At 61.3% G+C, this 56506-nt stretch carries 56 protein-coding genes and 1 riboswitch (1 of these 57 cut by a window edge); of the genes, 23 read left to right on the plus strand and 33 right to left on the minus strand.

All coding sequences use genetic code 11. The features are described 5' to 3' along the window. From FJ943_RS18110 to FJ943_RS18155, 10 genes are all read left to right on the plus strand, one after another. The coding region (locus tag FJ943_RS18110) for a hypothetical protein (RefSeq protein ID WP_140661186.1) at positions 1–280 on the plus strand (280 nt) is incomplete at its 5' end. A gap of 344 nt (positions 281–624) precedes the next feature. Then, positions 625–3246 carry a type I DNA topoisomerase gene (topA, locus tag FJ943_RS18115; RefSeq protein ID WP_140723507.1) on the plus strand — a complete coding sequence of 874 codons (2622 nt, stop codon included), beginning with the start codon at positions 625–627 and terminating at the stop codon, positions 3244–3246. Positions 3247–3252: 6 nt separating this feature from the next. Then, the gene (rnr, locus tag FJ943_RS18120; protein ID WP_140723510.1) at positions 3253–5559 is read left to right on the plus strand and encodes a ribonuclease R; all 2307 of its coding nucleotides are present in this window, start codon (positions 3253–3255) and stop codon (positions 5557–5559) included. After that, positions 5559–5993, plus strand: a complete 435-nt coding sequence (locus FJ943_RS18125; protein ID WP_015317634.1) for a DUF983 domain-containing protein — start codon at positions 5559–5561, stop codon at positions 5991–5993. The genes rnr and FJ943_RS18125 overlap by 1 nt, the downstream gene beginning before the upstream one ends. A 73-nt stretch (positions 5994–6066) precedes the next feature. Beyond that, entirely contained in the window at positions 6067–6807 is a 741-nt protein-coding gene (locus FJ943_RS18130) for an NUDIX hydrolase (protein WP_015317633.1), read from the plus strand. Positions 6808–6883: 76 nt separating this feature from the next. After that, positions 6884–8062 carry an MFS transporter gene (locus FJ943_RS18135; RefSeq protein WP_015317632.1) on the plus strand — a complete coding sequence of 393 codons (1179 nt, stop codon included), beginning with the start codon at positions 6884–6886 and terminating at the stop codon, positions 8060–8062. Positions 8063–8176: 114 nt separating this feature from the next. Next, positions 8177–8635 carry a hypothetical protein gene (locus FJ943_RS18140; protein ID WP_140723513.1) on the plus strand — a complete coding sequence of 153 codons (459 nt, stop codon included), beginning with the start codon at positions 8177–8179 and terminating at the stop codon, positions 8633–8635. A 154-nt stretch (positions 8636–8789) separates the two neighbouring features. Next, the gene (gene rpmG / locus FJ943_RS18145; RefSeq protein WP_006201775.1) at positions 8790–8957 is read left to right on the plus strand and encodes a 50S ribosomal protein L33; all 168 of its coding nucleotides are present in this window, start codon (positions 8790–8792) and stop codon (positions 8955–8957) included. Between the two features lie 894 nt (positions 8958–9851). After that, on the plus strand, positions 9852–10337 hold the full coding sequence (locus FJ943_RS18150) for a hypothetical protein (RefSeq protein ID WP_140723516.1): 486 nt from the start codon (positions 9852–9854) through the stop codon (positions 10335–10337). Continuing rightward, a complete protein-coding gene (locus FJ943_RS18155; protein WP_140723519.1) occupies positions 10334–11374 on the plus strand; it encodes an acyltransferase in 1041 nt (346 codons plus the stop codon). The genes FJ943_RS18150 and FJ943_RS18155 overlap by 4 nt, the downstream gene beginning before the upstream one ends. Here FJ943_RS18155 and FJ943_RS18160 read toward each other — a convergent pair. From FJ943_RS18160 to FJ943_RS18175, 5 genes are read right to left on the minus strand one after another with little or no spacing between them, the layout of a single operon-like run. Beyond that, positions 11316–11714, minus strand: a complete 399-nt coding sequence (locus tag FJ943_RS18160) for a hypothetical protein (RefSeq protein WP_140723523.1) — start codon at positions 11712–11714, stop codon at positions 11316–11318. The two genes, FJ943_RS18155 and FJ943_RS18160, sit on opposite strands and share 59 nt — an antisense overlap. Further along, complete coding sequence (locus FJ943_RS29680) at positions 11707–13158, minus strand: hypothetical protein (protein ID WP_181174577.1); 1452 nt, start codon at positions 13156–13158, stop codon at positions 11707–11709. The genes FJ943_RS18160 and FJ943_RS29680 overlap by 8 nt, the downstream gene beginning before the upstream one ends. Positions 13159–13169: 11 nt before the next feature. After that, positions 13170–13301 carry a hypothetical protein gene (locus tag FJ943_RS30170; RefSeq protein ID WP_281406174.1) on the minus strand — a complete coding sequence of 44 codons (132 nt, stop codon included), beginning with the start codon at positions 13299–13301 and terminating at the stop codon, positions 13170–13172. Beyond that, on the minus strand, positions 13301–15583 hold the full coding sequence (locus FJ943_RS18170; protein WP_181174578.1) for a phage tail length tape measure family protein: 2283 nt from the start codon (positions 15581–15583) through the stop codon (positions 13301–13303). Before FJ943_RS18170 ends, FJ943_RS30170 begins: the two co-directional genes overlap by 1 nt. Beyond that, positions 15580–15840: a hypothetical protein gene (locus tag FJ943_RS18175; RefSeq protein ID WP_140723529.1), complete on the minus strand. Its 261-nt coding sequence runs from the start codon at positions 15838–15840 to the stop codon at positions 15580–15582. Before FJ943_RS18175 ends, FJ943_RS18170 begins: the two co-directional genes overlap by 4 nt. A gap of 100 nt (positions 15841–15940) precedes the next feature. On the opposite strand from FJ943_RS18175, the gene FJ943_RS18180 reads away from it, so the two are divergent. After that, on the plus strand, positions 15941–16747 hold the full coding sequence (locus FJ943_RS18180) for a DUF4145 domain-containing protein (protein WP_181174579.1): 807 nt from the start codon (positions 15941–15943) through the stop codon (positions 16745–16747). An 8-nt stretch (positions 16748–16755) separates the two neighbouring features. Here the strand turns inward: FJ943_RS18180 and FJ943_RS18185 are convergent, their stop codons facing one another. The 21 genes from FJ943_RS18185 to FJ943_RS18290 all read right to left on the minus strand — a co-directional run bounded on the left by FJ943_RS18185 (position 16756) and on the right by FJ943_RS18290 (position 36443). Continuing rightward, entirely contained in the window at positions 16756–17061 is a 306-nt protein-coding gene (locus tag FJ943_RS18185; RefSeq protein ID WP_140723534.1) for a hypothetical protein, read from the minus strand. A 499-nt stretch (positions 17062–17560) separates the two neighbouring features. After that, entirely contained in the window at positions 17561–18079 is a 519-nt protein-coding gene (locus tag FJ943_RS18190) for an HK97 family phage prohead protease (RefSeq protein WP_140723537.1), read from the minus strand. A gap of 164 nt (positions 18080–18243) precedes the next feature. Beyond that, positions 18244–18795, minus strand: a complete 552-nt coding sequence (locus tag FJ943_RS18195; protein WP_140723540.1) for a hypothetical protein — start codon at positions 18793–18795, stop codon at positions 18244–18246. Between the two features lies 1 nt (position 18796). Further along, entirely contained in the window at positions 18797–19420 is a 624-nt protein-coding gene (locus tag FJ943_RS18200) for a hypothetical protein (protein WP_140723543.1), read from the minus strand. A 485-nt stretch (positions 19421–19905) separates the two neighbouring features. Continuing rightward, positions 19906–20727 (minus strand): hypothetical protein, encoded by an 822-nt coding sequence (locus tag FJ943_RS18205; RefSeq protein WP_140723546.1) that lies wholly within the window; start codon positions 20725–20727, stop codon positions 19906–19908. Between the two features lie 175 nt (positions 20728–20902). Beyond that, positions 20903–21232 (minus strand): hypothetical protein, encoded by a 330-nt coding sequence (locus tag FJ943_RS18210; RefSeq protein WP_140723549.1) that lies wholly within the window; start codon positions 21230–21232, stop codon positions 20903–20905. A gap of 188 nt (positions 21233–21420) precedes the next feature. Beyond that, the gene (locus tag FJ943_RS18215; protein WP_140723552.1) at positions 21421–21771 is read right to left on the minus strand and encodes a P27 family phage terminase small subunit; all 351 of its coding nucleotides are present in this window, start codon (positions 21769–21771) and stop codon (positions 21421–21423) included. Between the two features lie 327 nt (positions 21772–22098). Continuing rightward, positions 22099–23253, minus strand: coding sequence for an AAA family ATPase (locus FJ943_RS18220; protein WP_140723555.1), 1155 nt, complete (start codon positions 23251–23253; stop codon positions 22099–22101). Then, positions 23253–24074, minus strand: a complete 822-nt coding sequence (locus FJ943_RS18225) for a toprim domain-containing protein (protein WP_246671903.1) — start codon at positions 24072–24074, stop codon at positions 23253–23255. Before FJ943_RS18225 ends, FJ943_RS18220 begins: the two co-directional genes overlap by 1 nt. Continuing rightward, positions 24052–24306 carry a hypothetical protein gene (locus FJ943_RS18230; protein ID WP_140723558.1) on the minus strand — a complete coding sequence of 85 codons (255 nt, stop codon included), beginning with the start codon at positions 24304–24306 and terminating at the stop codon, positions 24052–24054. Before FJ943_RS18230 ends, FJ943_RS18225 begins: the two co-directional genes overlap by 23 nt. A 217-nt stretch (positions 24307–24523) precedes the next feature. Further along, positions 24524–24742 (minus strand): AlpA family phage regulatory protein, encoded by a 219-nt coding sequence (locus FJ943_RS18235; RefSeq protein ID WP_140723560.1) that lies wholly within the window; start codon positions 24740–24742, stop codon positions 24524–24526. 143 nt (positions 24743–24885) lie between these two features. Beyond that, a complete protein-coding gene (locus tag FJ943_RS18240) occupies positions 24886–26169 on the minus strand; it encodes a site-specific integrase (RefSeq protein ID WP_140723563.1) in 1284 nt (427 codons plus the stop codon). A gap of 171 nt (positions 26170–26340) precedes the next feature. Further along, complete coding sequence (gene ugpC, locus FJ943_RS18245) at positions 26341–27408, minus strand: sn-glycerol-3-phosphate ABC transporter ATP-binding protein UgpC (RefSeq protein ID WP_140723565.1); 1068 nt, start codon at positions 27406–27408, stop codon at positions 26341–26343. A 4-nt stretch (positions 27409–27412) separates the two neighbouring features. After that, on the minus strand, positions 27413–28261 hold the full coding sequence (locus FJ943_RS18250) for a carbohydrate ABC transporter permease (protein WP_015317628.1): 849 nt from the start codon (positions 28259–28261) through the stop codon (positions 27413–27415). Next, on the minus strand, positions 28261–29184 hold the full coding sequence (locus FJ943_RS18255) for a sugar ABC transporter permease (RefSeq protein ID WP_140723568.1): 924 nt from the start codon (positions 29182–29184) through the stop codon (positions 28261–28263). Before FJ943_RS18255 ends, FJ943_RS18250 begins: the two co-directional genes overlap by 1 nt. Before the next feature lie 82 nt (positions 29185–29266). Beyond that, complete coding sequence (locus FJ943_RS18260; RefSeq protein WP_140723571.1) at positions 29267–30544, minus strand: sugar ABC transporter substrate-binding protein; 1278 nt, start codon at positions 30542–30544, stop codon at positions 29267–29269. A 29-nt stretch (positions 30545–30573) separates the two neighbouring features. Then, entirely contained in the window at positions 30574–31761 is a 1188-nt protein-coding gene (locus FJ943_RS18265; RefSeq protein ID WP_140616195.1) for a PLP-dependent transferase, read from the minus strand. Next, positions 31758–32492, minus strand: coding sequence for a FadR/GntR family transcriptional regulator (locus tag FJ943_RS18270; RefSeq protein WP_140723573.1), 735 nt, complete (start codon positions 32490–32492; stop codon positions 31758–31760). The genes FJ943_RS18265 and FJ943_RS18270 overlap by 4 nt, the downstream gene beginning before the upstream one ends. 85 nt (positions 32493–32577) lie before the next feature. Then, a complete protein-coding gene (locus FJ943_RS18275; protein ID WP_181174580.1) occupies positions 32578–34113 on the minus strand; it encodes an FAD-dependent monooxygenase in 1536 nt (511 codons plus the stop codon). A gap of 551 nt (positions 34114–34664) precedes the next feature. Beyond that, a complete protein-coding gene (locus FJ943_RS18285) occupies positions 34665–36038 on the minus strand; it encodes a PleD family two-component system response regulator (protein WP_015317622.1) in 1374 nt (457 codons plus the stop codon). Between the two features lie 33 nt (positions 36039–36071). After that, positions 36072–36443 carry a response regulator gene (locus tag FJ943_RS18290; protein WP_006334976.1) on the minus strand — a complete coding sequence of 124 codons (372 nt, stop codon included), beginning with the start codon at positions 36441–36443 and terminating at the stop codon, positions 36072–36074. Between the two features lie 247 nt (positions 36444–36690). Between FJ943_RS18290 and FJ943_RS18295 the strand changes: the two genes are divergently transcribed. Both FJ943_RS18295 and FJ943_RS18300 read left to right on the plus strand, forming a co-directional pair. Continuing rightward, positions 36691–36990: a DUF3572 domain-containing protein gene (locus FJ943_RS18295; protein ID WP_140616189.1), complete on the plus strand. Its 300-nt coding sequence runs from the start codon at positions 36691–36693 to the stop codon at positions 36988–36990. After that, positions 36987–37640: a hypothetical protein gene (locus FJ943_RS18300; RefSeq protein WP_140723576.1), complete on the plus strand. Its 654-nt coding sequence runs from the start codon at positions 36987–36989 to the stop codon at positions 37638–37640. The genes FJ943_RS18295 and FJ943_RS18300 overlap by 4 nt, the downstream gene beginning before the upstream one ends. A 74-nt stretch (positions 37641–37714) precedes the next feature. Here FJ943_RS18300 and FJ943_RS18305 read toward each other — a convergent pair whose 3' ends face one another. Both FJ943_RS18305 and FJ943_RS18310 read right to left on the minus strand, forming a co-directional pair. Then, positions 37715–39274: a hypothetical protein gene (locus FJ943_RS18305; protein ID WP_140724157.1), complete on the minus strand. Its 1560-nt coding sequence runs from the start codon at positions 39272–39274 to the stop codon at positions 37715–37717. Between the two features lie 94 nt (positions 39275–39368). After that, the gene (locus tag FJ943_RS18310) at positions 39369–39956 is read right to left on the minus strand and encodes a GNAT family N-acetyltransferase (RefSeq protein WP_015317617.1); all 588 of its coding nucleotides are present in this window, start codon (positions 39954–39956) and stop codon (positions 39369–39371) included. A gap of 65 nt (positions 39957–40021) precedes the next feature. On the opposite strand from FJ943_RS18310, the gene FJ943_RS18315 reads away from it, so the two are divergent. Beyond that, the gene (locus FJ943_RS18315) at positions 40022–41350 is read left to right on the plus strand and encodes a DNA polymerase IV (RefSeq protein ID WP_140716770.1); all 1329 of its coding nucleotides are present in this window, start codon (positions 40022–40024) and stop codon (positions 41348–41350) included. 6 nt (positions 41351–41356) lie between these two features. On the opposite strand, the gene FJ943_RS18320 is transcribed toward FJ943_RS18315, so the two are convergent. Beyond that, positions 41357–41863, minus strand: coding sequence for a hypothetical protein (locus FJ943_RS18320; protein WP_140723579.1), 507 nt, complete (start codon positions 41861–41863; stop codon positions 41357–41359). Between the two features lie 191 nt (positions 41864–42054). Between FJ943_RS18320 and FJ943_RS18325 the strand changes: the two genes are divergently transcribed. Next, the gene (locus tag FJ943_RS18325) at positions 42055–42936 is read left to right on the plus strand and encodes a DMT family transporter (protein ID WP_140723582.1); all 882 of its coding nucleotides are present in this window, start codon (positions 42055–42057) and stop codon (positions 42934–42936) included. A gap of 9 nt (positions 42937–42945) precedes the next feature. Here FJ943_RS18325 and FJ943_RS18330 read toward each other — a convergent pair whose 3' ends face one another. The 3 genes from FJ943_RS18330 to FJ943_RS18340 all read right to left on the minus strand — a co-directional run bounded on the left by FJ943_RS18330 (position 42946) and on the right by FJ943_RS18340 (position 49452). Further along, entirely contained in the window at positions 42946–43749 is an 804-nt protein-coding gene (locus FJ943_RS18330; RefSeq protein ID WP_140723585.1) for a potassium channel family protein, read from the minus strand. 55 nt (positions 43750–43804) lie between these two features. Next, positions 43805–47332 carry a DNA polymerase III subunit alpha gene (dnaE, locus tag FJ943_RS18335; protein ID WP_140616181.1) on the minus strand — a complete coding sequence of 1176 codons (3528 nt, stop codon included), beginning with the start codon at positions 47330–47332 and terminating at the stop codon, positions 43805–43807. A gap of 107 nt (positions 47333–47439) precedes the next feature. After that, positions 47440–49452, minus strand: coding sequence for an acetyl/propionyl/methylcrotonyl-CoA carboxylase subunit alpha (locus tag FJ943_RS18340; protein WP_140723588.1), 2013 nt, complete (start codon positions 49450–49452; stop codon positions 47440–47442). A 249-nt stretch (positions 49453–49701) separates the two neighbouring features. On the opposite strand from FJ943_RS18340, the gene FJ943_RS18345 reads away from it, so the two are divergent. The 7 genes from FJ943_RS18345 (at position 49702) to FJ943_RS18375 (ending at position 54916) form a co-directional block, all read left to right on the plus strand. Next, a complete protein-coding gene (locus FJ943_RS18345) occupies positions 49702–50829 on the plus strand; it encodes an S-(hydroxymethyl)glutathione dehydrogenase/class III alcohol dehydrogenase (RefSeq protein ID WP_140723591.1) in 1128 nt (375 codons plus the stop codon). Positions 50830–50897: 68 nt separating this feature from the next. Further along, positions 50898–51467 carry an S-(hydroxymethyl)glutathione synthase gene (gene gfa, locus FJ943_RS18350; protein ID WP_140723594.1) on the plus strand — a complete coding sequence of 190 codons (570 nt, stop codon included), beginning with the start codon at positions 50898–50900 and terminating at the stop codon, positions 51465–51467. 64 nt (positions 51468–51531) lie between these two features. After that, positions 51532–51999 carry a YaiI/YqxD family protein gene (locus tag FJ943_RS18355; RefSeq protein WP_140723596.1) on the plus strand — a complete coding sequence of 156 codons (468 nt, stop codon included), beginning with the start codon at positions 51532–51534 and terminating at the stop codon, positions 51997–51999. A 30-nt stretch (positions 52000–52029) separates the two neighbouring features. Next, entirely contained in the window at positions 52030–52707 is a 678-nt protein-coding gene (locus FJ943_RS18360) for a DUF1345 domain-containing protein (RefSeq protein ID WP_140723599.1), read from the plus strand. 97 nt (positions 52708–52804) lie between these two features. Beyond that, entirely contained in the window at positions 52805–53686 is an 882-nt protein-coding gene (locus FJ943_RS18365) for a cytochrome b/b6 domain-containing protein (RefSeq protein WP_015317607.1), read from the plus strand. A 1-nt stretch (position 53687) separates the two neighbouring features. Next, on the plus strand, positions 53688–54479 hold the full coding sequence (locus FJ943_RS18370) for a molybdopterin-binding protein (protein WP_015317606.1): 792 nt from the start codon (positions 53688–53690) through the stop codon (positions 54477–54479). Positions 54480–54517: 38 nt separating this feature from the next. Continuing rightward, positions 54518–54916, plus strand: a complete 399-nt coding sequence (locus tag FJ943_RS18375) for a GNAT family N-acetyltransferase (RefSeq protein ID WP_015317605.1) — start codon at positions 54518–54520, stop codon at positions 54914–54916. Here the strand turns inward: FJ943_RS18375 and FJ943_RS18380 are convergent. Then, complete coding sequence (locus FJ943_RS18380; protein WP_140723602.1) at positions 54913–55914, minus strand: hypothetical protein; 1002 nt, start codon at positions 55912–55914, stop codon at positions 54913–54915. The two genes, FJ943_RS18375 and FJ943_RS18380, sit on opposite strands and share 4 nt — an antisense overlap. A 174-nt stretch (positions 55915–56088) precedes the next feature. After that, positions 56089–56175: riboswitch (glycine riboswitch) on the plus strand. A 149-nt stretch (positions 56176–56324) separates the two neighbouring features. Here FJ943_RS18380 and gcvT point away from each other — a divergent pair. Then, positions 56325–56506, plus strand: partial view of a glycine cleavage system aminomethyltransferase GcvT gene (gene gcvT, locus FJ943_RS18385; RefSeq protein WP_140723605.1) — the beginning only. Its footprint extends 919 nt past the window's final position; only the first 182 of its 1101 coding nucleotides appear in the window; the start codon lies at positions 56325–56327; its stop codon lies beyond the right edge, outside the window.

Raw genomic sequence — 56506 nt, forward strand, 5'->3', positions numbered from 1 at the left:
GATCTACACCGACGCCAATGGCATGACGCTCTACACCTATGACAAGGACGAGAAGGGCAAGACCAACTGCTACGACAAGTGCGCCACCAACTGGCCGCCGCTGAAGGCCGAGGCGGGCGCCAAGGCGGACGATGAATGGAGCGTCGTCGACCGTACCGACGGCACCAAGATGTGGGCCTATGACGGCAAGCCGGTTTACACCTTCATCAAGGACAAGAAGGCCGGCGACGTGACCGGTGATGGCGTCGCCGGCGTCTGGCACGTTGTCAAGGCGGACTGATTTCCCCATCGGGAGTTCCGCCAAACGGGACTTCTCACCGGCCGCCGGGCATCCCTCCAAGTCCGGCGGCCGGGCCGTCACGGACTCGACTTGACCCATTCCAGGCCGATTGGACCAGCAACAAATTGAACCTCTCCCAATCTTCCGAGGCTTGCGCCCACTCATTCTAAAATATGTGATGTTCTCCATACACTCTTAGAGTGTATTGCTGTCGGCGGCCCCGCAATTTGGGCGCTTGCCCTTGACCGGATGCAAAAGCGCGGCCATGTGAGCGACGAACAGAACCGAGATTTCGTCGCGCGCAGCGGAATTCTTCTGCCGCATCACAGCTGATATGAGACCTCATGGACGTCGTCGTCGTCGAATCGCCGGCCAAGGCAAAAACAATCAACAAATATCTGGGCAGGAACTACAAGGTTCTGGCCTCGTTCGGCCATGTCCGCGATTTGCCGGCCAAGGATGGCTCGGTGCGCCCGGATGAGGATTTTGCCATGTCCTGGGCGGTCGACACCGCCTCCGGCAAGCGGCTCGCCGACATCGCCAAGGCAGTCAAGGACGCCGACGGCCTGATCCTCGCCACCGACCCGGATCGTGAAGGTGAAGCCATCTCCTGGCACGTTCTGGAAGTGCTCAAGCAGAAGCGCGCGCTGAAGGACAAGCCGGTCAGCCGCGTCGTCTTCAACGCCATCACCAAATCGTCGGTGCTGGAGGCGATGGCCAATCCGCGCCAGATCGATGCGCCGCTGGTCGACGCTTATCTGGCCCGCCGCGCGCTCGACTATCTCGTCGGCTTCACCCTGTCGCCTGTCCTGTGGCGCAAATTGCCGGGCGCCCGCTCCGCCGGCCGCGTCCAGTCGGTGGCGCTGCGCCTGGTCTGCGACCGCGAATCCGAGATCGAGCGCTTCATCCGCGAGGAATACTGGCAGATATCAGCTCTCCTCGGCACGCCGCGCAACGAGACCTTCGAAGCCCGCCTCACCGCCTTCGAGCGCAAGAAGCTGCAAAAGCTCGACATTACCAACAAGGCACAAGCCGACGACATCAAGGCGATGCTCGAAGGCGCCACCTTCAAGGCGCTGTCCGTCGAAGCCAAGCCGACCAAGCGCAACCCCGGCCCGCCCTTCACCACCTCGACATTGCAGCAGGCTGCCTCATCGGGCCTCGGCTTCTCGGCCACGCGCACGATGCAGGTGGCCCAGCGGCTCTATGAGGGCATGGAGATCGGCGGCGAGACCACCGGCCTGATCACCTATATGCGAACCGACGGCGTGCAGATGGCCCCCGAGGCGATCGACGCCGCGCGCGATGCCATCGCAAAGGAATTCGGCCCGAAGTACCTGCCGGAGAAGCCGCGCCAATACACCGCCAAGGCCAAGAACGCGCAGGAAGCGCACGAGGCCATCCGGCCGACGGATTTCATGCGCACCCCCGCATCGGTCAGGCAATATCTCGATTCCGACCAGATGCGGCTTTACGAACTGATCTGGAAGCGCGCCATCGCCAGCCAGATGCAGTCGGCCGAGATCGAGCGCACCACTGTCGAGATCGAGGCGCTGAATGGCGCCCGCACCGCTGAACTTCGCGCTGTCGGTTCGGTCGTTCGCTTCGACGGCTTCATCGCCGCCTACACCGATCAGAAGGACGACGACGCCGAAGACGAGGAAAACCGCCGTCTGCCGGAGATCCGCTCCGGCGAGCAGCTTGCCCGCCGCGCGATCAATGCCACCCAGCACACGACCGAGCCGCCGCCGCGCTACTCCGAGGCGTCGCTGATCAAGAAGCTGGAAGAACTCGGCATCGGCCGCCCCTCGACCTACACCGCGATCCTGAAGACGCTCGAGGACCGAGACTACGTCACCATCGACAAGCGCCGGCTGGTGCCGCAGGCCAAGGGCCGCCTGCTGTCGGCCTTCCTGGAAAGCTTCTTCGAGCGCTATGTAGAGTATGACTTCACGGCATCGCTGGAAGAAAAGCTCGACGAGATCTCCGACGGAAAGCTCGCCTGGAAGGACGTGCTGCGTGATTTCTGGAAGGATTTTTCGGGCGCCGTCGCCGACATCAAGGAGCTGCGCGTCACCGATGTGCTCGATGCGCTGAACGAGGAACTGGCGCCGCTGGTTTTTCCCGCCCGCGAGGACGGTTCCAACCCGCGCATCTGCCCGAAATGCGGCACCGGTAATCTGTCGCTGAAGCTCGGCAAGTTCGGCGCTTTCGTCGGCTGCTCGAATTATCCCGAATGCTCCTTCACCCGCCAGCTCGGCGACGCCGCCAATCCCAATGGCGAGAATGGCGGCGGCGAGGACGGCACCAAGGTGCTGGGCAAGGATCCTTATACGGCCGAGGAAATCACGCTGCGCTCGGGCCGCTTCGGCCCCTACATCCAGCGCGGCGACGGCAAGGAGGCAAAGCGTTCGAGCCTGCCCAAGGGCTGGACGCCTGATTCCATCGACCATGAGAAGGCGCTCGCCTTGCTGGGGCTGCCGCGCGACGTGGGCAAACATCCCGAATCCGGCAAGATGATCTCGGCCGGCCTCGGCCGTTACGGGCCGTTCGTGCTGCACGATGGCACCTACGCCAATCTCGACAGCATCGAGGATGTGTTTTCCATTGGCCTCAACCGTGCCGTCACGGTGATTGCCGAGAAGCAGTCCAAGGGCAAGGGTGGCCGCAATGGTGGCACGGCTGCGGCTCTGAAGGAGCTTGGCGACCATCCGGATGGCGGCGGCAAGATCGTCGTGCGCGACGGCAAGTACGGCCCCTACGTCAATTTCGGCAAGGTCAACGCCACGCTGCCCAAGGGCAAGGATCCGCAATCGGTGACGATCGAGGATGCGCTGGCGCTGATCGCCGAAAAGGAAGCTAAGGGCGGCGGTGGCAAGAAGCCGTTCCGCAAGGCGGCGGCAACCAAAGCCCCCGCCGCCAAGAAAACAGCGGCCAAGAAGCCGGCCGCGAAGAAAAAAGGTTAGAACGGCGTGGCGCGCAGGATCACCGGAAGAAGTCACGGCGATCCCCGCACCGCCGACACCCGGGCCAAGGTCAAGGACGATTATCGGCCCTCGCGCGACGAAATCCTGCGCTATATCGCCGAAAACCCAGATCGCGCCGGAAAGCGCGACATCGCCAAGGCGTTCGCGCTGCGCGGCGACGACCGCATCTGGCTGAAGGATCTCCTGCGCGACCTGCAGGACGAAGGCGTTCTGACCAAGGAGCGCAAGCGGTTAGCCCGGGTCGGCGCCCTACCCCATGTCGCCGTGCTTGACATCTTTGGCCGCGACGGCGATGGCATCTTGCTGGCGCACCCGGCCGAGGCAGTCGGTCCGGGCGAGCCTCCCGTGGTCTCGATCCGCGTTTCGCGCAGCGGCAACGGTCCCGCGCCAGGCATCGGCGACCGCGTGCTGGCCAAAACCTTCCCGACCGACGATCCGTCAGGGCCTGCCTATACCGGCCGGGTGATCAAGATCTTCGAGAAGCGCACGGACGCTGTCCTCGGCGTCTTTCGCGTGCTTCAGGACGGCAGCTTCCGCATCGAGCCGGTGGAACGGCGCCAGCCCGAGCTGATCGTCGACAAGGAATTCCAGAACGGCGCCAAAAACGGCGATCTTGTCGAAGTCGAGCCAGCGCGAGCCTCCCGCTTTGGGTTGCCCCGCGCCAAGGTGCTGAATGTGCTGGGTTCGCTGACCAGCGAAAAGGCGGTTTCGATGATCGCCATCCACGCGCACGACATTCCCCACATTTTCCCGGCCGACGTCATTGCCGAATCCGAGGCGGTGAAGCCCGCGACGCTTGACCATCGCGAGGACTGGCGCGACCTGCCGCTGGTTACCATCGATCCGGCCGACGCCAAGGACCATGACGACGCGGTCTTCGCCACCCCTGATCTCGACGAGAAGAACCCCGGCGGCGTCATCGCGACGGTCGCCATCGCGGATGTCGCGGCCTATGTCCGCCATGGCACGGCGCTCGACCGCGAAGCGCTGAAGCGCGGCAATTCGGTTTATTTCCCAGATCGCGTCGTGCCGATGCTGCCCGAGCGCATCTCCAACGATCTCTGTTCGCTGCGCGAGGGTCAGGATCGCCCGGCACTCGCGGTGCGCATGACTTTCTCCGCCGAGGGCAGAAAGATCAGGCACTCCTTCCACCGCGTCATGATGAAGTCGGCGGCCAAGCTGGCCTATAGCCAGGCCCAGGCCGCGATCGACGGTGTTCCGGACGACAAGACCGGCCCGATCCTCGACACTGTGCTGAGGCCGCTGTGGGAGGCCTATGCGATCCTCAAGCGCGGCCGCGACGGCCGCCAGCCGCTGGAACTCGACCTGCCGGAGCGCAAGATCCTGCTCAAGCCGGATGGCACGGTCGACCGCGTCATCGTGCCGGAGCGGCTCGACGCCCACAAGTTGATCGAAGAGTTCATGATCCAGGCCAATGTCGCCGCGGCCGAAACGCTGGAAGGCAAGAAGCAGGCGCTGGTCTATCGCGTCCATGACGCGCCGTCGCTGGCCAAGCAGGAATCGCTGCGCGAATTCCTGCAGACGCTTAGCCTGTCATTGGCACGCGGCGCCCAGATGCGGCCCAGCCAGTTCAACGGCATTCTTGAGCGTGTGCGCGGCGCCGACAACGAGGCGCTGGTCAACGAAGTGGTGCTGCGCTCGCAGAGCCAGGCCGAATATTCACCCAAGAACATCGGCCATTTCGGCCTCAACCTCAGCCGTTACGCTCATTTCACCTCGCCGATCCGCCGCTACGCCGACCTGATCGTGCATCGCGGACTTATTGCCGCGCTCGGTCTCGGCCCCGGCGGGCTGACGCAGGATGAGGAGGCCCGCCTCGAAGATGTTGCGGTGCTGATCTCCGGCACCGAGCGGCGCGCCATGGCTGCCGAGCGCGACACGGTCGACCGGCTGATCTCGGCCTACCTCGCCGAGCGCATCGACGACCGCTTCGACGCCCGCATCTCCGGCGTCACCAAATCAGGACTTTTTGTCCAATTGCCGCAATATGGCGCCGATGGTTTCATCCCGGTGTCAACTTTGGGCGGCGATTACTATATATACGATGAAATGGCCCGCTCCCTGTTCGGAGAACGCTCGGGCAAAGGCTACCAGCTCGCGGACCGCGTCGAGGTCCGGCTCGTGGAGGTGGCGCCAATGGCCGGCGCGATGCGCTTCGAAATGTTGACCGACCCAAAGCCCCTGCCAGGCTCCAGCAGGTCGTTTCACAAGGCTAAGGGCCGCGCCCGTGCGTCGCAAACGCGACCGGGGCCGCGCGGCAGGAGACGATGATGGAACAACAGGTTTTTGGTGGCGAACATCACTCTGGCCGGGTTGCCCGCCCCTTGTGGACGGCGATGAAGCGGGGCTTCTTGGGCCGCTGCCCGAACTGTGGCGAAGGCAAGCTGTTCCGCGGCTTCACCAAGACTGTCGAAACCTGCAGCGTCTGCGGCGAGGAGATCCATCACCATCGCGCCGACGATCTGCCGGCCTACCTGGTCATCGTCATCGTCGGCCATATCGTTCTCGGTGCCTTCATGGGCGTGGAAGCGACCTCGACGCTCTCCACCTGGCAGCACATTGCAATATGGGTGCCCTTGACCATCCTGCTCTCCATCGCGCTGCTGCAACCGGTCAAGGGTGCCGTCATCGGACTGCAATGGGCGTTCTATATGCACGGGTTCGGTGGCCAAAAGGATGGGACGGAGTCCCACCACGGCGCCTGAGGCGCCGCTGGCGCAACACGCCAATCGTCAAGGCCACTTTCGCATGCAAGAAGTTTCCGCTAGGTCCCTGCGCATGGAAGCACTGACCAAGGCGGATGCCGACAAGCTCGACAAGGGTCTTGCCACGCATGGCGGCGGGCGCCTGCGTCCGCGTGACGCCGCGACGCTCATCCTGCTCGACCGCAAGGGCGGCGACGTCCTGGTGTTGATGGGGCGCCGCCACGCCGCACACGCTTTCATGCCAGGCAAGTTCGTGTTCCCCGGCGGCCGAACCGACCCTGCCGACAGCCGCATACCGACAGCGACGGCACTTGACCAGCACGAAGAAGCCAAGCTGACGGCCGGCCCCGGCCGCACCAGCCGCGCCCGCGCCCGCGCCATTGCCTTGTCGGCGGTCCGCGAGACCTACGAGGAAGCCGGCCTGCTGATCGGCCGCAAAGGCGCCTTTGCCACGACCAGGCGCGATTGGCAGGGTTTCGTCGAACATGGCGTGGCACCGTCGCTGGAAGCATTGCGCTTCGTCGCGCGCGCCATCACGCCGCCGAACCGGGTACGCCGCTTCGATACCCGCTTCTTCAGCGCCTGGCGTGGCGATGTCGCCGTCGAACTGCCCGATGGCGGCCCGACCAATGAATTGGAGGAACTGGTCTGGCTGCCGCTCGCCAAGGCCAAGCAGGCCGACATACCCGACATCACCCGAATGATCCTGGACGAGTTGGAAAAGCGGCTCGCCGACGATCCGCTGCTGCGTCCGGGCGGACCTGTCCCTTTCTACCGGCTTGTCCGCAACCACTTCACCCGCGAACTTCTCTAAGCAATTCCAGGAACACTGTGCCGCGGTTTCCCACGGGAATTGCGCAAGATCAAAAAGACAGAGTATTCAGCATCCCATGACGGTCGATACCCAACCACAGGGCGACGAACGCGTACACTGGCTGCCGATGGTGGCGGCGATTTCGTCGATCAGCGTCGTCGGCATCGCCATTGGCCTCGGCATGCCCTTGCTCAGCGTCATCCTGGAAACACGCGGTCATTCGGCCTCGATGATCGGCCTGAACACGGCTGTCGCCGGCGTGGCCTCGATCGCCGGGGCGCCGCTGGCCACGCCGCTCGCCATGCGCTTCGGCGTCGCCTGGACCATGATCGCCATGATTGCCACCGGCGCGCTCGCCTTCGTCGGTTTCCATTTCGCGCCCGATTTCTGGATGTGGTTTCCGCTGCGCGTCGTTCTGCACATCGCGCTGACCGTGCTGTTCATCCTGTCGGAATTCTGGATCAGCACGTCGGCGCCGCCACACCGGCGCGGCCTTGTGCTTGGCATCTATGCCACCGTCCTGTCGCTCGGCTTTGCCGCCGGGCCGTGGCTGTTCGCCCATCTCGGCAGCTCCGGCTTCAGGCCGTTCGGCGTCATCATTGCCCTGGTGACGCTGGCTGCCATACCGGTGCTCGCCGCGCGCAACGAAAGCCCGACCATCGTGGCCGACAGCGAAACCAGCCACTTCCTGCGTTATATCTGGCTGGTGCCGACCGCGACTTTCGCCGTGCTCGTGTTCGGCGCGGTCGAGACTGGCGGCTTTGCGCTGTTTCCCATCTACGGCAGTCGCATCGGCTATTCCGAAGCCGACGCGGCGCTGCTGCTGACCATGATCGGCCTCGGCAATGTGCTGTTGCAGATTCCGATCGGCATGATCAGCGACCGCGTCTCCGACCGGCGTTATCTCTTGCTCGCCTGTGCCACGGTCGGCCTCGTCGGCACGATATTCATGCCGTTCTTTGCCGCGAACTGGCATTTGATGGCCGCGCTACTCTTCGTCTGGGGCGGTGTCGTCGCCGCCATGTACACGATCGGCCTCGCCCATCTCGGCTCGCAGCTCTCCGGCCACGAACTGGCCTCCGCCAACGCCGCTTTCGTGCTGTGCTACGGCGTCGGCATGGTGCTTGGCCCGCAGGCGATCGGCATCGGAATGGACAGTTTCGGGCCTTCCGGATTCGGCTGGTCACTCGGCCTGTTCTTCGGCGCCTACATCGCCCTGGTCTGCTTCAGGCTCGTGCGCAAGCTCCTGCTGTAACGCTGTGCCGTCGAGTGCCCTTATCCGCCGCGCCGCGGCGGATGCTGACAGAACCGTGTCAGGAGCGTCCGGTTAAAAGAGTGTCCCCTGATACCCGAAGTTGAGGACACTGCCATGATCGACAGCGGCTTTGAGACCACATCACTGCGAATGACGCTTCTGCTGCTTGTAACCTTCCAGGCTCCAGCTGCCGATGTTGACCGCATCATGGACGCGGTTGTCGCGATCGCACCGCTCGCCATGGGCAAATATGACCGCAACGCGTATCAGTCGGCACACGGCATCGAGCGCTACAGGCCGCTTGAAGGGGCCGCGGCCGGCGCCGAGACCGAATTGCGCCGCCGCCCGGGCACGGTCGAGGTTTCGTTCGAACTGCCCGACGACCAGACGCTGGCGGCCCGCGTCGTCGAAGCGATCTTCCAGGCGCATTCCTATCAGGAACCGGTGATCCGCATCCAGCCGATCCTTGCCAGCCGCTCCAAGGGGCTGGACGACCGTGCCAATCCGAATCGCTGGTGGAACACGACCGGAGACTGGAAGAAGGTTGCGGTATCCGAGGCGGAAACCGCCTGATTTATGCGTTCTGGGCAGCTTGGGCCGGCCACATCAGGCCAGCCGGGCTTGACTTTCCAGGCACGTTCTTTATGTGTCGCGCCAAGTTTCCCGCGTCCGGGTGTTTTCCCGTGCTCCAGCGGCCAAAACCCCACGAACATAACGGACTGAGATCATGGCCAAAGCCGCAAACATCAAGATCAAGCTTCTGTCGACCGCCGACACCGGTTTCTTCTACGTCACCAGCAAGAACAGCCGTACCAAGACCGACAAGCTGTCGTTCCGCAAGTACGACCCGGTCGCCAAGAAGCACGTCGAATTCAAGGAAACCAAGATCAAGTAATCTGGTTTTTCCTCTGGAATGCCAAACGCCGCCCATCGGGCGGCGTTTTTCGTCCTTAATGCCTTGATTTAATTGACTATTTGTTTTTAAACCATACTTTGCACCATATCCAATCTGGTGGCCAGTATGGTCGCCTATGTCCGTTCTGGACAAAATGCCTTGATCAAACACCCAGCACAGTCCGCGCTACCGAGCTCACTGCTGCGCAGATCCGCACCGCTAAACGTCACGTCGCGCCATGGTCCTTCCTTGCCGTAGGGCCGAACTTTGTACAGTTCGCCTTCCGGTACTTTGCAGCGAGCCACCACAAGGCATGGCCCCATTGCGCCGGTTACACAGCGGCCTTTGTTAAATCCCCACGCCGCGCTGCTGGTGGTGGCGGTAGTCCCCTCTTGAACGTTCATTGTTTTGCTTTCGCTGATATGGGCTATCACGGCCCGCAATGGCACTAACGACGCCAAAAGCCGGGGGGTGATAACCTGCCAGCGAGACAGGCAGCGCGATTTTAATGGTTTCCCATCTGGACATGCCACGCTCCCCCGGCCTATGAAGGTCGGGTTCGCGCGACCGCCAGGTCGCACGTATGCGGTTTTGACCCCCTGCAAGGGGTCTCACGCCTCGGCTGCACTGACTGCAAATCTGTGCTGCCTATCGCTAGTCCGGGTTATCACGCCCACGGACATGCTGTTCCTGATTCTCTAATTTTGCAATAACATTCCCCTCGAGGGGAAACGCTTTTGCACGTCCAGTAAATGGACATGGCGTTTACGCAAGTTCTGTCAAAGTAAAATTGCGTAAACGCCTAGTTTGAACTCTGGCGGCGTCTTTGCTATGCTGGCCACCATGATCGAAATGGTCTTGTGTGCCTGCCCTGCGTTGCTGCGGTCGTAGCTCATGGGGTACGACGTTGCTGACAGCGTGATTCTCTTAGAGCGTGGCAACGACGGGAAGTTCAGCTTGAGAGACACGATCCCTCTGGAGTCGTTTCGTAACACTGTTCCAGTGTTCGGGGATCGCATAGCCCTACTGATCGATGGCGCCGGCACGTCCATCGTAGAGGTAGTCGAGCGATATTTTCTCGATTACATTGAGGAAGCGACCAATAACGAACTCTTGGTTTGGGTCCTAATAGTTAAAGAGGTCGAACCCGATTATCGCGACGATCTCGATGAGTCGCTGATGGAAATCTATAAGGCTGACCTTCGATTGTGGTTGAGTATGGAGCCATCACGCGTAAGGCATCCAACAGAAACGCTGGCGGACCTAGACCGCTCCAACCGCGACCCTGCGTACTGGACTTTCGAGCGCAAAGAGATGCTCCGCAAAGAGCGGGAGCAGCGACTTGCTTCAACCAAGGGTAAAGAGACGGGCAAAAAATGAACGGCGCAATGAGCGAACGAAATCACATTGCGGCATTGGACGGCCTTCGTGGCTTCGCTGCACTGACCGTCCTTGTTTCGCATCTCAGCAATCAGACCCGGATATTCGATGCGGTGCTAGGTGAAGGCGCCGGTCAACTCGGCGTCATGCTGTTTTTTGCTCTCTCGGGCTTCCTGATGGTGCGGCTCTACACGGTCGAGGCGCCTACGGCTTCGACCGTGCTCAGCTTTTACCAGCGGCGAACGGCGAGGGTATTCCCGCTCTATCTTCTGCTGGTCGGCTTGTCATTCGTGCTGACCATGGGATTGCAGGCTCTACTTCTCTACAAGATCGACCTGTCAAATCTCGCGGAGCATCTCCTGTTCTGGCACGGTGAAAGTTTCCTTTGGACCGTGCCTGTCGAGGTGCAGTTTTATGCTTTATTCCCGCTATTCTGGCTTGTCGTCGCGCGCTACGGGCGCGGCTGGATATGGTTGGCGATGGTTGTGCTGGCAGCGCTTTCGCTAGCAGGGATGACGTCGGAAAGGTGGCTACCGCACCACCTTCAATATTTCATGCTCGGTATTGTTATCGCCGGTTCGGCGAGACAATTGCCGGGATGGAGCGTTTATGTATGCCTGGCAGCGTATGTGCTGGCATTTCCTCGCATCGTCGGCCTGGCCGGTTTCTATGTTGGTGATGTCTGGACCTCACCGATCCATATGGCCATCATCGGCGCGCTGCTTTTCACGGCTGCCAATGTGAAAGGGTCGTTCCTTGAATCCGCCCCGATGAAATATCTCGGAACTGTCTCCTATTCACTCTATCTGCTGCATGCGCCGATCATTGCGGCCTTCGCGCAGACCTCTCTTGCAAGCAGCAATTGGACGTTCGTCCCGGCAGTGATGATTGCATCCGTCGGGGCCGCGACCCTGTCTTACTTTTTCGTGGAAGCCCCTGCCAGGCGCGCGTTGAATGGAGCGCGTTTCGTCGGCCTCTCTAAGCGAATATCACTGCCGGATCGCCGCCAATCGCGGCCAGCATCGCCAGCGCCGTAGGATCATTGGCATAGATGTCCGTGCGCGTATTCCAGCGCTCTTGCGTATAGAGATCGGCCGCGTCGATCGCTGCCTTTGCGGCTTCAAGAAGCCCGGCGGCATGGAGTCGGTCGATGATTACACGTTTCGGCACAAGGCGAGGCGGCAGCTGCGCCTCAGGAAGACCTCCAGGGAACTGCGCGCGCAAGACGTCCCAAAGCTCATCCTCGCTGGCAATGCGGGTCGCGCCGGCGCCCTCCGGTAATGCGTCGACATAGGCTGCCGACGCGCTGGACCAAAAGCGTGTTTCGTCATTCCCGACGATCCAGTGCCAATCGCTCGGATTGTAGTCATCAGACATATCGGCCACCATTGGTTTCAGAGCCTGCCGTGGAACCTGGAAGATAGGTGGTACCGCCACCAGATGTGCTGATGATCGAGTTCCCGTCCGACAAATATCGCGTCCCGGTAACTGATCCGGCCGATCCGGCAAACGTATTGCCGTTAACGAACATGATGCTGCCCGTCGTGGCCAGCGCAAAGGTGCCAAACGACAATGTGCCTGAAAAGGTGACGGTTTTGGTCTGCACTCGGATGACGGCGCCGCCGACAACCGCCCAATGGAACCCACCCGCCTGGGTGCTGCCGCTGACCGAATAAGGACCGGTCGCGACGAGCAATCCGCCGTCCTCCGCGCGCAGGTGTTGCAGCAAGCCGGTGCCGAGATCGATGTTCTGAAATTCCACTCGAGACGAACCGACCGCAAGCAAGCCAAAGGCATTGCCGGTTGCAGTCGATTCGAACCGAACACCGCGGACCTTGTAGATGGTCGAGAGGTTCTGGCTGATCAGGCATGCGACATTGCCCGACAATGTGCCGGTCGTGCGCAGCTTGATATTTGATGGCGTTGTTTCATCGCCGACGATGATGACTGAGCCGCCGCCGACGCAAGGCTTGGCAATCAGCCCGATGTTGCCGACATCGTAGGTGCCCGCGCCGATCTGTATCGTCACATCGTAGATCGACGTGTCGAGCATGGCGGCGGCGTTGATTGCCTTCTGGACCGTCAGGAAGGCGCCGCCCGAGCTGTTCGCCAGACCGTTATTGCCGTCGTTGCCGTCAGCGCGCACGTAATAGGTCCGAGCCGCAGTGAGGACCTCGCGGACGCCGACGGCGGCCTGCAAGCCGGACAGAGAGGTGGACGCCAGCAGCGTGCGGGCTAGCGCGGTAAAGTCCGTCAGCGCGAGCGCGTTGGGGCCGGTGTAGTAGGCAAACTTGTTCGCTGCGCCAGGCGTCGGGAGCCCGAGTCCGCCGCTGCCTATTCCTGGATTGCCTTGGGGACCAACGCCACCCTTGACCGCGAATGGCCCCTGCCATGCCGTTCCGCTCCAGCGATAGAAGGCCAGGTCGAAACCGACCTCGGCATAGAGGAACAGGAAGCCCTTATCGCCGACGCCAAGCGTGATTGCGGCTCTGTCCGTAAGCGAACCGGAAGCATCCGGCGTGATGCCGGCCAGCGATAGAGTTACTAGGATGCGCGTGAGCTTGTCATAAAGGTCGACAACGCTGGCCGCATCGGAATTAGCGCGATCGATCGCATAAGCCACGCCAGCCGTCGTGGTGCCAGGCCACGCATACGCGAGCGTAAGGTGTGTGTCGTCCGTAACCGAGGCAATCGGGATAGACACGCCTGCGCTAGAGAACAGGCCGTCGTTGACAAGCGCAACAGCCCAAGCCGTGCCGCTGCCCGTAACCACAGCGCTGCCATTCGACACGGAAACCGTGCCGGTTGTGTAGATGGTCATGGGGGAATTCCTTACTTTTTGGCGCGCCTGGCGCGAAGTTCTGCAGTGCGCGCTACAATGGCGGCTAGGGTGCGCTCGAGCGATGCGAGCGCTTCTTCCTGCGTCACGGGTGGTGGCTGCGGCGTGTTGCTCTCGTTGTTCATCAGAACTGCCCTCCCGACGTGACCCTGAAGTCCTTCAGACTTTTGACCGTGGCCGACGTGAAGGCTGGTGATTTGGCGAACTGACCGATCCCGCGCTGAACACCTGCGGCGACCATTTGCATCACCTCCGTGTTGCCTGTGGCGCCATCGACCCGAACATTGATGCTGACAGCCTGTGTGCCACCACCGCCACCGCCCGCCTGGAGGCTTGGAATTCTAGGCAGGATGTTCCCTGACTCGTTCGGCACAAACACTTCTGGCCGATGCTCGCCAACAAGATAAGGCAGGCCCTTGGTAACGGGGCCGCCCGCCGCGCGCATGCCTGCCCATGGATCGCCGCCGACGATTGGCGGTTGGCTTGAGCCACCACCGCCGCCGGTCAACCAGCTAAGCGCAGAGCCAAGCAACCCGCTACCGCCGGCAGAAGACGCCTGCATGATGCTGTCGATCAGATCGCCTTCGATCTTATCAATTATCTTGTCTAGGACGTCCTCAGCGATCTTGCCGAACGTCTGCCAATTCAACTGACCCTGCTCGAGCGAAGATCGCAAATCATCGAACGCCGTTTGCAGCACGTCGCGCTGCAATTGCTGCATCTCCTGCGCCTTCTTCAGCGCGTCAGCCTGGCGGGCATAAGCTTCCGAAACAGCATCGATCTTAGCGATTTGGTCAGGTGTTAGTTGGGCATTTTGCCAATCCGTGTCGCCCTTTTTGCGGGCCTCCTCGCGGACCTGTTTTAGAGCGGTGGTTTCCAAATCAAACGCAACCTTGCGCTTGGTTTGGGCTTCGAACGACAGGCCAAGTACGCTTTGCTCTTCCGTCAGGGCAATAGTCCGCTGGCGGATGGCCTCGATGTCCTCGAAAAACCGATCGTCAGCTGTTTTTGCGGGGGCCTTGCTACCACTGCCGCGCTTCGCGGCTTTCTCGAGTTCCAACTGGAATTTCGATTTGGTCGCGTTGGCTCGATCTGTTTGGACCTGATTTTCGTCCTGAAACCCGCCGCCGCCGCTAAAGATTGGCGGTAAGGTGCCAAGCGGAGACAGTATCTGCGCGGCCTGAGCCGCATCAATACGGGCCTTTTGCGCCGCGGCCGATGCGGTGCCGATTGCCGCGGCGAGATTGCCGAATGCTATGGCGAGATCGTTTGCGGCGGGAATGCCAGTGCTAACTTGAATGTCGGCCAGAGCAGCCTGGACGGTCTTAGCATCTTCGGCGGTCGCGGTCTGGTCGGCAACCTTGCTGTCCAGTGCGCCAAAAGCTGCCTGGAGCTTGCCGAGGTCCGCCTCCCTGCCGCCCATGGTCGTCAGGTCGTCAATCAGTTGACCGAGATCCGACCGCACGTCGTTAATGCTAGTCCGGGCGCCTTCAAATGACCCTTCGATAACCGCGCGGGCCGCGCCTTGGACGTCCCCTTGGTCGGCAAGCCTGGCCCGTTCGTCGGCATATGCTTTAATGCCTGGAAGTGCGTCGCCCCACTTCGAGGCTACCTGCTGAATGAGTTCGGCTTCGGCCTTCAGCGTCTCGGCATTTTTGTCCGACCCGGAAGCGAAGCTCGTGAAATATTCGATAGCGGCCGCAGTCAGTCCAACGACACCGATCGTCACCAGCGAGACGGGACTAATAATGGAAGTAAATGCGGCGCCAAGACCTTCAATTACGCCCTTCGTTCCGCCCATAGTCCCAAGTACAGACGAAAGCTGCGTACCCTGCTGAAGGGCAATCTGTATGGGCGACATGCCCATTGCAGCCGTAACACCGATGTCTTGGAACTGTGCTGCAATGTTGGCGGTGTTGAAGGTGTTGGCGCCCGATCGCTTCAAACTTGGCGTATCAGCCAACACTAAGTTACGCTTCTTGATCGCCTCGATCGAGGCAAGCGCCGCTGTGCGCTCGCGGCCAATCGCGGCGGTCATTTCATCTGCGGATATCGCCCCCAGACGGTGCGCCGTCTGTATTTCAACGACAGACGCTTGGTAGCTCTTGATGGTGGAGAAAACCGGGTTGAATTTGGCGCGGAGCTTTTCCAGTTCCGCACCTTGAGCGGCCAGGACTCCACCCCACTGCTTGCCCGCCTTTTCCGTGATGCCGACCAGATCATTGATTTGCTTCTGGACACCGGTTGTATTGATGGATTTGTCAATGGCTGCGCCCGTGGCCGCCCACTGCTTCTGGATGCCAGATGTGGTCTGTCCGATATCGGCTGTTAGCTGGCGCAGTTGCCGTTTGACGGTGCTTAGGTCGGTAGAAACGGAAATTAGAAGGTCGTCGGTCTTATCGCTCACCGCGCGACCTCCATTGCCATCTGTGACAGCAGTGCGGACCATGGCTGCTTGGTCGGCATGCCGCGAATTAGCGTTGTGGCGCCGGCAAGCAGCGACGCGGCGATGTAGCCGTCGCTGAATGCCGCGGCGCGTAGTCCATCGATAAGGCCGCTGACAGAGGCCGAAGCAACGGCGTTTTCAATGGCGGCGATGGCCGCCTGGTCTGTGTTGATTTTTGGCGCGCGGGTGCGCCGCGCGGTGGCGCGTTGGGTGGGCATGGGGATTTCCTTGTGAAAAAGACCGCGTTCTTTCGGCCGCAGATTGCTAGGCAACAGAGGCTGGGGTTATGCTTGCTGTTTGAGCTTAGGCAGGATGAAAATGAGTGGTAAGTATGTTCCCCCGTCAGTAAATTTGACGGCGTTCAACTGCCCCCATTGCTCGGCACTCGCTAAGCAATTTTGGCACGTTGCGTCGTGTAGCCCACTAAATAAGGATCAAAGTCCGCGGATATGGAGCCGGGATAACGTCAGTACCTTTGATTTTTCCAAAGTTGACAAAGAAAATATCGGGGCTCTAAAGAAGAAATTAGCTGAATTAGCGACCGGAATGCCGTTTTTGGATGAAAATCGCAACTACAAGAGCCTCGATATATTAAATTTGCATTTGTCGAGGTGCTTTAATTGTGACAAAATATCGATCTGGATATATAATCGAATGGTGTGGCCCGCCGCGACCGAGGCCCCCGAGCCAAACCTCGACCTTCCAGATGATGTACGCGCCGACTACGACGAGGCTGGATTGGTTCTCAATACTTCACCAAGAAGCGCGGCCGCACTGCTGCGACAGGCCGTCCAGCGCCTTTGTGTTCATCTTGGGGAAAATGGGAAAAACATCGATGCTGATATAGCCTCATTGGTGAAGAAGGGACTAGACCCTCGCATCCAGAAGGCATTGGACGTTGTCCGAGTGGTCGGGAACAACGCGGTACACCCGGGCCAAATTGACCTGAAGGATGATCGCGCTACCGCGGAGAAGCTTTTTGGCCTAGTCAACCTAGTTGCGGATGTCCTCATCAGCCAGCCAAAGCACATTAATGCGATGTTTGATGGGCTACCCGACCGCGCGAAACAGGCTATAGAAAAACGCGATGCGCCGAAGCAGATCGAGGACAAGAGCGCTGGTTAAACCGAAAGTTAAGCCACCGGAAGTCGCTGCTTCTTCCTTGCGCGAATATTTCCAGCCAGGCCTTTGTTGCGGTAGACGCTCAGGCCAAAAATGACCAGGCAGATAACCGCTATAACCCCGCACGCGACGAAACATAGAGCTGGCATGATGTCGGGGGGTGCTGTTGGCTTTGGGGGCGTGGCCTCAGTGTACGACATGATGGCGACAAAACTTGGAAGGAAGCCGATCGCTCCACCTAACCCTACAAACCCGACTGAGCCTATCACTCCGGTTTCTGGCCGCGTCAGCTGGGACAATTCATGGTCGAGAATCATGTGCCAATCCACGTAGTCAGGCATGCTGAATCGCTGCGCTGGTGATTCAAGTTTCCCGCTCTCTCCTGTGGTGATGCTAGGCGGAGAGTCGGCAGTTGTAGTGGAGGTTGGACTCATTTGGAGTCCTCCACCTTTGCTGAAGATGAATTGTCCGCTGGTGGCGTCGGAGGGATCATAACTCCGGATGCTATCGCACTATAAGTCATTGTGTGCGAACAATTTGTGCAAATCAGTAGAAACATCGGATAAGTGGTTCCGCCCACCATCATGTTGCCACCGTACCAGATTGGCGGCGCGATATAATTTTCGGCAAGTGAGAAGTTCTTTTGCCCGCAAGAAGGGCAAGCCAGCCTCGGAGCTCTATTGTTTATCCAATTTACCGCCCGCTCACGCTCTTCTGGCGTCAGCCTTCCATCATAATCCATGTCGCAATTGCCCCCTCGCTAACGCTAAGAAATCATTGTTTCTTTGCATTTGGAAGGGGCAAGTCTCGATCGGTTTACACAATCCCCCTCAACCGCATAGCTGCCTCAGCCTTCGCCAGAAAGCGACGCTTGGCGGCAGAGTGGTTGTCAGAGCGCGTTAGCGTGGCCGACGTGTCCTTGCCAAAGGCGCCCCATGTGACCAAGCTCAGCTCGTACAGTCTCGCCTGCGTGACGTTTCTACGCGGCATGTCTGTTGAGTCGTCCCAGTCAGAGACTTCGCTCATAAAGCCTATACTCACTTCGCCCAGATCACCGCGACCAACTGTAGCCAGCGCCTCCTGACCCATAGGAGAGTCAGGATTTGGGGTTAGTGCGAACCATAGCCCAATGCTATCTGACTTCACCTGCAGCGTACCGTTCCCAACGCGGCCGAGCGGCTTGCTGTGAGCGTGACCCCATAGCGCTACGACATCGGGAAAGTCTCGCAAAGACTTATCTAATGAGCCCTTCGCGAACCGCTCTTCCCACTGGCCACCAATGATGGCAGGGCGATCCCATTGTATTGCATAGCCTGAGATGAAAGGTTCAGCCATACTTTAGGCTCCTGAGGCGCCTTTCGGCTTTGTTTAGGCGTATCTTCCGAGCAATAACTTCCGCGCTATCGGAGCATTCCCTGTGCCGCGTTTCACCTGGCAGCTTCACCAGTTGCCGGCGCTTGAGAGTGGTATCGCCTGCAGCTTTTTCATATTCGCGGCGCTCAACCATTTTTACCACCATGCTCAGCCACATACCGGGTTGCCTGACCGCTTGTAAGGAAGAATGGCACGACACCCGAACGCAGGGAGTCCGCTTCGACGCCTTCCGCCTCTAGGTCGCGGATGAGCGACTCAAGATCAGCTTGCGCGGTAAGTGCCGCCTCAGTTGCGGCGACAACAGCGCTGACGCGAGCATCAATCTCGGCGCGTACGGCCGCAATGACTGCCCTTGAGGCGAAGCTTCGACGGTCGTAGATTCGGCGTTGGATTACGCTGTTTGCCTCCTCGTGATCGCTCTCCTGATGTCGAAGGTCGCTCAATTTCTTGCGACGATCGACGGCGGCTGCATCAGCGTCTCCGACGAGCTCGGCAATGGGCGCGCGAAGGCGCGGGCCAGCGGTGGCCTGTTCGGCAGAAATGGCGGCCTGAGTTTCAGCTAGCTCACGACGGATCTCTCCGATCCGCTCATTGATGCTGGTCTGTCGTGCGACGAGGTCGGCGTAGTCGGCATCAGCTTCAATCATTGACGGGATGGTGATTGGCGATTTGGCCATGTCATTTTTCTCCAAAGAGGTTTGTCGCCGCTAAGAGTAGGGCGGAGTGTGGGATGATAGTTGACCGACGCTGCTTGCTACTCTGCCAGTAGCCTGCGGCCGTTCCCGGCGGGATGAAACGGGCAACGCCATCTGGCCTGCGGAAGGCTATTTCCGGGAATGTCTCGACCACTTCGACATCGAAACGCATTTGGCCATCACCGTGGGCTGCATTCCAAACGAGGTCATGCAAACGGTCGAAGGCTAGCGACTCGCCCGGCCGGATTGACTCGGGCATGATGCTGACGTCCACACCCGACAGAACGCATCCGATAAGTTTGGCTGTCACATCCGCCACGGCGCGAAGTGGAGCTCCTGATGCTACGCCCATCAGCAACAACACAAAGTCCGCTTCGCTGATTTGCACCGCAACGCCAGGTGCGCCTGGCGTCAGAATGCCGTCTTCTAGAAGACGCCGTGCGACCGTTCGGGTGCGAGCGGCCTGAAAGCCGCAATATTTACTGAGAGCCGCCACGCGTTGGCCATCGTATTTTGTCCTTTGGTTAGATGCGCTTTTTGCGAATGCAAGGCGCAAAAAAGCCCGCACCCGAAGGTGCGAGCGGATGCCGCCTGCGCTCTTGCGCAATGACGGATAGGTGCCGCACGATGAGGGAGGCGCGCGGCGCACTACCAGGAATCGAGCGAAACCTGATAGCCCATAGAAAAAGGCCGCTCACTTTACGCGGACGGCCTCTGTTTCGTTGTCTGTTGCCCTATAGGTTTTTGGAGGCCACGATTTGGCACCTTGGTCATCCGCACGTCCATTGCTGGGCGCGTGCCCGAAATTCACAGGCTGATAATAGTCAAGTCAATCAAGCGCTTATTGAGTTTCTGGACCGAACTCCCGGTACCCGACAAATTTTTCAAAAGAAACTGCTTGCGAAACCAACCATCGAGGGTGTCACATAAGAAATCGGCCCGAAAGGATTCTCGATTTGAATTTTTCAAATGGAGAATTGTATGCGCAGGCCGTCTCCCAAAAAACGAAAATGGTGGCACCTCTCACGTGAGGAGGTGTTCAAACTCATTGCGGTGCTGCCCCTTATTCTAAATCTGTTGCTCCATTGGTGACTATGCAGCCTTTATCCTCGAATGGCGCAGTAGCTCGCTGCCTACGATCGCGGCCGATGCCCAGGCTCCAGCGGCTCGTAACGACTTCCCGCCTTTGCGGTCGGCGCCACCACCCTTCGCGCCAAGAGCCTTACCGACGTCGGCAACGTTGCCACCTGAAAGTATCGTCTCAATTACGGTGTCGATCTCTTCGCTGGGTGCGGGTGTCTTCGGTTCGTCCAGTCTGCGGGTGTCGCCGCGGCGTTTGCCCATCTTTGGCTGACCTAATCCGCCCACCGAGCCAAGGAAGATTGCACCCGTAGCAATCTCAGCCGGATGAAAGCTAAAACGTGTTGCATCGGTGAATGCAGCATCTGGGTGAATCCAGTCCTGGCACTTGATCGTGATGCCGCGGGAGCCCCCATCCCACAGTCCCGCGTATGTTGGTTCTGGCTCCCTATCGCCAAGACGCGGCTGCACGGCGGGTATCGCCAAGTAGGCGTCGAGCGAGCGTGGATCCGGGTTCCTTCCGCGTGGCTTGCCGTCCTTTCTACGATCAATGCCCAAACCCTCGGCGTCGGATCGGTTATCATTCGCAACCTCTTGCCGACGTTGTCGTGCGATGCGCCACAGCGAAGCGGCGCCAATGGCATCATGCTTTGCAAGCCAATTCATGGCTGGCCGGGTGCCGCGGTATCTGATCCGGACTGCAGGTGGATGCGGTTCTGGATTGGCCTTCAGAAAGGCGTCGGTCGCGTAGAGGATTTCTTTGCGGGTCGGGCGATTGTCATTGGCCGCAATGCGGCCGCCATCCGGCGTTGCGCCGGCAATTTGGGATTCCATATGGGAGTTGCTCGATTTTTGAGGTCTGTGTTGGGCGCCCCTCGGCACCCGGCCTTGCCGCATTGGTGCGGCATTCGCATTATCTAGCGCCGAAACGCCCTGCAAACACCATAGGTAGTAGAGACAGCGGTTTTATTCCAGTCTAGGCCATAAAGGCCGCGGCGGTTGGCATCCGTCAGTGCCTCCGGCCGCCCACCCTCCGTTTGCCGTTCGTCGCCAGCATGTCGTGGTCGCGCAGCACCTGATAAATGTGCGGTTCCGATTGCTCCGGCCACATGTAAAAGGGCGAACGCGGATCCTTCCAAACCGTCTCTAGCTCACCGGCCCAGTCAGCCCATATCGCCAGCATCGTCGAGTCCTCAATCAGGCCCGGTCGCGGTGCTGGATCGAAACCGTAGGTAGGTAGCGTTTCGAAGTAGTCGCGACCACCACGCATCAATAAGTCCGCGTCTTCGATCGGGATATTGTGATTGCGGCGTCTGTCTAGTCGGCGTCTAACGGGCATGGCATCTCTCCTTCAGCACCAGGCGAGAAGCGGGTCGTAGCCGGCCGCTTCGCATTCCACTTCTAACCTCGCCAACTCGTCTTTCTCGGCCTCGGTCAAGACAGTCCGATGCCAGAGCGCCCATACACGCCGTAGCGCTTCGACCGGCATGCCGTCTTTGCGGCGGTCCCTTCGTTTGCGAACCGGCATCAGGCAGCCCTCGCGCCGTAATCGCGCGTACGTGGAGCTCTCGGTGCCTCAGGAGTGTCGACGTCAAGAGCAAGCTCCCGGATCAGCCTGGCGAAGGCGATACGGGCATTGTTGAGGATTCCAATTTCGGGGCGTTCCTTAGGCTGGCCAAATCGATCATTGAACGTCTGGCCGTCCTTATCCAGCACCTCGCGGGCGATCTGGCTTTGGTCCCAGGCCTCAGCGGCAAGGATGAGCAGCCGAATGTGATGGCCTTCGAGATCGTAGTCGTCCAGTACGCTTTTGAACCATCTTTTCGTAGCTGGCCGCAAGTTTGCGGGCGGTTTCGGCCGATTATCGCCGGTTTTCATATGGTGATTTTCCTATGTTCCTGGCCGCAAAGCCTTGCTGGGCAAGACGATGGCCGAATATATTTTGAACCGGGGCAACGTTGATGGTTACTCTTGGGGCGCGGCGGTCCGTAGTCGGCGCGGTGGTAAGCCCTGATTCACCCCCCTACCGCACTGCACCATCGGCCGCTGTGCAGCGCATCATTGCCGTGCATGGCAGGTTTCCGCGGTGCCGGACAGGACGGACAACTTCCTATACCTTCCTCCTGTCCGTCCGGCTCTCACGAACCGGACAGGACGGACAGTTGTTTGGTTGGGGAACTGTCCGTCCGGCTTGGCTGCTGTGTATTAGCTTTCCCTAAAGTGTCCGGCTTCATCCGCCTTGTTTGCGAACCAGACGGCTCCCTCAATTCCAAAGTCGCCCTTCACCAGCCATTTCTCGCGAAGCCAATATTCTAACGACCGATTGAACGCCTTGAGCTTACTGTCTGCCACGCCGACCTTCCGCTCGTAGAAGGTTTCGCGAAGGGCCGAGATGGCAACCACTTTGACGCGTGGACCATCTACGCCGAAGGGCGTCACATGGTCCCTTGAGTCCATCATCGCGGTCGTAACGATATCCCTAAGAAGGGTGGCGTTCGCGCTGGGCTTCCTCGTTTTCGGCTCATCGCTTGCCGGCGTGTCGTCCGCCACCATCTCGTCAATGATGGCTGCGGTAACATCACCTATCTGGACGGAGGTGTATTTCACGCGGCCGATGTTGCGATGGTTCGGGCCGCTTCGGTTCTTGCCGACATAGATAGTGTACCAATCGCCGTCACCGTCCAGCAGCACAAGCTCCAACGCCGTCACGGCCTCAAGCGTCTCGCCCTTGGTCGCCTTATGGTTCTCGCGGTTTGTGTGGTTCAACACAGCGATAACGATGCCTTCGGCCTCCGCCACCTCGCGAAGCGCGTTCAATGCCGGCGAGGTGAACTTGTCGTCCAGCACCGATTGACCCCCAAGGGCCGCCCTGAAGGTGTCGACCACGAGCATGATATGCCGTTCAGGGTCGAGTGCTCTCGCAAGCTTGACCACCTCCAGCGCTATGGCCTTGGCCCGCTTCGGATTGGTGAGGGGGAACCCATCTGGCGACTTCACTATCTTGATGCTGGTGTTCCTGATGGCTTCAAGGCGGTTGGCAACGTCGCCACCGTCTTCCGCGGCGATATAGGCGACGGTCGTTTCGCGCGTTTCACGGCCAAGGAACGGCTCACCCTTGTCCAGCGTATCGGCAATCGCCACCATGAGCGCGGTCTTGCCGGCGCCTGGCCTTCCACCCACCGCTATCAGCGTGCCGGTTCGAACAAGACCCTTGATGATTGCATCAGCTGTCCCGTGCTCCTGTGCCTTGTACTCTTCGTAGGATAGGAGCTGGATGGCACTGTTGTCATTTGCAGGCTCCAGCGCCTTGAACGGCTTACCGGGTTCATTCTTCACTTCGATTTGAGGAATGGCGGGCATCAAGCGGCCTCGCGCAGGTCGGCGAAGTCGCCCTTAAGCGGTGCGGCCATGGTGACCTCGACGCCGGCAGAGTGCCATCGCTGGCCACACTCATTGGCGGCTGCCAATCCGGCCCTGTCCTGGTCGGCGAAGATTGACAGGGATGTGATGCCCTCAAGGACCGGCAAGGATTTCATCGTTCCCGCAGATAGACATGCCCACATAGGCCAAAACGGCGCGCGCAGGGCCGTCTCGATGCCTTCAGCGATACCAAGCCCATCGGTAACGTCGGCATCGTCGGCCAGGCGCACAACAGCGCCAGCGGCGCGCCCTAGCATCTTCCGGTCAACCTTACGGCCGTGCCCGTCCAGAAAGGTCCTGTGGATGCCACAGGGCTCGCCCGTGAGGGCATCTGTCATCATGGCGACCATCATGCGCTTGGCCGGATGATAGCGCAGCGCCTCGCCGCCATAGGCAATGCCTCGGGAGGCAAGGTATCGTTCGGCCAAGGTGCCGGGTAGCGGGACGGTCTCGGCCCAGATGCTGGCAGCGATGTCGACGCGACGCTCTTGGTCGACCAAGACGGAGTAGTCCGTCGCTGGTTCGCTGATGGGCTTCGGCCGCTCGTCCGATAGGCCGAGCACTGCTTTGATATGGTCGCGGCATTCCTTCCAATCGTCGCCCGCGAAAGATTCGCAGACAAATCCATTGTCGGTGAAGATGATACTCAACGAGCGATCGTGCCGACCGTGACCCGGGCCTGGGCATGAGATGCGGTTGCGACCGTATGCGTCGCCACCCAAGGCAAGGGCTGCAGATTTAATGCTGGTGATGCTGTGCAATGTACTGGCTCCATGCTTCGCTCGCGGCGCGCGTGATTTGTTCTGCTAGGTCACGGGTGAAGGTGGCCACGCGCGTTCCATGGCTGTTGGGCGCGTAGGATAGGTATTTTCCACCATCGCCACTGATGAGGCGGACGCCATAGAGCCTGCACTCGTCGGTCAGTTGCAGGTCGAAGTGCGCAATAGTTCGCCCCACGCCAGGCGGCGCAGGTCTGATGTCCAGAATTTTCAAAGGTCTGTGTTCCCGTTATCGTATGGGGTTGCGGCGCCGGTTGGGTCCGGTCGTCTTTTGTGGTTGCCCGCCCACGGCACTTGCCGGCTGGTTTGCAATCGAGGCTCGGCAGCGGGCGGGGAAATTTAGTCGGGCTGAGTCGCCTTCCACGCCAGCACCGCTTGGACGGCAGCAAGCTCGGCCTCGAGCTGGGCCTTCGACATTGTGGAGTAGCGGGTCATGCGGCCGGCCTCGCGGCGATGCGGCCACGGATGAAGTCCAAGACTTCAGCTTTTACAAACGCAATTCGCCTCTCGCCCATAGGCACGGCAGGGGGAAACTTTCCCTCGTCCCGCAAACGGTTCAAGAAGGTGCGGGAAAGGCTGGTCAATCGACTGGCCTCGTTTAGCGAAACCAGCTCCAAGTTGTCATTATCAGGCAAGCAAACCTCCTTCATTCGGCACGGAAAAAATCCGGGCGCGCAAAATCAAATAGATTTTGGGATGGAGTTGATCGACGCTAAACGCCACTTTCGTCTCGTGAAAGCATACGACGGCATGACCGCTGCTTAATGGTCGCCAAGGGCAACCATGCTGCAAACTAGCCGTTTACACGGTTTTTGTCAAGGTAAGTAGCCCAATCAGCCATAAGTGACCGGCGCTTTTCCAACGCGTCACCACGTCTATACGCTCGTTCCACAGCCGATCCCACCTTGTGGCCCAGCGACCACTCAGCAATCTCGCTCGGATATTCGGTCTCCTCCCCTGCCCAATCGCGAAAGCTGCTTCGGAAGCCATGGACGGTTTGGCCTGGCCGCTTGGCCGCCATGACGACCCGCATCGCAGCGTTACCTATTGGGCGGTTCTTGACAGCACCCTCGAATACAAATGTCCCAGTAAGCCGCCTTTCGACTACAGCCAACGCTTGATCGGAAAGTGGGACCACCAAGGGCTTGCCGGTCTTAGTACGCTCCTCAGGCACGGTCCACGTCTTTGCATCGACGTCGAACTCAGACGGCACGGCCTCAATGGCTTCTGCCGTCCGCACGGCCGTCAGCACAGTGAACAGCAGGCATTGCTCGGCAGTATCGGAGCCTAGCTCCCTTATGAACGCCCCGACCTCCGCGTAGGGCATCGCCTCATGGTTGGCCCCTGTCGTTCGGCCGGCAGAGGAAAGAACGTGTTCTAGGTGTCCAGTCCAGCGCGCCGGGTTATCACCAGTGCGCAATTTCTTGGCCGATGCGAAATCAATTACCGCCTCGATCTTCCCGCGCACGCGCTGGCCGGTCGCAGGCGTCTTCTTCCAGATCGGCAACAGAGTGGTTTCGATGATCTCGGTGCCAACGGCATCTATAGCCACATCACTCAGTTTCGCGGCATGCTCCAGTAGGTGAACGCGCCATTCTTTCTCGGTCTTCGGCGTCCAGTCCGAACGCTTCGCCTCTATGAGTCGCGAAGCTACAACCGAGAAAGTGGGGACTGTCTTGGCCGCTTGGCGGGCGGCGAAAGGGTCTTGGTCGTTGGCGAGCATGTCGCGCATGTCGTCAGCCTTGCGGCGCGCAATGGCGAGGGTTATGGGTGCGGTGCCAGCGAAGCCTCCTAGCCCGATCTCGCGGCGGACACCTTTGCGGCGGTAGATAAAGAACCAGCTTTTGCTGCCGCCCGAATGCACCCTCAGATACAGTCCGGCGCCATCTGCATAGATCCCAGGCTTACGCAAACCCTTGATTTTGGCGTCCGTGAGTTTGTTCCTTACCATACTTCCCACCATACCCAGATTAGTGGTCACTATGGTTGCACAAGACGCCAATGTCAACGCAACCCCTTGCGGGGCAAGAGGTTGCGCGGCTGATCCGTTACTAATCAAGAAGATTTTTCCGCCCATCGGGCGGCGTTTTCGTTCGGCCCGGGCGGCTGAAGTCCGTCAGCCCGGCTGAGCGCCTTAGAGCCGGATGATTTCAGGTCGAGTCGACCTGAAATCTGAATCCGTCTCTAAATCAAAGAGATAGAGCATGATGTCGTCCGAAAACCGCTTCACACTTTTCGGCATCATGCTCTAGCCGATGCGGTCGCCGCTCTTCCCGTCGAACAAATGCAGCGATGCCGGATCGGCCGACAGGCGCACCATGTCGCCGGGTTTCACGGCCGCGCGCCCCATCGCAAAGACGCAAAGCTGCTGGCCGGCCAGCTTGACGTAAAACTGCGTCGACAGGCCAAGCGGCTCCACCACTCCCACTTCGCCTTGCAGCGCGCCGTCGTCAGCCAGCCGGATATGCTCGGGCCGCAGGCCGACGGTGATGACGTCACCGTCCCTGAGCGGCAGGCCGTCCGGCAGCCGAAGCTTCTGGCCATCGGACAACACGGCGTCCACCTTGCCGCCCTTCTCCACCGTGGCCGGCAGGAAATTCATTCCAGGCGAGCCAATGAAGCCGGCGACGAACATATTGGCCGGCCGGTCATAGAGATCGAGCGGCGCCCCCACCTGCTGGATCAGCCCGTCATGCATGACGACGATGCGGTCGGCCATGGTCATCGCCTCGATCTGGTCGTGGGTGACGTAGACCGAAGTGGTCTTCAACTGCTGGTGCAGCGCCTTGATCTCGGCGCGCATATGAACGCGCAGCTTGGCATCGAGGTTCGACAGCGGCTCGTCGAAGAGAAAAACCTTGGGATCGCGCACGATGGCGCGGCCCATGGCGACGCGCTGGCGCTGGCCACCAGACAATTGCCTGGGCAGGCGTTGCAGGAACGTATCGAGCCCCAGCCGCTTGGCGGCACCATCGACGCGCGCATCGATCGCCGGCTTCTCGGCCTTTCGCAGCATCAGGCTGAAGCCCATGTTCTTCGAGACGTCCATATGCGGATAGAGCGCATAGGACTGGAACACCATGGCGATGTCGCGGTCCTTGGGCGCCACGTCATTGACCAGCCGCTCGCCGATGCGGATCTCGCCGCCCGAGGCTTCCTCGAGCCCGGCGATCATGCGCAACAGCGTGGACTTGCCGCAGCCGGACGGTCCGACCAGCACGACGAACTCGCCATCGGCGATTTCGAGATCGACCGCGTGCAGGACGCGCACGGCGCCATAATCCTTGCGGACCTTTTCGAGCGTGACAGAGGCCATCGGTCTATCCTTTGACGGCGCCGGCGGTCAGGCCGGTGACGAGATAGCGTTGCAGGAAAGCGAAGAAGATGCAGACCGGGATCAGCGCCAGGATCGACGCCGCCATCATCTGTCCCCAGTCGACGGCGAACTTGCCGATGAAGGTGAGCAGGCCGACGGCGAAGGTTTTCTGGTCGTCGCTGGAAATCAGCATCAGCGCGAACAGCAGCTCGCTCCAGGCGGCGGTAAAGACGAAGCCAAGTGTCGCGCCCATGCCGGGCAGCGTCAGCGGCACGATCACCTTGCGCATCGCCTGCGCGCGCGTGCAGCCGTCGATCATCGCCGCCTCCTCCAGGTCCTTGGGGATGCCGTCGAAGAAGGACTGCATCAGGAAGGTGGCGAAGGCGGTGTTGAAGGCGGTGTAGATGATGATCAGCCCGGTCAGGCTGTTGATCAGGCCGATCTGCCCCATCACGCGGTAGATAGGCGGAATGACCATCACCAGCGGAAAGGTCTGGGTCAGCAGCAACATGAGAGCCAGTGCGGCCTTGCCGCGAAAGGTGAAACGCGACATGGCGTAACCGGCAAGCGTGGCGATAACCGTGACCAGTGCCGCAGTGGACACCGAGACGATGACGCTGTTGAGGAAATAGCGCGGAAAATCGGTGGCTTCGAGCACGGTCACGAAATTCTGCAATGTCATGTGCGACGGCCAGAAGGTGATGCCTTCGGAATAGAGCAGCCGCTCCGGCGTGACCGAGATCTTCAGCGTCCAGTAGATCGGGAACAGAGCGAAGACGACGTAGGCGGCGATCGCGGCGTAAAGGCCGATGCCACCGAAGAAGCGCTGTGAAGCTGAGCGTCCGGCAATCATCAGACGTGCCTCACCAGCGAGCGGCGGATGGCGATCAGCACGATCGCGTAGGCGATGAGCAGCACCAGCAGCAGCACGGCCACAGCCGAGGCATAGCCTTTGTCCAGCGACTTGAAGGCGCTGACATAGATGTAGACCGGCACCGTGTTGGTCGACCCGGCCGGCCCGCCCTCGGTCATGACGAAGATCAGGTCGGCGAAGGTGGCGATCCAGATCGTGCGCAACATCACCGTGATGGCGATGGTCGGGGCCAGGAAAGGCAGCGTCACCTTGGTGAAACGTTGCCACGGCGAAGCGCCGTCGATCGCCGCCGCTTCATGCAGTTCCGAGGGTATAGACTTCAGCGCCGCCAGCAGCGTTATGGCGAAGAACGGAATGCCGAACCAGACATTGGCGATGATCGGCCCCCACATGGCGGTGGAGGGATCGGACAGAACGTTGGTCGGTTCGGCTTTCAGCCCCAAGGCGAACAGCCAGTGCGGCAGCGGACCGACGATCGGATTGAACAGCCAGGCCCAAGTCAGGCCCGACAGGAAGGAGGGCACCGCCCAGGGCAGGAAGACCAGCGCCTGCACCGCTTTGCGGCCTGAGAAAGGCCTGTCGAGCAGCAGCGCCAGGCCAAGGCCGAGGAAGAACTGGAAGAACAGGCTGGCCACCGTCCACCACAACGTGTTGATCAGCGCCTGGCCCAGCACCTGGTCCGACAGCATCGCCTGATACTGCCCGAGCCCGACATACTCGGACTTGAAGGCCGAAAATTTGCGGAAGGAATAGCTGATGCCGATGACCAGCGGCACGAGCAGCACCACGACCAGCAGGATGATCGCCGGGCTGAGGTAGAGCCAAGGCTCGACCGTCGCGTAGGAGAGCCGCTTTTTTCGCGGCGCCGCTGCGGACCGAATTTCGGATACGGCATAGGTCATTTGGCTGAGAAATGGCTCCCTGGAGCGGCGGGATGGACAATGAGCGTCCTTCTCCCCGTGAACGGGGAGAAGGGAAGAAAAGCTACTTCTTGTTCTTCGCCAGCCAGTCCTGCTGTTCCTTGGTCAGGAAGGCAGCCCACTGGTCGGCGACCTCCTTGGCCGTCTTCTGGCCGAGCAGCACTTCCTGGAAGTTCTTGATCGCGACCTGGTCGACGAAATTGCCGAGGTTTTCCAGATGCGTCGGCGGCGTCACCATTTCATATTTGGAGCTGTCGCTGAGTTCCGTGAACCAGCCCTTGAACTGCTCGGTCTTGAAATGGGGATCCTGGTCGGCACCGTTGTGGATCGGCACGACGCCGACTTCCTTGGCCCATTCCAGATTGTCCTTCGGCGACAGAAGCGTCGCCATCAGCTTCCAGGCATCATCCTTGTGCTGCGAGTTGGCGAACATCGCCCAGCCGGCATAGCCGAGCGTCGGATAGGACTTTCCGCTTGGTCCGACCGGCAGCGGCGCCACGGCGAAGTCGTCGGCGCTCATCTTGTCGGCGATGCCGAGCAGCGCGTCCGGATCCTGATTGAGCATGGCGCAAGTGCCGGAGTAGAAACCGGTGACGGTTTCGTTGAAGCCCCAGCTTACGGCATCCTTCGGCGCTAGACCATTCTTGTACATGTCGGCCAGCATCTGCAGGCCCTTGACCGAGCCTTCTTCATTGATGGTCGAGGTGCCGTCCTCGTTGAAATAGCCGCCCTTGCCCTGAGCGATGTTCATGAACATGTGCATGCCGTTGAAGGCGCCCGGCCCGCCGCGCAGGCAGTAGCCGTATTTTCCGGGAATGGCCGAGATCTTCTTGGAATCGGCGACAAACTCGTCGAGCGTCGCCGGCGGGCCGTCGAGACCAGCCTCCTTGAACAGCTTCTTGTTCCAGAACAGCGCGTTCACATAGTAGCCATAGGGGATCATGAACTGGGTGTTGTTGACCGTCGAGCCGAACTGTTTGGCACGGTCGCCGAGCGTCTTGGCGTCGTCCCACTTGGCCATATAGGGGCCGAGATCCTCGAGCTGGGCATTGTTGGCGTAGAGCCCCATCCAGCGTTCCGGCATCTCGACCACATCGGGCGTGTCACCGGCCTGCACCATGGTCAGGAATTTCTCGAAAGCCTGGCCCCAGGGCAGCGAGACCAGTTCGACCTTGAGGCCTGGATTGGCCGCCTCGAACTCGGCGATCTGCTTCTTGAGGAATTCGGTGCGTGGCGGGCTGGTGATCACCTCGACCATTTTCAGGGTTGAATCGGCGAGCGCGCCACCGGCAGAAATCGCCAGCCCCGCGACGGTGGCAAGCATGACGGTCAGTTTTTTCATGTTCAAGACTCCCATTTTGAACCCGCTTGTTATTTTCTGGCTTTTTCGAGGGCCTGGGCGACATCCGCCCAGAGATCCTCGACACTTTCCAATCCGACATTGAAGCGGATGGTTCGGGGGCTGACGCCGAAGCGCGCCATCGAATTCAGTCCTGGCGTCTGCTCCAGCGACGCCTTGGCCGGTACAACCAGGCTCTCATGCCCACCCCAGCTGACGCCGATGCGGAAATATTTCAGCGCGTCGACGAAGGCGGGAATGTCGATGTCCTCGGTAACCTCGAACGAGAACAACCCGCCATAGCCGGCAAGCGTCGCCTTGCCCGGATGGTTCGAATAGGCCGGATGGTTCACCCGCTCGACATCGCCATGCGCCTTCAGCCGCTCGGCGATGGCAAGCCCGCTCTTCATATGGTGCGGCAGGCGCAGCGGCAGCGTGCGCAGGCCGCGCAGCAAAAGCCAGGCCTCGAACGGCGACAGCTTGCCGCCGAGATAGGAATAGGTCTGCTCGTTGATCTGCTTGATATGCGCTGCCGAGCCAGCCACCACGCCGGCGACCGTGTCGCTGTGGCCGCCGAGATATTTCGAGGCCGAGTGCAGCACGAGGTCGACGCCGTGCGAGATCGGCTTCTGGAACACCGGCGTCGCCCAGGAATTGTCGATGGTGGTGACGATGCCCTGCTCTTTTGCCAGCCGGGTCAGATGCGGCAGGTCCTGGAGCTCGAACACCATCGAGGTCGGGCTTTCCAGATAGAGCAGCTTGGCGCCGGGAAGCGCCGCCGCGACCGCGTCCGGGTCGGAACCGTCGACATAGTCGACCTTGATGTTGAGCCGCGGCAGGAGCCGCTCGAACAGCCGGTAGGCATCGCCATAGCAGTTGCGTACAGCAACGATGCGCTCGCCCGCCCCGACGAAGGCAAGCACGGTGGCGCTGATCGCCGCCATGCCGCTGGAGAAGCCGCGTGCGGCCTCTGCACCCTCGAGCGCGGCGACACGAGCCTCGAACTCCATGACCGTCGGATTGTCGCCGCGGGAATAGATCGGCTGCTTTCGTTTGCCGGCAAAGGTATCGGCCATTTCCGCATAATTGGCGAAAGTGAACAACGAGGTCTGGTAGATCGGCGGCACGACCGCGCCGCCGGGAAACGGTTCGTCATGCGCCAAAAGCGTCGCCGCCTCGGCGAGATAATCGTGGTCGAAACCGTCTGGATGCCCGTTCATTTCAGGTCCGAAAGTTTGAGTTTGGCCGCACCGCGCTTGAGGTCGTCCTCGACGGTGGCGATGAGCTTGAGCGCCTCGTCGCGGGCGCCCTGCGGATCCCGCGCGGCGATATGTTCGTAGATGGTGCGGTGATAGGGAAAGCTGGCATGGCCGAAATCGCGCACACCGAGCGGATGCTCCCAGAAGCGATGGAACAGTTCGTGCATGGCCGCGATGATCTGTTCGAACAGTGGATTGCCGGAGACCCGGTAGATCGCCTGGTGGAATTCCCAGTCCTCTTCCGACGACATGCCATCAAGGGTGCGAAACGCCTGCTCCATGATATCGAGCTTGCCCTCGATCTCGGCAATGTCGGCCGGGCTTGCCCGCTCGGCGCACAGTGCCGCTGCTTCCGCCTCCAGCGCGCGGCGTATTTCCAGCGTCTGCATCAGGCTGGTGAAGTCATTGCCGCCCGCCAGCGTCAGCGGCAAATGCAGCATGTCGGGCGAGACGGCGGCCTTGAGAAAAGTGCCGCTGCCTTGCCGGCGTTCGACCAGGCCCAATCCTTCCCACCGCGTCAGCGCCTCGCGCACCGTGTTGCGGCTGACCTTGAGCCGTTCGGCTAGAATGCGCTCGGTCGGCAGTCGCTCGCCAGGCCGCAAGGCCTCGGCGCGGACGAAGCCCACCAATGCCTTCAGCACGGCGTCGTCACGCGCCGTCGTCTGAATTGGTGGCAGGCTGTTCTGGTCCACATTTCCTCCAAGTGGTCCAATGGTCCAACCAATTTCTGCACGGATGGAGCCTCCTGTCAATTGCTTGTCAGGAGACAGCTGGCCATCAGCCTGTGGAAGGTGACGCGCTGCGTTCGGAGGGGCGCCCGGCTCCGGCATCCGGTCCGAACCATCTGGTCAGCGCATCGGCCAATCCCTGTCCATCCTCAACGCCAACCCAGGCCACGTATCCATCGGGCCGGATCAAGACCGCGTCGGGTGCGGCGACCGTTCCGAGTACGGGAAGCTCCCAGGCACCGGCATACGATGCGTCGATCTGCCGGATCCGGTCGGCCCAAGGCGCAATGTCCAGCCTGCCTGGCTCACCGAAATTGAGGAGCAGCGGCCGCGCGTCGTGGAGCAACGTGAACAGTCGCAACGGCCCATCAGCGGTGGAGAGATCGAGGTCGGGTATTCGTCGCCCAAGCAGCGCGTGCCCCTCCCCGAGATCGTAGTGGACACCCAGGCCAGACATCTCCGCGGCGATCCGTTTGCGTGGCCCATCCATGGCGAGCAGTTCGGCGAATGTGTCGCTCAAGGCCTTGGTGCGAGCATCCATCCGGCGAAGCGCGACCTGCGCCATCGCGTTGCGCAGCACGCGGGCGGCGACCGGATGGCGTTCGGCATGGTAGCTGTCAAGGAGGCCTTCCAGTGACATCCGCTTGACCACCAGGGCTAGCTTCCACCCCAGGTTCACCGCGTCCTGCACGCCGATATTGAGGCCCTGTCCGCCCATTGGGGGATGGATATGCGCGGCGTCACCGGCCAGCAGAACACGTCTGTCGCGGTAAGCGGCAGCCTGCCGCGTCATGTCGGTGAACCGGGAAATCCAGGTCGGACTGTGGACCCCGTAATCGGTGCCGTAGACACCGACAAGCGCGTCGCTGAGATCGCGCAGTGTCGGTTCGCCACCAATGGTTAGTTGTCGCTCGGTCAGCACGATACCCACCCGGCCGTCTTCCTCAATCTTGCCGATCGCATGGATACCATGGGCGTCACTGCGAAAGCCCAATGCTGGTTCCTTCGCCGTCTCCACCTCGGCGATTATCCAGCTCATCGTCGGATCCCATCCATCGAACGCAATCCCCGCGGCCTTGCGGATCATGCTGCGTCCTCCGTCGCAGCCGACGAGATACTGCGTCCGCAACCGCTGGCCGCCAGACAGATCGATGTCGACGCCACCATTATCCTGTGCGAAGCCCGTGACGTCCTGCCGGCGATAGATCGGCACGCCGAACTCGCTGATCCAGTCGGCCAATATCCGCTCGATATGGTTTTGCCGCAACGCCAGCAGATAGTTGTGCCGCGTGGGAAAGTCGCTGATGTCCAATCGGATCATGTGGAAGCCCACCGACGGCGATGTCTGTCCCTGCGAGAGGAACCGGTCGGCAATTCCGCGCTGGTCGAGCACCTCGATGGTGCGTGCGTGCAGGCCGCCCGCGCGCAAACCGACGAGTTCCTGGTTTGGCCGCCGCTCGACAACGGCCACATCGACGCCCGCCAATGCGAGTTCGCCAGCCAGCATCAACCCGGTCGGACCGCCTCCGGCGATCACCACCGCATGATCCCGACGCACTCGGCCACCTGGCAACAATTCCGGCATTTCGCCACTCCCGTTTCCGTTAACCTGGGTCGTGGTTCTACGGGAACAGCCGGGTCTTGCCGCAAGCCCCTTGCGCGCCATATGTATGAAATGGAGGGGCTGGCTCCTCTTCTTCCCCTTATGCATATGGCGGCGAAAAAGTCGCGGTGTTGCCAAGCAATAGCACGCGAGGGTGCAACCGAAGCCGTTACAGTCCAGAAAAGCGGGACCTGCCGCAAAAAAGCCCCGGTTCTTCCGGGGCTTGACGCAGATTCCTGATGTCATATCGGGCAAAGGGGGCCGGTCGGCGTTTGGCAGCGGTACGAGGAGGCCACTATGTGCCAGCGCCGGCCGGCCGACCCCACGGACCCAGGAGATGCGGCGGACCTGAGCATCATGGGGTATTCGAGGATCGAGCCGGCTGTCTACCTCGTGCCGGCTTCGTCTTGGCCTTCACATTTGCGCAAGAGCTTATGGAAATCAACAGTTTCTTAACCAAGGCTCGCGAATCGCTTGGATTAAGGTAAATGGGTAACCCTGTTGGGGTTGACCGGATAATTGGGCCCGGAGCGTCAGGCTGCCTTGGCAACGACGCGGTTGCGGCCGCCGCTCTTGGCTTCGTAGAGCGCGAGATCGGCGCGTTTCATCAGTGCCGCCACCGTGTCCACGCCCTTCAGCACCGATGACACGCCAACACTGACGGTGACCTCGATCGTCTTGCCCTCGGCGCCGATGGCGAACGGCATCTGGGCGATTTCGGCACGAATGCGCTCGGCCACCTTCTCGGCCACTGCGCCGTCGGTGTCGGGCATTACCACCACGAACTCCTCACCGCCGAACCGGCAGGCAAGGTCGATACCCCGGACGTTCTTGCGCAGCCGCCGCGCGAATTCGCGCAGCACCTCGTCGCCGCCGTCATGCCCATGCGCATCATTGATGGACTTGAAGCGGTCGAGATCGGTGATCATCACCGACAGCGGCCGGCGCCGCGCCACGGCGCGATCGAACAGCGTCTGCAGATGGCTGTCTAGATAGCGGCGATTGTGCAGCCCGGTGAGGCCGTCGGTCACGGCCATTTCGATGGTCTGGGTGACACTGGCGCGCAATTGGTCATTGTAGCGCTTGCGGCGCACCTGGGTACGCAGCCGCGCCGTCAGTTCCTGCTGGTCGATCGGCCGCATCAGATAGTCGTTGATGCCGAGTTCGAGCCCTCGGATGATGCGCTCCTCCTCGCCCTCCTCCGCCAGCAGGATGATCGGCACGAAACGGGTGCGGTCGAGCGAGCGCAGTTGCGAGCAGAGCCTGAGCGGATCGAAATCGGCGAAGGCCGTCGAGATCATCACGCATTCATAGGGCGTCTCCGCGGCCTGGAAGAACCCGGCATGCGGATCGCCCGTGACGTCGAGGTCGGCACGATCGCGCAGCATCTTCTGGATGCGCTCGACCGACGATTTGCGCTCGTCGATCAAAAGCACCTTCGGCGTCGTGTCCTCGGACGCGAAATTGCGGCTCAAAAGTTCTTCGATGCCGATGTTGCGCGTGGTCGAGGCGCGCAGCCGAAGCTCGTCGGTCAACGACTTCAGGCGGACCAGGCTCTTGACGCGCGTCATCAGCTGCAAGTCGTTGACCGGCTTGGTCAGGAAATCGTCGGCACCGGCCTCGAGCCCGCGCACGCGGTCGGTGACCTGATCGAGCGCGGTGATCATCACCACCGGAATGTGCGACGTCGCCGGATCGCTCTTCAATCGCCGGCAGACCTCGAACCCGTCCATGTCGGGCATCATTACGTCGAGCAGCACGACATCGACCTTGCCGTTCTCGCAGGTCTCGATCGCATCGGCCCCATTGGTGGCGGTCAGAACCTCGAAATACTCGGCCAGCAGCCGGACTTCCAGCAGCCTCACATTGGCAGGGATGTCGTCGACGACGAGGATCCGCGCAGTCATTTCACAACGCTCCGGCTCGGCTGGAAGGGTACATCAGGCATCGCCCAGATAAGATTTGATGGTTTCGATGAAACGCGGCACCGAGATCGGCTTCGAAATATACGCCTCGCAGCCGCCTTGGCGGATGCGTTCCTCGTCGCCTTTCATCGCAAAGGCAGTCACCGCAATCACCGGGATGACGTGCAGATCGTCGTCCTCTTTCAGCCATTTGGTCACTTCCAGTCCCGACACTTCGGGCAGTTGGATGTCCATCAGGATGAGGTCCGGCCGGTGCTGGCGCGCCAGGTCGAGCGCCTCCAGACCGTTGCGGGTGCGCACCGTCTCGTAACCGCTTGCTTCGATGAGGTCCCGAAAGAGCTTCATATTGAGCTCGTTGTCCTCGACGATCATCACCTTCTTAGGCATCGACATCCCGTCCCGGCCGTCCTCCGCCCGGAGGTGGCCGTCATGCGCTCTTTCCTTGAACGCACCAAACCCTGCTGCACTATACGGCAATATGATTGACGAAACGGAAACCCGAAGCCTGCAAAGCAGCACGAATTCCGCCTCGCCTCCCTGCGCGTCCAAAAGGCGCGCCACACGCTAATGGCTTGCCGCAAGCAATTCTTGCCATTACTGCGGGAGAGACTCATTCCACGCACCGAAGGTAGTGATGGCAAACGCAGCGTCAATGCGCGAAGAGGCGGAAACCATTGCCGTCAAGGCACTGGGCTTCGTTGCCGCCGATCCGGAGCTTTTACCGCGCTTTCTGGCAATCACGGGAATAGAGGCGCATTCGATCCGCCGGGCGGCCGGCGAGCCGGGTTTCCTGGCCGGCGTCCTGCAGTTCATTCTTGCCCACGAGCCGACCTTGATGCGCTTCGCCGAGGAAACCGGCACGCCACCAGCGGCTGTCGGCAAGGCGTTGCGCGCCTTGCCGCTTGGCGATGACAATCACGAGCACTCCACATGAGCGATGATCCCGAAACCGCGCGCCAGATCGAGGAACTGGCGGCTGACGACCGACCGCTGCTGGTGCTCGATGTCGATGACGTGGTGCTCGAATTCATCCGGCCCTTCCCGCATTTCCTCAAGGCGCGCGGCTATGGCCTGACGCTGGCGTCCTTCCGGCTGACCGGCAACATTGCCGAGACAGCCAGCGGCCGCCTGATCGAACAACCTGAAGTCACCGCACTCCTGGGCGATTTCTTCGACGCGCAAGCCGATTGGCAAAGCATCACCGATGGCGCCGCGGAAGCCCTGACCGGGCTTGGAAACCGTGCCGAAATCATATTGCTGACAGCCATGCCGCACCGGCATCGCGCCGTGCGACGCGCCCATCTCGATGCACTGGGGCTGGCCTATCCTCTGCTGACCACCGAGATGGCCAAGGGCCCGGCGGTAGCCAAACTGCGCGGCAGGAGCGGGCGGCCGGTGGTCTTCGTCGACGATCAGCCAGCCAATCTGGCGTCGGTGCGTGACTCGGTCGCCGACGCAAACCTATTCCATCTGATGGCCGACAATTCGCTGCGTACGTTCCTGCCATCGGTCCCGGACGATGTCATCGTCGTCCAGGATTGGCACGAAGCCGCGCCTAAAATCGCTGGCGCGCTGGGGTTCTAATCCAGGCGTTTTGGTGCGATCCCGGACGAAAAAACCGGTTCGCACTGTTCCGGATTTGCTCAAGGGCAGAACACTCAAGGATTGAGCTTCGCCCCTGCCCCGCCGTTAGCGCCGCCGCCATTATCGCTACCGCCATTATCGCCGCCGCTCTCATCGTCCGAACCGTCACCGTCGTCGACGCCATCGTCCACCGCCGGGTCGGCGGGCTTCAGCATGACGCCGTTGACGGTGACCGAGCCGTCGGCCTTGGTGTTGATGGCCCATTCCAGCTTGCCGTCCGGCAGCGTCTTGGCAAAACCCTTCGCCATGAGAGCGACAGGCACGTACTGCCCGACTTCCGGCTCCGCCTTCGCCGCTTCCTGCAGATGCTCCATGATCTTGTCGAAGCCAGCGACGTCGACAGTGAGATTTGCGTCGGGTTTCTGGCCGAAGCTTGTCATCTCACCTTCCAGCGCGATCTCCATGTCCTTGTTCTTTACGGTACTGTGGCCGATGACGACCTTCGGCGTCTTGGCCAGGAAGTCGGCTTTGAGCTGGTCGCCGAACTCGGCCGGCAGCGGCGGATCCTGGTTGAGATCAAAGGCTTCGATGGCTTTCTTCGCCATGCTGTCGAGATCGATATTGGCACCGCCGAAATTCAGGTCGATATCGGTGGGCAGCAATGCCACGCTCCAGCTCGGCAAAAGCTGCTGCGGCACGGTCAGCCCCGAAGCCTTGATACCATAGCTGACCTTTCCATTCTGGGCGACGCCGTCGGAACCGAACGCTATGCCGAACTGGGTTGCTCCGAACGTGCCGATAGGGCTGTCGACCGCGAAGTCCTTGAAGCCATAGGTTCCGTCGATACGCTCCCACACCGGAAGCGCCGCAAGCAGAAGCGACTTGAGCTGCGCCTGGTTTGCCTTCAGCGTCTTCTCGTCCTCATTGGCCACGGCAAACGCCAGGAGATCGAGCAGAGGCTTGGTCTGCACGCCCTTGCCGCTGGCCTCCACGGAAAATTCCGGCGACTTCACGGTGACGGGAAAATTCAGCCCGCTCTCGGCGTCGTTGAATTTTATCGCTTCGACGAAGTTCGAAACCTTTTGCGACGTCGTGAAATCAACGCCGCCATTGGTCGCCTTGGTCGCGGAAAGCGTCACGGTGCCGGCACCGGCGGTCACATCCATCTTTTGCTTGGCGTCCTGCGACGACATCGTCATTCCGGCCATCGAGCTCGTGGCGCTGGTGAAGGCCGCCAGCTTGGGATCGTAGACGCCGTTGCCCTTGCCGTCCTTGATCGAGAACTGCGTGCTCTGCTTTCCCTGAGGGCCGTTGAATTCAAAGGAGGCGCTCTGCGAAAAATCCATCGAGACATCCCAGGACCCGTCGCTGCGCGGCTTGACCAGCAGGGCATAGGGCGCGAAGTCGAATTTCACCAGCTTCTGGTCGGGAAAGCTGCTGGCCAGCGCCTTGAAATCAACCAGGATCTTGTAGGCGGCGCCTTCGGCCGAAACCTTCAGGATGCCCTTGTCGAGCGCCTGTTTGCCGACATAGCGCGACAGATCATCGGACAATTGCTTGGCGCCCTGACTGTCGACGGTCTGGCCGAAAGCAGGCGCGCTCAGCAGGAACGCGGTAAAGGCAATAGGCAGCATACGGTTCACGGGAATTCTCCGTTCGGTCGAAAAGGCAAAAATGGTTTCGTATCTCTGGTAGGGAAATACCATCGCGACTGCAAGACGATGACAGTCAGGCAATCGGCTTCAACACCAGCCGCATCAGCGGTCGACCGGCCTTGCGCTCCACAAGCCTTTCGAACCCGGCTTTCTCGAACACTCCCGATGACCCGACAAACAGGCCGATCGAACGCGAATCGCGCGACAGGTCGATCGGGCAGGCCTCGACGAGCCGCGCCCCGTTCCTGCGGGCGAACTCGATGCCGCCTTCGACGAGGCGGTGGGTGATGCCCCTGCCGCGCGCCTTGGCGCGGATGAAAAAGCATGAGATCGCCCAAACGGCCGGATCGGACGCGTCGGCGGGATCGATCGGCGCCGAGCCCCTGCCCTTGTTGTTCCATTCGGGCACGTCGGCGCGTGGCCCGATCTGCATCCAGCCGACCGCCTTGCCGTCCTCGAAAGCCAGCAGGCCGGGCGGCGGGCCGGCTTCGATGCGCGCCTTGATGTGATCCTTGTTGCGTTCACGACTGCTCTCGCGCCGCGCCGCCGGCGCCAGCCGGAAATGCGTACACCAGCAGCCGTAGCAGGCGCCCTGCTTGCCGAAAAGGTCCTCGAATTCAGGCCAGAGCTCTGGCGCCAGCGGCACTACGGTCGTGCTCATGCGTTCTCCCCAGGCCAGGCTTGTCGCTGGCCTTGCGCTGTCGTACCATTAGTTTTGTTCTCTTTATGTTCGCAGCGATGGCGACCCCTGTCAACAATCCCGACCACGGTTTTTGTCGTGACTGCCTGACCTTTCAGCGCAGTGAAACGCGCCGTTGCGAACGCTGCGGCAGCCCTCGCCTTGCCCGCCATCCCGAGCTTTACCGGCTGCACCTCGCCCATATCGATTGCGACGCCTTCTACGCGGCCATCGAGAAGCGCGACAACCCTGCGCTCAAGGACAAGCCGCTGATCATCGGCGGCGGCAAGCGCGGTGTCGTCTCCACCGCCTGCTACATCGCTCGCATCCGCGGCGTGCGCTCCGCCATGCCGATGTTCAAGGCGCTCGAGGCCTGCCCAGAGGCGGTCGTGATCGCGCCCAACATGGAAAAGTACGTGGCCGTCGGCCGCGAGGTGCGCGCCATGATGCAGGCTTTGACACCGCTGGTCGAGCCGTTGTCGATCGATGAGGCCTTCCTCGACCTCGCCGGCACCGAGCGCCTGCACGGACTGCCACCGGCCGTGGTGCTGGCGCGCTTTTCGCTGGCGGTGGAGAAGGAGATCGGCATCACCGTTTCATCAGGCCTGTCCTATTGCAAATTCCTCGCCAAGATAGCGTCCGATTTCCGCAAACCGCGCGGCTTTTCCGTCATCGGCGAGGCGGAGGCGGTCGGCTTTCTGGCCCCGCAGCCGGTGACCATGATCTGGGGCGTCGGCAAGGCGTTCAACGCCACGCTGGAACAGGATGGCATCCGCACGATCGGCCAGCTCCAGAAGATGGAGCGTGGCGACCTGATGCGCCGCTATGGGGTGATGGGCGAACGGCTCTACCGGCTTTCGCGCGGTGAGGATGTCCGCCGCGTCGACCCAGACCAGGACGCCAAGAGCGTATCGGCCGAAACCACTTTCGACACCGATATCGCCTCACTGGACGAGCTTGTCTCGGTGCTGAGGGGCCTTTCGGAAAAAGTCTCGGCGAGGCTGAAGAAATCAGGCATCGCCGGGCGCACCGTGGTGCTGAAGCTGAAGACCCAGGACTTCAGGCTGCGCACGCGCAACCGTCAGCTCGGCGACCCGACCCGGCTCGCCGACCGCATCTTTTCGACCGGCGTGGAACTTCTTCGCAAGGAGACCGACGGAACGAAATTCCGATTGCTCGGCATCGGCGTCAGCGACCTCTCCGACGATGATAAGGCCGATCCGCCGGATTTGGTCGATGTGCAGTCGCGCAAGCGCGCCATGGCCGAAGGCGCCATCGATGCGCTACGCGACAAGTTCGGCCGCAAGGCGGTGCAAACCGGCTACACCTTCGGCAAGGGCCGCGACGCCCATCCGCCGGAGCCGCTGGAAGATTGAACCCGATCAGCTGCGTCGAAGATCGATGCGGCTGGTCACCACGCTCTTGCCGGTCTTGGGATCGCGGTCGACCACGGTCAAGACTATGCCGTCCGCACCGTTTTTCTGCACGGTAAGCTGCGCGGCGCGGTCGCCATTGACCTCCTTGACCCAGCGGATGGCGAGGTTTATCGCATTGCCGGAACGGCTTCCGTTCAACTGCGCAGGTCCGGTGCGCGATCCCACATAGACACCGCTGTATTTGGCGCCGCTGGTCTTCAGGCGAGCACTGATGGCGCGTGTCACCAGGATCAGGCCGCGGCAGTTGCCGTCGAGGGACAGCGAAGACGATGTCGCATTCGATTTGAACGTGCAGGAAACGCTGACCGTTGGCGCCTGCGTCGTCACCTGAACGGTTCCCTTGCCGGCGAAATTGCCCTTGAAGGATTGGAGAAATTTGCTCTCGTCCGCATGCGCGGCTGTGGCCGCGACGGCCAGGCACCCGGCAAGCACAAACCGCGTGAGTAATGTCATCGAAGGTCTCCTTGTGACGGGTGGAACGGCGATCGGTGATGCTCAAGCGGACATCGCGACTCAACGCGGCTTGCCATGTCAGGTTCCGCCCGCGACAGGGCCGTTTTGCAACGTCGCGCCAATATCTCTGGCCCAGTCAAATGCGGCGGCTAGTGGTTGCGGCAAAAACCCCGGCTTGCGAGATAGCTGACATGGCACCTACCCCCTCGATCCCCAAGGCCGCTTTCTGGATGGCGCTGTCGATCGCCTCGTTCCTGGCGATGTCGGTCGCCGGCCGCGCCACGACCGCCGAGCTCAACGTCTTCCAGGTGCTGGAACTGCGCTCGGTCATCGGGTTCTTCATTCTGCTGCCGCTGGTGATGATGAGCGGCGGCTTCGCGGCGATGCGCACGCAGCGTCCCGTCGCTCATATCGCCAGAAACGTCATCCACTATACCGGGCAGGCGGCATGGCTCTACGCATTGACCTTGATTCCGTTGGCCGTGCTGATTTCGATCGAATTCACCACACCGATCTGGACGGCTATCCTGGCGGTGAGCTTTCTTGGTGAAAGGTTGTCCCGGCCAAAGCTTGCCGCGATCGTACTGGGCCTGATCGGGGTGGTGATCATCGTTCGTCCCGGTGTGGGCTCGGTCGATCCGGGCCATCTCATCGTGCTCGGCGCCGCGGTTTGCTTCGGCATCTCGGTGGTCCTGGTCAAGTCGCTGACGCGGACGGACAGCGTCGTGCGCATCATTTTCTGGATGCTGATCATCCAGTCGGTGGTCGGCCTCGTTCCAGCCCTTTACGAGTGGCGCAACCCGCCGCTGGAACTGTGGCCATGGATCGTGCTGATCGCCTTCACCGGCATGTCGTCGCATTTTTGCATGGCCCGTGCGCTCGGCTATGCCGACGCCACCGTCATTTCGCCGATGGATTTCCTGCGTGTACCGTTGTCGGCCCTCATCGGCTGGCTGCTTTACAGCGAGCAGATCGACGCTTTCACCGCTGGCGGTGCATTGCTGATCCTGATGGGCAATCTGCTCAACTTGCAGCGCAAGGCAGTCAAGCCGGCAGAGGTCGCGGCGTCATAGCGTTGCCGGTCAGTTCCCTTCGTCTGGAATGTTGAGCACGTGTCCGCACGCCTTGCAGTGTACGGCGTCCGGCTCGTGACGCTGCAACCCGCATTGCGGACAGGGAAAGAAAACCTTGGCCGGCCGAAAGATCGCCTGCGCCAGCCTGACGAACAGCGATATGCCGATGATCATGGTTACGATCGCCGTCAGCTTGCCGGCGATGCCCGGCAGCACGATGTCGCCGAAGCCTGTCGTCGTCACGGTCGCGACGGTGAAGTAAAGCGCGTCGATGTAGTTTTCCAGTCCGGCTCCGTTGCGAAAAAAGAACGTGTAAACGAAGCCCGTGATGACAAAAAGAAAGGTCAAAAGGTTGATCACCGCGTGGCTTGCCTCGCGCCAGGGCCGCAGGCCGCGCATCTCGAAATGCCGCCAGATCGAGCCGCTGCGCGAGAGCGACCATAGCCTCAGGATGCGCAGAAAGCCGAGGCTCGCGAGAGCCGTCGGCATCAGCAGCGTCAGAAGGATGAAGGCATCCACCCAAAAGGTCGGCTGCTTCATCAGGCGCAGCATGTCGTTGGAGGCGAGCAGCCTGGCAATCAGATCGGCGGCGACGAGAGCCGCCACGGCATAGTCTAGCCACAGAAACGAGGGCGACTGCTGGATGACCGGGGTGGCGATGAAAAAAGCGATGATGGCGAGGTCGATGATGACAGCCACCAGTTGGAACCGGAACGCGGCCGGCGAGCGTCCGTGATAGAGCCTGCGCAGCCTGTCGCGTAATCGCGCCGTCGCGGAAAGGTTCTGCGATGGGCGCCTCTCCTTGGCCTTCATGCTGGCATGAGCAGCCGGTGCCGGCCCGCGGAGTGCCGCCTGGCAGGCGCGCAGATCACACCAGTTCCACTTCAATCACGCCCGGCACGGCGCGCATTGCCGAGGCGATCTGTGGCGAGACGCGATAGCCGCCTTGCAGAGCGATCTCGACCTCGCCCTGCGCCTCTTCCTTGATCACGATAATGCTCACCTGGCTTTCACCCCGCTGCGTGAGTTGGGATTGGATCATCGAGGCAGGTCCATCGTTCCTGACGAAGATGCGCAGCGCCTTCTGGATGCGGCTTGCCTCGTCCTCCAGCGATTGCACGGAGTTGATGCGCAGGTTGACGCCCTCGGGCCTGTCCTCCGCCGCGACAGTGATGACAACCGAGCGGCCGGCTTCGAGGAGGTCGCGATACTGAGCCAAACCTTCTGAAAACAATACGGCCTCGTATTGGCCGGAGGTGTCCGAAAAGGCCACCACGCCCATCTTGTTGCCGGTGCGCGTCTTGCGCTCCTGCTTGCTGGTAACGGTGCCGGCAAGCCGGCCGGCGGAAGCACCGCGCTTGACGGCGGCGGAGAACTCCGCCCAGTTCTGCACCCGCATCTTCTGCAGCGCCGCCTTATACTCGTCGAGCGGATGCGCCGAGAGATAGAAGCCGACGACCTGGAACTCGCGGTGCAGGCGGTCGGCGGCGAGCCACGGATCGGTCGCCGGCAGATTGAGCGCCTGCGACTGTGCGCCGAGCGAGGCGCCGAAGATGTCGGCCTGACCCGAAACGGCGTTCTGCTGGGCGAGCGACGCCAGCCCCATCATCCGCTCGACGCCGGCCAACATCTGGGCGCGGTCGTGGCCGAAGCAGTCGAGCGCGCCGGCCATGATCAGGCTTTCGAAAACCCGTTTGCCGACGATCTTCGGGTCGACCCTCTCGCAGAAATCGGCCAGGCTCTTGAACGGCTTTTCGCCGCGAACGGCGACGATGTGCTCCACCGCGGCATCGCCGACGCCCTTCAGCGCGGCCATCGAATAATAGATCCGGTTCTCCCCGACCTCGAAGGCACGGAAACTCGTCATCACTGACGGCGCCAGGACTTCGATGCCAAGGCGCAGCGCATCCTGGCGGAAGTCGGCGAGCTTGTCGGTGTTACCCATGTCTAGCGTCATCGACGCTGCCAGGAACTCGACCGGATAATGCGCCTTGAGATAGGCGGTCTGGTAGGAGACGACAGCGTAGGCGGCCGCATGAGACTTGTTGAAACCGTAGTCGGCGAACTTTGCCAGCAGGTCGAAAATGAAGTCGGCTTGCGGCTTTGCGACGCCGCGCTCGACCGCGCCGGAGACAAAGCGTTCGCGCTGCTTGTCCATCTCGGCGCGGATCTTCTTACCCATGGCGCGCCGCAGAAGGTCGGCTTCGCCAAGCGAATAGCCGGACAGCTCCTGCGCGATCTGCATCACCTGTTCCTGGTAGACGATGACGCCTTGCGTCTCCTTCACCAGATGGTCGATCTTGGGATGGATCGAGGCCATCTCCTCCTCGCCATGCTTTCTGGCGTTGTAGGTCGGGATGTTCTCCATCGGTCCCGGCCGGTAGAGGGCAACCAGCGCGATGATGTCCTCGATGCAGTCGGGCCGCATACCGATCAGCGCCTTGCGCATGCCGGCACTTTCCACCTGGAACACGCCGACCACCTCGCCGCGCGACAGCATCGCATAGGTCTCGGGATCGTCGAGCGGGATGGTCGCCAGGTCGATATCGATGCCGCGCCGGCGGATCAACTTGACGGCCGTCTCCAGCACCGTCAGCGTCTTCAGGCCGAGGAAGTCGAACTTCACCAACCCCGCCTGCTCGACATATTTCATGTTGAACTGGGTGACAGGCATGTCCGAGCGCGGATCGCGGTACATCGGCACCAGTTCCGACAACGGTCGGTCGCCAATGACGATGCCGGCGGCGTGCGTCGAGGCGTGGCGGTAGAGGCCCTCCAGCTTCTGCGCCATGTCGAGCAGCGTCTGCACGATCGGCTCTTTCTCGGCCTCCTCCGCAAAGCGCGGCTCGTTGGCGATGGCGTCGGCGAGCTTGACCGGATTGGCCGGGTTCTGCGGCACCATTTTCGACAGCTTGTCGACCTGGCCGTACGGCATCTGCAGCACGCGGCCGACGTCGCGCAGCACGGCGCGCGCCTGCAGCGTACCGAAAGTGATGATCTGGCCGACCTGGTCGCGGCCGTATTTCTGCTGGACGTAGCGGATCACCTCTTCGCGACGGTCCTGGCAGAAATCGATGTCGAAATCGGGCATCGAAACGCGGTCCGGATTGAGGAAGCGTTCGAACAGCAGCGAGAAACGCAGCGGATCGATGTCGGTGATGGTGGTCGAATAGGCAACCAGCGAACCAGCGCCCGAACCACGCCCCGGCCCGACCGGAATGCCTTGCGCCTTGGCCCATTTGATGAAGTCGGCAACGATCAGGAAGTAGCCGGGGAATTTCATCTTCTCGATGATGCCAAGCTCGAATTCGAGCCGCTCTCGATACTGCTCGACCGTGTAGCCCGGTGTCGGTCCGTGCAAGGCGAGCCGTGCATCGAGCCCCTCGCGCGCCTGACGGGCCAGTTCCTCGGCCTCGGCCTTTTCGGCGGCGTCCTTGTCGGAGGCATCGCCGCCCGTGAAACGCGGCAGGATCGGACTGCGGGTTTTTGGATAGTAGGAGCAGCGCAGCGCGATCTCGACGGTGTTGTCGATGGCTTCAGGCAGGTCGGCGAACAATTTCGCCATATCGGCCTGGCTGCGCAGGAAATTGTCCGGCGACAGCCGGCGGCGGGTGTCGACGGCGACAACCGACCCCTCGGCGATGGCGATCAACGCGTCATGCGCCTCATACTCGTCGCGCGACGAGAAGAACGCCTCGTTGGTGGCAACCAGCGGCAATTCATGGGCATAGGCGAGATCGATCGAGGATTTCTCGATCATCCGGTCGTACCCCGAAACCCGGTCCAGCTCGACATAGAGCCGGTCGCCGAACATCGCCTTGAGCGTTACCAGCCGCGCTTCGGCAAGATCGCGGCGATCTTCCTTCAGGGCCATGCCGATCGGGCCGCGCGGCCCGCCACTAAGACAAATCAGGCCGTCACATTGGCCGTCCATCATTTCGGTGGTCAGGTGCACCGCTTCGCCGGGCGGTGTTTCAAGGTAAACGCGGCTGACCAGCCGGACGAGATTGGAATAGCCGGTTTCGGTCGCCGCGATCAGCACGACCGGCCGCATATCGGGACCTTGCCGACGACGGTCACGCTGGCCGTCGCTGTTTTCGCCGGAAAAGGCAAGCGCGATCTGGCAGCCGATGATCGGCTGGATGCCGTCCTTCACCGCCTTCTGGGCGAACTCCAAGGCGCCGAACAAATTGTTGGTGTCGGTCACCGCGATCGCTGGCGCTTCGTCCTTGACGGCATGGCCGACGATCTTGCCGAGTTGCAGCGCGCCTTCCAGCAGCGAATAGGCCGAGTGCACGCGCAGATGGACGAACGGCCGCGCCGGCACCTCCGGCCGCGCGGCCGCGATCGCGGCCTCGCGCTTCAGGGGATCGCGTGGAAGTCTCTCATCCGCCATGGTTTCTCGCGCTGTCCGTAAGACTTGAGTCGATGGAGATGTATTGTCCGGGACCGGGCGATACCAGTCCAGCACAAACGACTACCGACCCACAGGCTTCCAGCCGTTCAGGCGAATTCCATGATCACCGCGTCGACGGCAAGGCTGTCGCCCGGCTTGGCATTGAGTTTCGCCACGACGAGGTCGCGCTCGGCGCGCAGAACGTTTTCCATCTTCATCGCCTCGACCACGGCCAGCGTCTCGCCCGCCTTGACCTCCTGGCCTTCGACAACGGCGATCGACACGACGAGGCCCGGCATCGGGCAGAGCAGCAGTTTCGACGTGTCCGGCGCTATTTTCTCCGGCATCAGCCGTTCCAATTCGGCGGTGCGCGGCAGCATGGCGCGCGCGGTCACCGACATGCCTTTCCAGGCGATGCGGAGGCCATTGGCGACAGGACGGATCTGGGCGGCAACCCTGCGCTTGCCGACCGTGCCGCGCCAGATGAGATCGCCGGGCCGCCAATCGGATGAAACTGTCAGCGCCTTCCCGCCATCGATGGACAGGTCCATTTCCATCGGGATGGAAATCATGCCTTCGAGGATCGACGCCGACAAATACTCTTCGCCGATCTTCACCACCCAGTCGCGCTTGAGCGCTCCCGAATGCGGCGCCAGCCGCCCGCCCAGCCGGTCGAGACGATCGCGGCGCAGCAGTTCCACCGCGGTCGCGATCGATGCCAGAACGGCTTTTTCCTCGCTGTTCGGCACGACGGGGGCAAAACCGTCGGGGTATTCCTCCGCGATGAAGCCGGTCGATATCGCCCCTTCCCGCCAGCGTGGATGCTGCATCAGCGCCGCCAGGAACGGTATGTTGTGCTCGATGCCGTCGACGACAAAGCTGTCCAGCGCTTCCGACATGGCGTCGATGGCCTCGAGCCGCGTCGGCGCCCAGGTGCACAGCTTGGCCAGCATCGGATCGTAGAACATGGAGATTTCCGAGCCTTCGGTGACACCGGTGTCGTTGCGGATGACGACATCGCCGAAGCGGCCTTCCTCGGGTGGCCGGTAGCGTGTCAGCCGGCCGATCGACGGCAGGAAATTGCGATAGGGGTCCTCGGCGTAGAGACGGCTTTCCACGGCCCAGCCGTTCAGCTTGATGTCGCTCTGCTTGATGGCGAGCTTTTCGCCGGCGGCGACGCGGATCATCTGCTCGACCAGATCGATGCCGGTGACGAGTTCAGTCACCGGATGCTCGACCTGCAATCGTGTATTCATTTCAAGGAAATAGAAGTTCTTGTCCTTGTCGACAATGAACTCGACGGTGCCGGCGCTCTGGTAGTCGACAGCCCTGGCCAACGCCACCGACTGCTCGCCCATCGCCTTGCGCGTCCTGGCATCGAGGAAGGGCGATGGCGCCTCTTCCGCCACCTTCTGGTTGCGGCGCTGGATCGAGCATTCGCGTTCGCCAAGATAGAGCGCGTTGCCATGCCCGTCGGCCAGCACCTGGATTTCGATGTGACGCGGGTCAACCACGAACTTTTCGATGAAGACACGGTCGTCGCCGAACGAACTCTTGGCTTCCGAGCGCGCCCGGTCGAATCCGTCACGTACTTCCGACTGGTCCCAGGCGATGCGCATGCCTTTGCCGCCGCCACCGGCCGAGGCCTTGATCATCACGGGATAGCCGATCTCGCCGGCGATCTTTTCGGCATGATCGGCATTCTCGATGACGCCGAGCCAACCCGGAACCGTCGAAACCTCGGCGGCGTTGGCGAATTTCTTCGACTCGATCTTGTCGCCCATCGCCTTGATTGCCTTGGGCTTCGGCCCGATGAAGACGATGCCTTCCGCTTCCAGGGCTTCACAGAACGCGGCTCGCTCGGACAGGAAGCCATAGCCGGGGTGCACGGCCTGAGCGCCCGTCGTCTTGCAGGCCGCGATGATCTTTTCAGGAACGAGGTAGCTCTGCGCGGCAGGCGACGGCCCGATATGCACCGCCTCGTCGGCCATTTCGACATGCACGGCATCGCGATCGGCGTCGGAATAGACGGCGACCGTGGCAATGCCCATCTTGCGCGCCGTCCTGATGACGCGGCAGGCGATCTCGCCACGATTGGCGATCAGGATTTTGGTGAACATGCGGGCAGAATTCCCCTCCGGCGGATGGTTCAGTTCTATGGACTATGTCGCCAGGTCTCAAGTGCCGCAGCGGACGACATGACGGGCGTCCCTCCCAATGCTTCCGTCGCACTCCCCTGCCGAGCCGGGCTGGTTGTCGACGGTGTGCTATCTGCGTCAAGAAAGCCAAGATTTCGTCTCATCTGAGAGTTGATGAGCAGCTCAAAACCTGAAACCTTGGCTCAAAATCGCCTTTGGAGGAATTGCCCGATGAAAACCCGCGCCGCTGTCGCTGTCGCCGCCGGAAAGCCGCTGGAGATCATGGAGGTCGACCTTGATGGACCGCGCGATGGCGAGGTGCTGGTCGAGATCAAGGCGACCGGCATCTGCCACACCGACGAATTCACATTGTCGGGCGCCGATCCGGAAGGGCTGTTTCCGGCCATCCTCGGCCATGAAGGCGCCGGCGTGGTGGTCGATGTCGGCAAGGGCGTCACCTCGGTCAGGAAGGGCGACCATGTCATCCCGCTCTATACGCCCGAATGCCGGCAGTGCCCGTCCTGTTTGTCGCGAAAGACCAATCTTTGCACCGCCATCCGTGCCACCCAGGGGCAAGGGTTGATGCCGGACGGCTCGTCGCGCTTTTCGATCGGCAAGGACAAGATCTTCCACTATATGGGCTGCTCGACCTTCTCCAACTTCACCGTGCTGCCGGAGATCGCGGTGGCCAAAGTCAACCCCGACGCGCCCTTCGACAAGATCTGCTACATCGGCTGCGGCGTCACCACCGGTATTGGTGCGGTCATCAACACCGCCAAGGTCGAGCAAGGCGCGACAGCGGTGGTCTTCGGCCTCGGCGGCATCGGCCTCAACGTCATCCAGGGCCTGAAGCTTGCCGGCGCCGACATGATCATCGGTGTCGACCTGAACAACGACAAGAAGGAATGGGGCGAGCGCTTCGGCATGACGCATTTCGTCAATCCGAAGGAGATCGACGGCGACATCGTGCCTTATCTCGTCAACATGACCAAGCGCGGTGCCGACCAGATCGGCGGCGCCGACTACACATTCGACTGCACCGGCAACACCAAGGTCATGCGCCAGGCGCTGGAGGCCTCGCATCGTGGCTGGGGCAAGTCGGTCGTCATCGGCGTCGCCGGTGCTGGCCAGGAGATTTCGACCCGGCCGTTCCAGCTGGTCACCGGCCGCAGCTGGATGGGCACCGCCTTCGGCGGCGCGCGCGGCCGCACCGACGTGCCGAAGATCGTCGACTGGTACATGGACGGCAAGATCCAGATTGACCCGATGATCACCCACACGCTGAAGCTCAAGGACATCAACAGGGGATTCGACCTCATGCATGAGGGCAAATCGATCCGGAGTGTCGTGGTTTACTAAAAGACAGCCACACGCCGCCGGCCATCCGGCCAGCGACCCCTGTGGTGAAACATGGGAGGAGAGAAACAATGGCGGAGAAACTGCATCCAAAGATCGACAATGGGCTGCCCAGGGAGAGCGCCAGCTTTGCCGGCGGCACGCTGGTCTGCGCCTGCACCAGCAAGCCGGTCAAGGTGAAGGTCAAGGGCCAGATCGCCCACAACCACGCCTGCGGCTGCACCAAATGCTGGAAGCCGGACGGTGCTGTGTTCTCGGTGGTTGCGGTCGCCGGCACCGGCGATGTCACCGTCACAGAGAACGGCGACAAGCTCAAGGTGGTCGACGCTAGCGCGCTCATCCAGCGCCATGCCTGCACCGGCTGCGGCGTCCACATGCACGGGCCGGTCGAGCGCGACCATCCGTTCAAGGGCCTGTCCTTCATCCATCCCGAGCGCTTCGAGGAAGACGGCTGGTCGCCTCCGGGCTTCACCGCCTTCGTCTCCTCGATCATCGAATCGGGTGTCGACCCAAGCCGCATGGACGGCATTCGCGGCAGGCTGAAGACGATCGGGCTGGAACCTTATGACTGCCTCAATCCGGGCCTGATGGACTATATCGCCACCTGGACGGCGAAGAAATCCGGCGCCCTGCCGGCCTGACCACCGAGAGATTTCAGGCAGGGGCCGGATATGTTTCCGGCCCTTGCTCGTTTCCGGAGAGACAATGCCCGCACCCGCCATCTACGTCGACGCCGACGCATGCCCGGTCAAGGCCGAGGTAGAAAAGGTCGCCGAACGCCATGGCGTCGTCATCACCTATGTTTCCAATGGCGGTCTGCGTCCCTCCCGCGACCCGATGATCCGCAATGTCGTGGTCTCCAAGAGTGCCGATGCCGCCGACGACTGGATCGTCGAGAACACCAAGCCCAACGACATCGTGGTGACGGCGGACATTCCGCTCGCCGCCCGCACGGTGGCGCTCGGCGCGCATGTGCTGGGACCGACCGGGCGGCCGTTCACGCCCGAGACGATCGGCATGGCGGTGGCGATGCGGGACCTCAAGCAGCATTTGCGCGAAACCGGCGAGAGCAAGGGCTACAATGCCAGCTTCGCGCCGCAGGATCGTTCCCGGTTCCTGGGTGAACTTGACCGCATCTTGCGGCGCGCGCTGAAATCCGCCACACCGGGCTAGCAACAAAGCGCCATCCAGGTGGAGACCGCCATGGCCGCCGAAACCCCCATCGAGAAACCGATGCAGCGCCACATGCTGTTCGCGGTGTCGGCCTGTATCGGTGCGTTTGCGCTGCTTGTGGCGCTGCTGCTGCACGCCCCACTCGCCTATTCGATCGGCGCCAACATATTTTTTGCCGCTTACGTCCTTCTTGTCGTCAGCCAGATGCCCAAATTCACCGGCAAGTACCTGAGCAAGAATGCACGCGCCACCGATCAGCCGGTGCTGGTGATCTTCGCGGTCACGCTCGTCGTCGTCGGCGTTGCCCTTGTCTCCTTGTTCCTGCTGATCAATCGCAAGGATGGGGATCACCCGATCGAACTCGGCTTCGCACTGCTGTCGATCCCGCTCGGCTGGTTCACCATCCATGCCATGGCTGCGCTCCACTATGCCCATGTCTACTGGATGGACGGCGACGCGGTCGACGCCGGCACCAATAAGAAGATTCCGGTCGGCGGCCTGCTGTTCCCGGGCGACAAACGCCCCGAAGGCTGGGATTTCCTCTATTTCTCTACCGTCATCGGCATGACGGCGCAGACCGCCGACACCAACATCTCGACGACGCATATGCGCTGCGTCGTGCTTGTCCACTCGGTCCTGTCGTTCTTCTTCAACACGGTCATCGTCGCCGCAGCCGTCAATCTCGCCGTCAGCCTGGGCGGTCCGTAATAAATCCGTGATCGCATGAAACATCGGTTTGGATCGCGACGTATCAAGAGGACAATGAACGCTTAGGACAAGCCGCAAGGCCGGGAGACCAGACAACATGGAATCGGTTGCCAGAAGCCAATCCGAAATTGGACCGGGCGCCCCCGCGTCAAAAGAGAAAACATTGATCTACCGGCAGTCGCGCTGGACGCGGCTGACACACTGGCTCTGGGCCATCTCGTTGTTTTTCATGCTGCTGTCCGGCCTGCAGATCTTCAATGCCCGGCCGCAGCTCTACATCGGCAAGCAATCCGGCTTCGACTACAACAACACCATTTTCGCCATAGGCGCCGAAAACACCAATGCCGGGCCGCGCGGCTACACCGAAATCTTCGGCCACCGCTTCGACACGACAGGCGTCCTTGGCTGGTCGGGCCCGACCGGTAACGAGACGGCGCGCGGTTTCCCGTCCTGGGCGACGATCCCGTCCTACTATGACCTCGGCACCGCCCGCGTGATCCATTTCTTCTTCGCCTGGATATTGACGACGACCTTGATCGTCTGGCTCGTCGCCAGCCTGATCAACGGCCACATCCGCCGCGATCTGGCGCCTCGCCTGGATGACCTCAAACGCTTGCCCCGGGACATCGCCAACCACGCCAGGCTGAAATTCCACCACACGCGCGAATACAACACGCTGCAGAAGATGGCCTATGGCGGCGTGCTGTTCGTGCTCTTGCCACTGATGATCATCACCGGCCTTGCAATGTCGCCGAGCATGAATTCGGTGCTGCCCTTCCTCAATGAATTGACCGGTGGCCGGCAGACGGCACGCACCATCCATTTCACCGTCATGGTGCTGCTGGTCGCCTTCTTCGTCATTCACATCCTGATGATCCTCGCCGCCGGCCCGATCAACGAACTGCGCTCGATCATTACCGGCTGGTACCGCACTGATCCTCCCGTGCATGACGACAAAACGTCCGAGAGGAGTGCCTGAGATGGCGAAATTTGAGATAAGCCGCCGAAAGTTCCTCACCGCCACCGGCCTCGGCGCGTCCGGCATCATGCTGTCGGGCTGCGACGCCTTCGACAGCCAGCTCAGCATCGGCAGCGGCCTGCGCAGCTTCCTCGAAAACGCCAATGGCCTGACCCACAAGGCACAACGGTTGCTCGGCGGCGGCAATTCGCTGGCGCCCGAATTCACCGAGGCTGATATCCGTCAGCCAATGCGGCCGAACGGCGTGACCGCGCCGGACGACGACGCTTACAAGGCCCTGCTCGCCAACAACTTCGCCGATTGGCGACTGGAGGTGTCAGGCCTCGTGGAAAAGCCGCTGTCACTCACCCGCGAGCAGCTCATGAACATGCCGAGCCGCACCCAGATCACCCGACACGATTGCGTCGAAGGCTGGAGTTGCATCGCCAAATGGACCGGCACGCCACTGGCGCTGCTGCTCGACCAGGCGGTGGTCAAGCCACAGGCCCGCTATGTCATGTTCCATTGCCTCGACACGATCGACCGCAGCCTGTCAGGCGACATCAAATATTACGGCACGATCGACCTCATCGATGCCCGCCATCCGCAAACGATCCTTGCCTACGGCCTGAACGGCAAGCCGCTGCCGGTCGAGAACGGCGCGCCGCTGCGTGTCCGCGTCGAGCGCCAGCTCGGCTACAAAATGCCGAAATATCTCTACAAGATCGAACTGGTCGATGGCTTCGCCACTATCGGCGGCGGCCGGGGCGGCTATTGGGAAGACAACGGCTATGACTGGTATGGCGGGATTTGACGGTCCCTCGCATACGGGCCGAGCACGACTTGTCCCCCATGGAATTGAGTTCGCTCGAGGATCGTCTCAACCGCGATAACCGACGTATGATCGACCGCGACGATGACCGAGGGCTGACCTTTGTCATCCGCGATGGTGCGGGACACGCGGTCGGAGTAGCCGCCGGCTATTCCTGGGCGGGCACGTCCGAACTGACCTTGATGTGGATAGACGAGGCTCACCGAGGTCGCGGCTACGCAAGGCAGTTGCTAGACGCCTTTGTCGCGGAGGCCGCCGATCGCGGTGTCAGGAAAATCTGGGTCTCCAGCCACGACTTCCAGGCACCAGATCTCTATGAAAAGGCTGGCTTCGAGCGTATGGCCGAATTCTCGGGATGGCCCGAAGGCCATTCCAATATCATTCTTTGCAAAACGATAGCAGCGGACGGCGGGGCTTAGGCAACCTTGTCGAGCAACGGCTTCAGCGCCGGATGAATTTCCGGCGAGGCATGCTTGATCAGGGTCAGCAGCGCACGCTCATTCTCGTAAAGAGGCCGGTTCACCCCGATATGTCCGACCAGCCACTTTGCCTCACAGGCATCGATCGTCTCGGCACGGCGGGCCAGCGCCTCGGCGGCCCTGTTCTTGGCCTCCCATTCGGCCTCTATGTCGTCAGGAGAGCGGTAGGCCTCGATGACACCGGCAAGACCGCCGGAGACCATGCGGCTGAAGAAGCCGCCGATTTCCGGATCGGTATGATCGAGGAAAGTTTCCTGGCGCAGCGCCACCTCGCGGGTGGGCGCCTCATAACCGGCCGAGCACATGACGAAATTGGCGATCGCCTTGACGAACAGGTCGTTCCACGACGGATCGTTATTGGCCTGGGCGGTCCGCTCGTTGATCCTGAACAGCACCTCGGCCTCGGCCTGGGTGATGGCGATGTTGCCGTCGCCACCATGGGCATGGAGGATGCGGCGCAAAAGCTCGACTTCGGCCCCGGCGATCAGTCCGGGCACCAGCGCGCCGCCGAGCATCAGCGGTCCCTTACCGTCGACGACGGCGTGGGCGACCTGCTCCAGCGCGTAGACGCAAAGCCGGCTCGGCGAGGATTTCGCCTCTTCCAGCACATGGACCAGCAATTCGAGTTCGGTCCGGCTGTCGACCATGCCGTCGCGCGAAATCGTGCGGACCAGCCAGTCGGCATTCTCCCCCGAAATGTAGCCCAAGGGCTTTTCCTGATGGACGATGTAGTCGGTGACCGCCTCGACGAAGAACGGCGCCCATTCCGCGCATTTGTCCCGCGCCGTGTGGTCGAGCGCGAACAAGGCCTCGGCTTCGCCCCGGCTCACCACGCCGTCGGCGAACACGTCGCGGCGCAGCATCACGACATCCTCTGAAGCAATGCGGTTCTTCGAAGTCAGCCCCGCCACCGGAGCACTCATGATCAACTCGCCCATCTGACGTCCCCGTCCGCCCCAACGCGTCACATCGGTCAGCTTTATCAGGAGTGTCTTGAAAAACCGGCAAACGGCGTGGTTAGCGAAGACTTGTCAGAACAATGTCGCTGGGAGGTGACAAGGTGTCGTCGACGGGCTATGGATGGCGCGTCGAGGGCTCAGGGTTCTGAGTCCTACCTGTTTGCGGGAGAGAGCAGCGAGAGCTGCCGCCGAAGGGGAAATCGCCCGAAATCTCTCAGGCAAAAGAACCGTGGACGGGAAAGACACTCTGGAAAGTCGGGGCTTGCCCCCGCGCCGAAGGTGTAAGCGCCGCTGACAGAGTTCCGGCTGCGCGAGTCTCTCAGGCTTCAGACAGAGGGGCACGGACTGGTCGCCATCAGCGGCCGATTGCGTGCGACTCTGGAGGCGAAATGACGGGCGACGACGACAAACACCTTCCCCTCGAAGATATTCATGCGGCTGCCGGAGCGCGCTTCGGCGCCTTTGCCGGCTGGTCGATGCCGCTGACCTATCCGGCCGGCGTCATGAAAGAGCATCTTCACACCCGCGAGCATGCGGGGTTGTTCGACATCTCGCATATGAAACTGTTCGA

The organism is Mesorhizobium sp. B2-3-10 (assembly GCF_006442275.1).
Classification (GTDB): Bacteria; Pseudomonadota; Alphaproteobacteria; order Rhizobiales; family Rhizobiaceae; genus Mesorhizobium; species Mesorhizobium australicum.

Excerpts from the sequence above, each read along its gene's own strand:
- topA (WP_140723507.1), top strand. The coding sequence starts at position 625 with ATGGACGTCGTCGTCGTCGAATCGCCGGCCAAGGCAAAAACAATCAAC.
- FJ943_RS18125 (WP_015317634.1), top strand. The coding sequence starts at position 5,559 with ATGGAACAACAGGTTTTTGGTGGCGAACATCACTCTGGCCGGGTTGCC.
- FJ943_RS18130 (WP_015317633.1), top strand. The coding sequence starts at position 6,067 with ATGGAAGCACTGACCAAGGCGGATGCCGACAAGCTCGACAAGGGTCTT.
- FJ943_RS18135 (WP_015317632.1), top strand. The coding sequence starts at position 6,884 with ATGACGGTCGATACCCAACCACAGGGCGACGAACGCGTACACTGGCTG.
- FJ943_RS18140 (WP_140723513.1), top strand. The coding sequence starts at position 8,177 with ATGATCGACAGCGGCTTTGAGACCACATCACTGCGAATGACGCTTCTG.
- rpmG (WP_006201775.1), top strand. The coding sequence starts at position 8,790 with ATGGCCAAAGCCGCAAACATCAAGATCAAGCTTCTGTCGACCGCCGAC.
- FJ943_RS18150 (WP_140723516.1), top strand. The coding sequence starts at position 9,852 with ATGGGGTACGACGTTGCTGACAGCGTGATTCTCTTAGAGCGTGGCAAC.
- FJ943_RS18155 (WP_140723519.1), top strand. The coding sequence starts at position 10,334 with ATGAACGGCGCAATGAGCGAACGAAATCACATTGCGGCATTGGACGGC.
- FJ943_RS18160 (WP_140723523.1), bottom strand. The coding sequence starts at position 11,714 with ATGTCTGATGACTACAATCCGAGCGATTGGCACTGGATCGTCGGGAAT.
- FJ943_RS29680 (WP_181174577.1), bottom strand. The coding sequence starts at position 13,158 with ATGACCATCTACACAACCGGCACGGTTTCCGTGTCGAATGGCAGCGCT.
- FJ943_RS30170 (WP_281406174.1), bottom strand. The coding sequence starts at position 13,301 with ATGAACAACGAGAGCAACACGCCGCAGCCACCACCCGTGACGCAGGAA.
- FJ943_RS18175 (WP_140723529.1), bottom strand. The coding sequence starts at position 15,840 with ATGCCCACCCAACGCGCCACCGCGCGGCGCACCCGCGCGCCAAAAATC.
- FJ943_RS18180 (WP_181174579.1), top strand. The coding sequence starts at position 15,941 with ATGAGTGGTAAGTATGTTCCCCCGTCAGTAAATTTGACGGCGTTCAAC.
- FJ943_RS18185 (WP_140723534.1), bottom strand. The coding sequence starts at position 17,061 with ATGATTCTCGACCATGAATTGTCCCAGCTGACGCGGCCAGAAACCGGA.
- FJ943_RS18190 (WP_140723537.1), bottom strand. The coding sequence starts at position 18,079 with ATGGCTGAACCTTTCATCTCAGGCTATGCAATACAATGGGATCGCCCT.
- FJ943_RS18195 (WP_140723540.1), bottom strand. The coding sequence starts at position 18,795 with ATGGCCAAATCGCCAATCACCATCCCGTCAATGATTGAAGCTGATGCC.
- FJ943_RS18205 (WP_140723546.1), bottom strand. The coding sequence starts at position 20,727 with ATGGAATCCCAAATTGCCGGCGCAACGCCGGATGGCGGCCGCATTGCG.
- FJ943_RS18210 (WP_140723549.1), bottom strand. The coding sequence starts at position 21,232 with ATGCCCGTTAGACGCCGACTAGACAGACGCCGCAATCACAATATCCCG.
- FJ943_RS18215 (WP_140723552.1), bottom strand. The coding sequence starts at position 21,771 with ATGAAAACCGGCGATAATCGGCCGAAACCGCCCGCAAACTTGCGGCCA.
- FJ943_RS18220 (WP_140723555.1), bottom strand. The coding sequence starts at position 23,253 with ATGCCCGCCATTCCTCAAATCGAAGTGAAGAATGAACCCGGTAAGCCG.
- FJ943_RS18235 (WP_140723560.1), bottom strand. The coding sequence starts at position 24,742 with ATGAAGGAGGTTTGCTTGCCTGATAATGACAACTTGGAGCTGGTTTCG.
- FJ943_RS18240 (WP_140723563.1), bottom strand. The coding sequence starts at position 26,169 with ATGGGCGGAAAAATCTTCTTGATTAGTAACGGATCAGCCGCGCAACCT.
- ugpC (WP_140723565.1), bottom strand. The coding sequence starts at position 27,408 with ATGGCCTCTGTCACGCTCGAAAAGGTCCGCAAGGATTATGGCGCCGTG.
- FJ943_RS18250 (WP_015317628.1), bottom strand. The coding sequence starts at position 28,261 with ATGATTGCCGGACGCTCAGCTTCACAGCGCTTCTTCGGTGGCATCGGC.
- FJ943_RS18255 (WP_140723568.1), bottom strand. The coding sequence starts at position 29,184 with ATGACCTATGCCGTATCCGAAATTCGGTCCGCAGCGGCGCCGCGAAAA.
- FJ943_RS18260 (WP_140723571.1), bottom strand. The coding sequence starts at position 30,544 with ATGAAAAAACTGACCGTCATGCTTGCCACCGTCGCGGGGCTGGCGATT.
- FJ943_RS18265 (WP_140616195.1), bottom strand. The coding sequence starts at position 31,761 with ATGAACGGGCATCCAGACGGTTTCGACCACGATTATCTCGCCGAGGCG.
- FJ943_RS18275 (WP_181174580.1), bottom strand. The coding sequence starts at position 34,113 with ATGCCGGAATTGTTGCCAGGTGGCCGAGTGCGTCGGGATCATGCGGTG.
- FJ943_RS18285 (WP_015317622.1), bottom strand. The coding sequence starts at position 36,038 with ATGACTGCGCGGATCCTCGTCGTCGACGACATCCCTGCCAATGTGAGG.
- FJ943_RS18290 (WP_006334976.1), bottom strand. The coding sequence starts at position 36,443 with ATGCCTAAGAAGGTGATGATCGTCGAGGACAACGAGCTCAATATGAAG.
- FJ943_RS18295 (WP_140616189.1), top strand. The coding sequence starts at position 36,691 with ATGGCAAACGCAGCGTCAATGCGCGAAGAGGCGGAAACCATTGCCGTC.
- FJ943_RS18300 (WP_140723576.1), top strand. The coding sequence starts at position 36,987 with ATGAGCGATGATCCCGAAACCGCGCGCCAGATCGAGGAACTGGCGGCT.
- FJ943_RS18305 (WP_140724157.1), bottom strand. The coding sequence starts at position 39,274 with ATGCTGCCTATTGCCTTTACCGCGTTCCTGCTGAGCGCGCCTGCTTTC.
- FJ943_RS18310 (WP_015317617.1), bottom strand. The coding sequence starts at position 39,956 with ATGAGCACGACCGTAGTGCCGCTGGCGCCAGAGCTCTGGCCTGAATTC.
- FJ943_RS18315 (WP_140716770.1), top strand. The coding sequence starts at position 40,022 with ATGTTCGCAGCGATGGCGACCCCTGTCAACAATCCCGACCACGGTTTT.
- FJ943_RS18320 (WP_140723579.1), bottom strand. The coding sequence starts at position 41,863 with ATGACATTACTCACGCGGTTTGTGCTTGCCGGGTGCCTGGCCGTCGCG.
- FJ943_RS18325 (WP_140723582.1), top strand. The coding sequence starts at position 42,055 with ATGGCACCTACCCCCTCGATCCCCAAGGCCGCTTTCTGGATGGCGCTG.
- FJ943_RS18330 (WP_140723585.1), bottom strand. The coding sequence starts at position 43,749 with ATGAAGGCCAAGGAGAGGCGCCCATCGCAGAACCTTTCCGCGACGGCG.
- dnaE (WP_140616181.1), bottom strand. The coding sequence starts at position 47,332 with ATGGCGGATGAGAGACTTCCACGCGATCCCCTGAAGCGCGAGGCCGCG.
- FJ943_RS18340 (WP_140723588.1), bottom strand. The coding sequence starts at position 49,452 with ATGTTCACCAAAATCCTGATCGCCAATCGTGGCGAGATCGCCTGCCGC.
- FJ943_RS18345 (WP_140723591.1), top strand. The coding sequence starts at position 49,702 with ATGAAAACCCGCGCCGCTGTCGCTGTCGCCGCCGGAAAGCCGCTGGAG.
- gfa (WP_140723594.1), top strand. The coding sequence starts at position 50,898 with ATGGCGGAGAAACTGCATCCAAAGATCGACAATGGGCTGCCCAGGGAG.
- FJ943_RS18355 (WP_140723596.1), top strand. The coding sequence starts at position 51,532 with ATGCCCGCACCCGCCATCTACGTCGACGCCGACGCATGCCCGGTCAAG.
- FJ943_RS18360 (WP_140723599.1), top strand. The coding sequence starts at position 52,030 with ATGGCCGCCGAAACCCCCATCGAGAAACCGATGCAGCGCCACATGCTG.
- FJ943_RS18365 (WP_015317607.1), top strand. The coding sequence starts at position 52,805 with ATGGAATCGGTTGCCAGAAGCCAATCCGAAATTGGACCGGGCGCCCCC.
- FJ943_RS18370 (WP_015317606.1), top strand. The coding sequence starts at position 53,688 with ATGGCGAAATTTGAGATAAGCCGCCGAAAGTTCCTCACCGCCACCGGC.
- FJ943_RS18375 (WP_015317605.1), top strand. The coding sequence starts at position 54,518 with ATGGAATTGAGTTCGCTCGAGGATCGTCTCAACCGCGATAACCGACGT.
- FJ943_RS18380 (WP_140723602.1), bottom strand. The coding sequence starts at position 55,914 with ATGGGCGAGTTGATCATGAGTGCTCCGGTGGCGGGGCTGACTTCGAAG.